General features: G+C 35.9%; 52 protein-coding genes, 1 tRNA gene and 1 pseudogene (1 of these 54 running past the window's edge). 21 read left to right on the forward strand and 33 right to left on the reverse strand.

Features of this window, described 5'->3' with window-relative positions; genetic code table 11:
* Nucleotides 1–38: 38 nt before the first annotated feature.
* Together ACLJX0_RS11085 and ACLJX0_RS11090 are read left to right on the forward strand one after the other, a co-directional pair.
* Nucleotides 39–395 carry a transposase gene (locus ACLJX0_RS11085; RefSeq protein WP_410880486.1) on the forward strand — a complete coding sequence of 119 codons (357 nt, stop codon included), beginning with the start codon at nucleotides 39–41 and terminating at the stop codon, nucleotides 393–395.
* A gap of 19 nt (nucleotides 396–414) precedes the next feature.
* Nucleotides 415–1,368: an ISL3 family transposase gene (locus tag ACLJX0_RS11090; protein WP_410880654.1), complete on the forward strand. Its 954-nt coding sequence runs from the start codon at nucleotides 415–417 to the stop codon at nucleotides 1,366–1,368.
* Between the two features lie 451 nt (nucleotides 1,369–1,819).
* Here the strand turns inward: ACLJX0_RS11090 and ACLJX0_RS11095 are convergent, their stop codons facing one another.
* The 11 genes and pseudogenes from ACLJX0_RS11095 to ACLJX0_RS11145 form a co-directional block, all read right to left on the reverse strand.
* A complete protein-coding gene (locus ACLJX0_RS11095; RefSeq protein WP_410880488.1) occupies nucleotides 1,820–2,971 on the reverse strand; it encodes a reverse transcriptase family protein in 1,152 nt (383 codons plus the stop codon).
* A gap of 215 nt (nucleotides 2,972–3,186) precedes the next feature.
* Nucleotides 3,187–4,464, reverse strand: a complete 1,278-nt coding sequence (locus ACLJX0_RS11100; RefSeq protein WP_410880490.1) for a hypothetical protein — start codon at nucleotides 4,462–4,464, stop codon at nucleotides 3,187–3,189.
* Between the two features lie 198 nt (nucleotides 4,465–4,662).
* The gene (locus ACLJX0_RS11105) at nucleotides 4,663–5,322 is read right to left on the reverse strand and encodes a hypothetical protein (RefSeq protein WP_410880492.1); all 660 of its coding nucleotides are present in this window, start codon (nucleotides 5,320–5,322) and stop codon (nucleotides 4,663–4,665) included.
* Nucleotides 5,323–6,250: 928 nt separating this feature from the next.
* A complete protein-coding gene (locus ACLJX0_RS11110; RefSeq protein ID WP_410880494.1) occupies nucleotides 6,251–7,525 on the reverse strand; it encodes a hypothetical protein in 1,275 nt (424 codons plus the stop codon).
* A gap of 581 nt (nucleotides 7,526–8,106) precedes the next feature.
* On the reverse strand, nucleotides 8,107–8,424 hold the full coding sequence (locus tag ACLJX0_RS11115; protein ID WP_283828293.1) for a DUF6922 domain-containing protein: 318 nt from the start codon (nucleotides 8,422–8,424) through the stop codon (nucleotides 8,107–8,109).
* 201 nt (nucleotides 8,425–8,625) lie between these two features.
* A pseudogene (locus ACLJX0_RS11120) lies at nucleotides 8,626–9,852 on the reverse strand (IS5 family transposase); the annotation flags it as partial.
* A 420-nt stretch (nucleotides 9,853–10,272) separates the two neighbouring features.
* Nucleotides 10,273–10,920: a hypothetical protein gene (locus tag ACLJX0_RS11125; protein ID WP_410880496.1), complete on the reverse strand. Its 648-nt coding sequence runs from the start codon at nucleotides 10,918–10,920 to the stop codon at nucleotides 10,273–10,275.
* A 14-nt stretch (nucleotides 10,921–10,934) separates the two neighbouring features.
* Nucleotides 10,935–11,729: a hypothetical protein gene (locus ACLJX0_RS11130; protein ID WP_133711962.1), complete on the reverse strand. Its 795-nt coding sequence runs from the start codon at nucleotides 11,727–11,729 to the stop codon at nucleotides 10,935–10,937.
* A complete protein-coding gene (locus tag ACLJX0_RS11135; protein WP_160339870.1) occupies nucleotides 11,726–12,451 on the reverse strand; it encodes a hypothetical protein in 726 nt (241 codons plus the stop codon). Before ACLJX0_RS11135 ends, ACLJX0_RS11130 begins: the two co-directional genes overlap by 4 nt.
* A gap of 17 nt (nucleotides 12,452–12,468) precedes the next feature.
* Nucleotides 12,469–12,897: a hypothetical protein gene (locus ACLJX0_RS11140; protein ID WP_160339871.1), complete on the reverse strand. Its 429-nt coding sequence runs from the start codon at nucleotides 12,895–12,897 to the stop codon at nucleotides 12,469–12,471.
* A gap of 8 nt (nucleotides 12,898–12,905) precedes the next feature.
* On the reverse strand, nucleotides 12,906–14,393 hold the full coding sequence (locus tag ACLJX0_RS11145; protein ID WP_160339872.1) for a hypothetical protein: 1,488 nt from the start codon (nucleotides 14,391–14,393) through the stop codon (nucleotides 12,906–12,908).
* A 352-nt stretch (nucleotides 14,394–14,745) separates the two neighbouring features.
* Here ACLJX0_RS11145 and ACLJX0_RS11150 point away from each other — a divergent pair, with 352 nt between their 5' ends.
* Nucleotides 14,746–16,398, forward strand: coding sequence for a helix-turn-helix transcriptional regulator (locus ACLJX0_RS11150; RefSeq protein WP_313138924.1), 1,653 nt, complete (start codon nucleotides 14,746–14,748; stop codon nucleotides 16,396–16,398).
* A gap of 324 nt (nucleotides 16,399–16,722) precedes the next feature.
* On the opposite strand, the gene ACLJX0_RS11155 is transcribed toward ACLJX0_RS11150, so the two are convergent.
* On the reverse strand, nucleotides 16,723–16,884 hold the full coding sequence (locus ACLJX0_RS11155) for a hypothetical protein (protein ID WP_410880499.1): 162 nt from the start codon (nucleotides 16,882–16,884) through the stop codon (nucleotides 16,723–16,725).
* Between the two features lie 544 nt (nucleotides 16,885–17,428).
* On the opposite strand from ACLJX0_RS11155, the gene ACLJX0_RS11160 reads away from it, so the two are divergent.
* On the forward strand, nucleotides 17,429–17,968 hold the full coding sequence (locus ACLJX0_RS11160; protein ID WP_410880501.1) for a hypothetical protein: 540 nt from the start codon (nucleotides 17,429–17,431) through the stop codon (nucleotides 17,966–17,968).
* Between the two features lie 302 nt (nucleotides 17,969–18,270).
* Here ACLJX0_RS11160 and ACLJX0_RS11165 read toward each other — a convergent pair.
* From ACLJX0_RS11165 to ACLJX0_RS11175, 3 genes are all read right to left on the reverse strand, one after another.
* A tRNA-Ser gene (locus tag ACLJX0_RS11165) sits at nucleotides 18,271–18,355 on the reverse strand.
* Between the two features lie 863 nt (nucleotides 18,356–19,218).
* Nucleotides 19,219–20,241 carry a quinone-dependent dihydroorotate dehydrogenase gene (locus tag ACLJX0_RS11170; RefSeq protein WP_410880503.1) on the reverse strand — a complete coding sequence of 341 codons (1,023 nt, stop codon included), beginning with the start codon at nucleotides 20,239–20,241 and terminating at the stop codon, nucleotides 19,219–19,221.
* A gap of 140 nt (nucleotides 20,242–20,381) precedes the next feature.
* Nucleotides 20,382–20,741, reverse strand: a complete 360-nt coding sequence (locus ACLJX0_RS11175) for a DoxX family protein (protein ID WP_410880505.1) — start codon at nucleotides 20,739–20,741, stop codon at nucleotides 20,382–20,384.
* 185 nt (nucleotides 20,742–20,926) lie between these two features.
* Here ACLJX0_RS11175 and ACLJX0_RS11180 point away from each other — a divergent pair, with 185 nt between their 5' ends.
* The 8 genes from ACLJX0_RS11180 to ACLJX0_RS11215 all read left to right on the forward strand — a co-directional run bounded on the left by ACLJX0_RS11180 (nucleotide 20,927) and on the right by ACLJX0_RS11215 (nucleotide 28,100).
* Nucleotides 20,927–21,316 (forward strand): winged helix-turn-helix transcriptional regulator, encoded by a 390-nt coding sequence (locus tag ACLJX0_RS11180; RefSeq protein WP_410880507.1) that lies wholly within the window; start codon nucleotides 20,927–20,929, stop codon nucleotides 21,314–21,316.
* Nucleotides 21,317–21,406: 90 nt separating this feature from the next.
* Entirely contained in the window at nucleotides 21,407–23,359 is a 1,953-nt protein-coding gene (gene thrS / locus ACLJX0_RS11185) for a threonine--tRNA ligase (protein WP_410880509.1), read from the forward strand.
* A gap of 108 nt (nucleotides 23,360–23,467) precedes the next feature.
* Nucleotides 23,468–23,974 carry a translation initiation factor IF-3 gene (infC, locus tag ACLJX0_RS11190; protein WP_158960577.1) on the forward strand — a complete coding sequence of 169 codons (507 nt, stop codon included), beginning with the start codon at nucleotides 23,468–23,470 and terminating at the stop codon, nucleotides 23,972–23,974.
* A gap of 63 nt (nucleotides 23,975–24,037) precedes the next feature.
* Nucleotides 24,038–24,235 carry a 50S ribosomal protein L35 gene (gene rpmI / locus ACLJX0_RS11195; RefSeq protein WP_002991327.1) on the forward strand — a complete coding sequence of 66 codons (198 nt, stop codon included), beginning with the start codon at nucleotides 24,038–24,040 and terminating at the stop codon, nucleotides 24,233–24,235.
* A gap of 114 nt (nucleotides 24,236–24,349) precedes the next feature.
* On the forward strand, nucleotides 24,350–24,694 hold the full coding sequence (gene rplT, locus ACLJX0_RS11200) for a 50S ribosomal protein L20 (protein ID WP_002991328.1): 345 nt from the start codon (nucleotides 24,350–24,352) through the stop codon (nucleotides 24,692–24,694).
* 587 nt (nucleotides 24,695–25,281) lie between these two features.
* Nucleotides 25,282–26,379 carry a DegT/DnrJ/EryC1/StrS family aminotransferase gene (locus ACLJX0_RS11205; protein ID WP_410880511.1) on the forward strand — a complete coding sequence of 366 codons (1,098 nt, stop codon included), beginning with the start codon at nucleotides 25,282–25,284 and terminating at the stop codon, nucleotides 26,377–26,379.
* A 2-nt stretch (nucleotides 26,380–26,381) separates the two neighbouring features.
* Nucleotides 26,382–27,668, forward strand: a complete 1,287-nt coding sequence (locus ACLJX0_RS11210; RefSeq protein WP_410880513.1) for an O-antigen translocase — start codon at nucleotides 26,382–26,384, stop codon at nucleotides 27,666–27,668.
* Between the two features lie 6 nt (nucleotides 27,669–27,674).
* A complete protein-coding gene (locus ACLJX0_RS11215; protein ID WP_410880515.1) occupies nucleotides 27,675–28,100 on the forward strand; it encodes a sugar 3,4-ketoisomerase in 426 nt (141 codons plus the stop codon).
* On the opposite strand, the gene ACLJX0_RS11220 is transcribed toward ACLJX0_RS11215, so the two are convergent.
* On the reverse strand, nucleotides 28,083–29,174 hold the full coding sequence (locus ACLJX0_RS11220) for a glycosyltransferase (protein WP_410880517.1): 1,092 nt from the start codon (nucleotides 29,172–29,174) through the stop codon (nucleotides 28,083–28,085). The two genes, ACLJX0_RS11215 and ACLJX0_RS11220, sit on opposite strands and share 18 nt — an antisense overlap.
* A 41-nt stretch (nucleotides 29,175–29,215) precedes the next feature.
* On the opposite strand from ACLJX0_RS11220, the gene ACLJX0_RS11225 reads away from it, so the two are divergent.
* Both ACLJX0_RS11225 and ACLJX0_RS11230 read left to right on the forward strand, forming a co-directional pair.
* Entirely contained in the window at nucleotides 29,216–30,370 is a 1,155-nt protein-coding gene (locus ACLJX0_RS11225) for a glycosyltransferase (protein WP_410880519.1), read from the forward strand.
* Nucleotides 30,352–31,446: a glycosyltransferase gene (locus ACLJX0_RS11230; protein ID WP_410880521.1), complete on the forward strand. Its 1,095-nt coding sequence runs from the start codon at nucleotides 30,352–30,354 to the stop codon at nucleotides 31,444–31,446. Before ACLJX0_RS11225 ends, ACLJX0_RS11230 begins: the two co-directional genes overlap by 19 nt.
* On the opposite strand, the gene ACLJX0_RS11235 is transcribed toward ACLJX0_RS11230, so the two are convergent.
* A complete protein-coding gene (locus tag ACLJX0_RS11235; RefSeq protein ID WP_410880523.1) occupies nucleotides 31,421–32,284 on the reverse strand; it encodes a glycosyltransferase family 2 protein in 864 nt (287 codons plus the stop codon). The genes ACLJX0_RS11230 and ACLJX0_RS11235 overlap by 26 nt on opposite strands.
* A gap of 5 nt (nucleotides 32,285–32,289) precedes the next feature.
* Nucleotides 32,290–32,973 carry a cell division ATP-binding protein FtsE gene (locus ACLJX0_RS11240; RefSeq protein WP_410880525.1) on the reverse strand — a complete coding sequence of 228 codons (684 nt, stop codon included), beginning with the start codon at nucleotides 32,971–32,973 and terminating at the stop codon, nucleotides 32,290–32,292.
* Nucleotides 32,974–33,230: 257 nt separating this feature from the next.
* Here ACLJX0_RS11240 and ACLJX0_RS11245 point away from each other — a divergent pair, with 257 nt between their 5' ends.
* Nucleotides 33,231–34,877: a metallophosphoesterase family protein gene (locus tag ACLJX0_RS11245; protein ID WP_410880527.1), complete on the forward strand. Its 1,647-nt coding sequence runs from the start codon at nucleotides 33,231–33,233 to the stop codon at nucleotides 34,875–34,877.
* 123 nt (nucleotides 34,878–35,000) lie between these two features.
* Here ACLJX0_RS11245 and ACLJX0_RS11250 read toward each other — a convergent pair whose 3' ends face one another.
* A complete protein-coding gene (locus ACLJX0_RS11250; protein WP_410880529.1) occupies nucleotides 35,001–35,987 on the reverse strand; it encodes a Ca2+-dependent phosphoinositide-specific phospholipase C in 987 nt (328 codons plus the stop codon).
* A gap of 193 nt (nucleotides 35,988–36,180) precedes the next feature.
* On the opposite strand from ACLJX0_RS11250, the gene ACLJX0_RS11255 reads away from it, so the two are divergent.
* Nucleotides 36,181–39,255: a SusC/RagA family TonB-linked outer membrane protein gene (locus tag ACLJX0_RS11255; RefSeq protein WP_410880531.1), complete on the forward strand. Its 3,075-nt coding sequence runs from the start codon at nucleotides 36,181–36,183 to the stop codon at nucleotides 39,253–39,255.
* A 2-nt stretch (nucleotides 39,256–39,257) separates the two neighbouring features.
* A complete protein-coding gene (locus ACLJX0_RS11260) occupies nucleotides 39,258–41,039 on the forward strand; it encodes a RagB/SusD family nutrient uptake outer membrane protein (protein ID WP_410880533.1) in 1,782 nt (593 codons plus the stop codon).
* A gap of 228 nt (nucleotides 41,040–41,267) precedes the next feature.
* On the opposite strand, the gene fahA is transcribed toward ACLJX0_RS11260, so the two are convergent.
* Nucleotides 41,268–42,554 (reverse strand): fumarylacetoacetase, encoded by a 1,287-nt coding sequence (gene fahA, locus ACLJX0_RS11265; protein ID WP_410880535.1) that lies wholly within the window; start codon nucleotides 42,552–42,554, stop codon nucleotides 41,268–41,270.
* A 111-nt stretch (nucleotides 42,555–42,665) separates the two neighbouring features.
* Here fahA and glyA point away from each other — a divergent pair, with 111 nt between their 5' ends.
* Nucleotides 42,666–43,940 (forward strand): serine hydroxymethyltransferase, encoded by a 1,275-nt coding sequence (gene glyA, locus ACLJX0_RS11270; RefSeq protein WP_410880537.1) that lies wholly within the window; start codon nucleotides 42,666–42,668, stop codon nucleotides 43,938–43,940.
* 240 nt (nucleotides 43,941–44,180) lie between these two features.
* Here glyA and ACLJX0_RS11275 read toward each other — a convergent pair whose 3' ends face one another.
* The 8 genes from ACLJX0_RS11275 to ACLJX0_RS11310 all read right to left on the reverse strand — a co-directional run bounded on the left by ACLJX0_RS11275 (nucleotide 44,181) and on the right by ACLJX0_RS11310 (nucleotide 51,948).
* Nucleotides 44,181–44,930 carry an acyl-[acyl-carrier-protein] thioesterase gene (locus ACLJX0_RS11275; RefSeq protein WP_410880539.1) on the reverse strand — a complete coding sequence of 250 codons (750 nt, stop codon included), beginning with the start codon at nucleotides 44,928–44,930 and terminating at the stop codon, nucleotides 44,181–44,183.
* 6 nt (nucleotides 44,931–44,936) lie between these two features.
* Nucleotides 44,937–45,857 (reverse strand): tRNA (adenosine(37)-N6)-dimethylallyltransferase MiaA, encoded by a 921-nt coding sequence (miaA, locus tag ACLJX0_RS11280; RefSeq protein ID WP_410880541.1) that lies wholly within the window; start codon nucleotides 45,855–45,857, stop codon nucleotides 44,937–44,939.
* Nucleotides 45,841–46,695 (reverse strand): ion transporter, encoded by an 855-nt coding sequence (locus ACLJX0_RS11285; protein ID WP_410880543.1) that lies wholly within the window; start codon nucleotides 46,693–46,695, stop codon nucleotides 45,841–45,843. The genes miaA and ACLJX0_RS11285 overlap by 17 nt, the downstream gene beginning before the upstream one ends.
* 12 nt (nucleotides 46,696–46,707) lie before the next feature.
* The gene (locus ACLJX0_RS11290) at nucleotides 46,708–48,057 is read right to left on the reverse strand and encodes an exonuclease domain-containing protein (RefSeq protein WP_410880545.1); all 1,350 of its coding nucleotides are present in this window, start codon (nucleotides 48,055–48,057) and stop codon (nucleotides 46,708–46,710) included.
* Between the two features lie 3 nt (nucleotides 48,058–48,060).
* On the reverse strand, nucleotides 48,061–48,744 hold the full coding sequence (locus tag ACLJX0_RS11295) for a YggS family pyridoxal phosphate-dependent enzyme (RefSeq protein WP_410880656.1): 684 nt from the start codon (nucleotides 48,742–48,744) through the stop codon (nucleotides 48,061–48,063).
* A 12-nt stretch (nucleotides 48,745–48,756) separates the two neighbouring features.
* A complete protein-coding gene (locus ACLJX0_RS11300; RefSeq protein WP_410880547.1) occupies nucleotides 48,757–49,974 on the reverse strand; it encodes a DUF1015 domain-containing protein in 1,218 nt (405 codons plus the stop codon).
* A gap of 87 nt (nucleotides 49,975–50,061) precedes the next feature.
* Nucleotides 50,062–50,949 carry a 3-hydroxyacyl-CoA dehydrogenase family protein gene (locus tag ACLJX0_RS11305; RefSeq protein ID WP_410880549.1) on the reverse strand — a complete coding sequence of 296 codons (888 nt, stop codon included), beginning with the start codon at nucleotides 50,947–50,949 and terminating at the stop codon, nucleotides 50,062–50,064.
* Nucleotides 50,950–50,982: 33 nt separating this feature from the next.
* A complete protein-coding gene (locus ACLJX0_RS11310; RefSeq protein WP_410880551.1) occupies nucleotides 50,983–51,948 on the reverse strand; it encodes a Gfo/Idh/MocA family protein in 966 nt (321 codons plus the stop codon).
* Between the two features lie 147 nt (nucleotides 51,949–52,095).
* Between ACLJX0_RS11310 and ACLJX0_RS11315 the strand changes: the two genes are divergently transcribed.
* Entirely contained in the window at nucleotides 52,096–52,737 is a 642-nt protein-coding gene (locus tag ACLJX0_RS11315; protein WP_410880553.1) for a protein-L-isoaspartate(D-aspartate) O-methyltransferase, read from the forward strand.
* 70 nt (nucleotides 52,738–52,807) lie between these two features.
* Here ACLJX0_RS11315 and ACLJX0_RS11320 read toward each other — a convergent pair whose 3' ends face one another.
* On the reverse strand, nucleotides 52,808–53,242 hold the full coding sequence (locus ACLJX0_RS11320) for a hypothetical protein (protein WP_410880555.1): 435 nt from the start codon (nucleotides 53,240–53,242) through the stop codon (nucleotides 52,808–52,810).
* 123 nt (nucleotides 53,243–53,365) lie between these two features.
* On the opposite strand from ACLJX0_RS11320, the gene ACLJX0_RS11325 reads away from it, so the two are divergent.
* The gene (locus ACLJX0_RS11325) at nucleotides 53,366–53,548 is read left to right on the forward strand and encodes a hypothetical protein (RefSeq protein ID WP_410880557.1); all 183 of its coding nucleotides are present in this window, start codon (nucleotides 53,366–53,368) and stop codon (nucleotides 53,546–53,548) included.
* 422 nt (nucleotides 53,549–53,970) lie between these two features.
* Here the strand turns inward: ACLJX0_RS11325 and ACLJX0_RS11330 are convergent, their stop codons facing one another.
* The 4 genes from ACLJX0_RS11330 to ACLJX0_RS11345 all read right to left on the reverse strand — a co-directional run bounded on the left by ACLJX0_RS11330 (nucleotide 53,971) and on the right by ACLJX0_RS11345 (nucleotide 57,338).
* Nucleotides 53,971–55,215 carry a PQQ-binding-like beta-propeller repeat protein gene (locus ACLJX0_RS11330; protein ID WP_410880559.1) on the reverse strand — a complete coding sequence of 415 codons (1,245 nt, stop codon included), beginning with the start codon at nucleotides 55,213–55,215 and terminating at the stop codon, nucleotides 53,971–53,973.
* Nucleotides 55,216–55,282: 67 nt separating this feature from the next.
* Nucleotides 55,283–55,735, reverse strand: coding sequence for an SsrA-binding protein SmpB (gene smpB / locus ACLJX0_RS11335; protein ID WP_182647584.1), 453 nt, complete (start codon nucleotides 55,733–55,735; stop codon nucleotides 55,283–55,285).
* A 142-nt stretch (nucleotides 55,736–55,877) separates the two neighbouring features.
* Nucleotides 55,878–56,453: a porin family protein gene (locus tag ACLJX0_RS11340; protein ID WP_410880561.1), complete on the reverse strand. Its 576-nt coding sequence runs from the start codon at nucleotides 56,451–56,453 to the stop codon at nucleotides 55,878–55,880.
* An 84-nt stretch (nucleotides 56,454–56,537) separates the two neighbouring features.
* Nucleotides 56,538–57,338, reverse strand: a complete 801-nt coding sequence (locus tag ACLJX0_RS11345; RefSeq protein ID WP_410880563.1) for a helix-turn-helix domain-containing protein — start codon at nucleotides 57,336–57,338, stop codon at nucleotides 56,538–56,540.
* Between the two features lie 70 nt (nucleotides 57,339–57,408).
* Here ACLJX0_RS11345 and ACLJX0_RS11350 point away from each other — a divergent pair, with 70 nt between their 5' ends.
* On the forward strand, nucleotides 57,409–57,671 hold the start of the coding sequence (locus ACLJX0_RS11350) for an Atu1372/SO_1960 family protein (RefSeq protein ID WP_410880565.1). The gene runs 883 nt beyond the window's last position; 263 of the gene's 1,146 nt are visible here — the first part of the coding sequence; the start codon lies at nucleotides 57,409–57,411; its stop codon lies off the right edge, out of view.

Consider the following 57,671-nt stretch of genomic DNA (forward strand, 5'->3'; position numbering starts at 1 on the left):
CAAAAGTTGGGGAGGAAGTTGTAAAATAATATCTTTGCATGATGATGGATAGCAAAGAAATACTAAAACTAATCCTACCAGCGTATTTGGTAGAGCATTTCAATATTACAAAAGTTGAAGAATTAAATAGCCGATTAGATATCTACTTCGAAGAAAAAAACGATTATGGTAATCAACTTACAGATAGACAATTAGTATCTAAGGGATTCTATCCCATGACTACCATCGAAGATTTTCCATTACGTGGAAAATCAGTCAAATTACATGTTCAGCGTCGTCGTTGGACAGATAAACAAACAGGAGAAATAATCGCTCGCGATTGGAATGTAATTGCAGAAGGAACACGAATGACCAAAGAGTTTTCGGAGTTCTTAAAAAAAATTAGCCGATACTAAAATACTTAGCTGTAAAGCAATTGGAGAATTATTTGGTATTGATGGAAAGAAATTTCAACGTCAATACAAAACCAAAACCAGTGAATTTAAAACCTGGACTCAACTCGAACATGCTAAAGATTGGTTACTCTACCCACAAAATATAACAGAAAAACTATCCATAGATGAAGTGTGCTTGTCTAAAGGAGAATTATATACCATACTTACTTCTAAAGCTGGGAAAGGCAAGAAAAACACGATTATCGCTATTGTAAAAGGAACCAAATCTGAAGTAATCATACATCACTTACTTAAACTCCCTAAATCTCTTAGGAATAAGGTAAAGGAAATCACCTTAGATATGGCTGGCTCTATGAAGCAAATAGCTAAAAAATGCTTTGCTAACGCCATACAAGTTATTGATCGTTTTCACGTGCAAAAACTTGCCAGTGAAGCACTTCAGAATATTAGAATTAAACATCGTTGGATTGAAATGGACAATGAAAACAATGCTATTATCCTAGCTAAGGCTACAAATAAAACCTATTCACCTGATATCTTGTCTAATGGAGATACAAAAAAACAGCTATTAGCGAGATCTAGACATTTACTATATAAAAGTCCTAATAACTGGACAATTAACCAAAAAGATAGGGCTAAACTATTATTTGAACTGTATCCCGAAATTGAGCAAGCTTACAAATTAACCAATAAATTAAGGAATATATACAATCAACTTATCCCTAAAGAAGTGGCAATGACAAAACTAGCCTATTGGTTTAATCAGGTAGAAAAAACAAATCTCAAACAATTTAATACTGTAGTTAAGACATTTAGTTTGCATTATGCAGATATACTCAACTATTTTAATGATAGAAGTACAAATGCTTCTGCGGAGTCCTTTAATGCTAAAATTAAATACTTTAGAATGATGTACAGAGGAGTGAGAGATAAAGCATTCTTCCTCTTTAGGTTGACTAAGCTTTTTGCTTAGTGGATATAAAAAAGGATAGATAAGATGCGACCCTTCTCCTTCCTCCGTCAGGATGACAAAAATGGAAGAGATTTTTTTATTTTTCAGGGTGACATACAGGCTGGAAAAGTTAGATAGAAAAAAAACGCCTTTTTACATAGTCCCCAACTTTTGCACCTGATCCACTTTTTCACATAGTCCCCAACTTTTGCACCTGATCCCAGAAAGCGAGCTTTCCGTTCCTTTTACAAAATAAAAAAACCGATAACTCTCGTTATCGGTTTTCTTCGCGGAGAAAGAGGGTTAGTCTCTTTTACTTCGTATGCTTTATAAATAGGGATGTTCACTTTTTTAAACTGTTGTGAGCACCTTATTCGGAAAGTTTTAAACTATGATTGGAATCGTTTCTAATAAAGCAAATATCTTAAATATATTTTAAACAGCAAATCAAAAAAAACGGTATAGTTTAATTTCATAAAAACCAATTTATTTTATTAAAATCACATAGTATTTTTTCACTTGCTTTATCATCAATTGAATGAATAAAGCAAATATGCCCATATAACCAATCATGGAATTTTATTGAATTATAAGAAGGAAATTTATCTCTATTTCTAGATAAATGTTGTTTTACACCATATTTTCTACAAAAATAGATATGTCTAGCAATTTCTTTACGATATTTTTTTGAAGTATGTACTCCGTTACTTACAGTTAGACCAGTAACATATTGTTTACTGCCTTTGTACATATAAGTTATTTTTTCCTTATTAATGTAAAAATTTTCTTCAGATATAATTTTTTCGATTAATCTTAAAGATGGTAATTTCCCTTTCTCATGTATTGAAAACGTTAGGTCATCCGCATATCTAGAATATGAAAAATTCATCTTTACAGAAAGTTTCTCAAATCGACTATCCATATTTGTTGCAACTATATTTGCTATATAGGGACTAGTTGGAGCTCCTTGTGGTAATATAGAAGGTCTTTCGTCAAATAGTTTTGAAAGAATTCTTTTTTCATTATAACTAAAATTTTCCCAATATCTTTCGTGATGTTGAGTAGTACAAAGTTTTGCTAAAGAGTAAGAAAGATTCTTGGAGTATCCCATTTTTTGAAATACTCCATAAACTCTTTTCTCTGTAATTGTATCATAGAATTTTAGTAAATCAACTTTTAATATAACTCTAGCATTAACATGAGTCAAGGCATTTTCCTTGATTGAAATACCTGTTCTAAATCCTTTACAAGAATCTCTAAGAGGGAACTTAGAAATAATATTAGATAAAAGCCATTTCTGTATATACTTTAGATCTTTATGAGGTGCCATTATTTCTCTATATCCCCTCTTTTTTTTCTTTATAAAAAAATGGTTATATTTCTTTGTTTTATAACCTTCATTCGCTTCAAATTTAAAATTATATTCTTCATTCTCTCCGATTAAAGCTTTTATATAGTTGGATTGTACTCCCATCATGATTGCTAAATGGGGTAATGAAAAAATGATTGGATAACCTCTCTTTTCTAATTTTTCAACATACTTTAAACAAGCTTGGATAAAAGCTTCTGAGCGTCCTTCTTGTTTTGCTAAGTTTAAAAATTGTTCGACTGGGAATGACTTCATAGGTTACTCTTACTTGAATGTTTAATTGTATTCTAATAAAATGATTATTTAAAAATTAATAAAAACACCCTCATAATTAATACTATTTATTAAATGTGAAATAATCATTTTAATAAAATAGATTTAGTATTTAACGACGGATTTTAATTAAGAACCCTTAAATTATCTCGATACACGGCACCGAGATTACCTGTTGCCAGATAACAAAACTAACCTTAAGTCATTCCATCGAACATTTGGGGCAAATATAAATTATTTTTGATTGCTAAATTATTAGCTGTTTCATTTCTTATCTTTTCTATTTTAGAAAGTAACTTTAGTTTATTTAAAATCTTACGTCCTTCAAGTGTAATAGTTTTATAATCTGCACTTACTAATCCTTTATTTTTTAATTCATAAAAAATATATTGCAACTCTTCTGTAGTAAGCCCTAGAATTTGACATATAAAGATATTTTCATATAATCTATCCTTTAGAAACAAAACTGTTATTGTTGCATGATTCTGTTCTCTCAATAATCTTTTTGCTTCACTTCTATTATCTTTTCTCCTACTAATAAGCTTAGTACCAACAGAAAGATTAATATCTAATTTTGTACATATATCTAAATAATATGTAATCTCTTTTTTCATTTTTTTTGCTTCGGACATTCTTGTATTTGCATTTCTTGCAAATAGAGGAAACCAACCGTTACTATTTCCCCAAATAATTGGTAAAGTATTATTTGGAGTTCCATGAAAAAAAGATATAATACTTTCACTTTGTCCATAACCTAAAGGTAAATATGAAGTAGGCGGTGGGACAACAGGTATCATTTGACCGTATTTTAAAGCAACTTTTTCTACTGTCTCTAAAGTTGTATTAGTAAATGCATTAAAAGGAGAATATAATTTATCAAATAGTTTAAATCTCTCCTCAGCAATTATTTCTATATTCGAAAAGGTAGAGTTAATTTTATTTTTACCTTCATTCATTATAATTACTGATAAAATATATAGCTTATTAATATTATTTGTAATTATAAAGTTTTGAATGTCGTTTTTATTAAATTCTTTAATAAAAGTATTACCACTACCAATAAAATCATCTAGAAAAATAATATGTTTAAATGAAGTAGGGTTTTGGATAAACTTAAGATCGTGTGTTAATAAAATTCTGTTTTCGTTAGATTTAAATGTTTTAGTGTTTTTTAGAGGATAAGTCACTAGAGTTCCACTCTTTCCCATTTTTCCATAAGGAAAGATTATTACCATATCGTGTTTAGGGATTTTTTTAAATAGTTCCTTCATTAATGATTCTAAACGATACATAAATTCTGTAAATGGTATATACTCAATAACACTCAAAATATCTAATGCGTATTTAACATCATCTTTTTCGAAATTTTCCAGCCACTTAACAATTTTAGTTGGATACAATGAATATTTCAATCTAGGTATCAAATATTCTATTTGTCTAATTGATTCTTGATTATAATCAAATACACTTCCCATTATAATTTTTACGATTTAATATTGTTAAAACTTGTACAAGGATTATATTTTATATCAATGCTTAATTTATTATGTAACATTTTATTAAACAATAGTTCACATGAATAAATAAATTATTTCATAAAACAACAACAAAGTATTTGTCTTTATATTTTAACAGTTTTTTCTTTTTTGAACGAAACCAATTGATATGAATCATTACATTGATTCATTAAATTTTTTAGTTAGTAGTTCAGATTCTATCCAATTAACAGTTAGTTTTATTAAGGTTTTTAAGTCTTCCAAATCTTTATTTTCCCACCTTTTCTCATAATGTGTATGATCATTTCCAAGCCAAATTGCTCTACTAGCTGTCGATTTAAGCCTTGCATCTTCAATGTAAGTCTTAATACAATTTGCAATTGTACTTTTTTTAATATCTTCTCCTTTATCAGGTAAATTAAAAATCAAATAATCTTTAATTAAAAACTCTAAAGCTTTTCTAAATCCTACACCACATATCTCAAACAATCCATTTTGTTCTGCAAAATAAGCTTGATTATATATACTAACAAATTGTTTAGAAATACTTTCTATCTCTTCGGAAAATGATTCTAAGGAAACATTATATTGATTCAGTCTACTGTAGTAATATTTAGCTTTATCATAAATTATATATTCAGCTACAAATGTTTGGTCACATTCAGAATTAGGACATAAGAGTGTAGAAAATATTTTTAAATTATCTTTGGTCTTGTAATCACTTCTAAATTCAGGTATTATATGTTTGTGACAATATGGACATTCACTAGGATGATTATATAAATAAGCATAAATATCTCTGTTTTGCACTAAAATTTGAAAAGGAGTTTCTTTCATATCTCATTTATTATTGATATAAATTATTTTAAAAATAAGCTTTTTCAAACATATTAAAACTTTCTCTAATTCTATTACGGAAATCCGTAAACCACTCAATATTTTGAGTCTATCAACTATTTCAACAAAACTAACGACTTCGGAGTAGTTTTCCAGCCCTCTGCAAGAGCAAGTCGTTTTGAAAGCTCGAATCTCAATTTCGAGTGCCTCAAAACATAACTTGCTGTTATCTTTCGATTACTAAATCCACCTATTTTACAAAGTAAAATCTATAGTGATTTGATATTAGTAAATCACTCACTACTTAACACTAAAATGTCAAGTATTACTATAAAAGTCACAAATTAGATTCAGCTAGTTTATGGAGTTTCTTTTTGCGCACAACCATATTTGAATAGGTAGATGGGCTGTTGCTTTGTACTGATGTATCTAAAGAAGTAAGTAATGAGGTCATTACACACAGTAGTATATAATTAGAGCTAAAAGTAGTTATTTAAGTATCTATTATGCTAGGTACAAGTATAGCTGTTCAACTGAATATGTAAAGTATTACATAGAAAAGTATATAGCTAAATACGTAATTAAACACTTAACTAAGTAAATAACTAAAGATATAGATGATCAAAGACTTACCGATATACTAAATTATACACTTTATTTGTTCTGTTTAGGAGTCGATGTAGAAGATATATCGAAATATTTTATTAAAGATTTGGAGATATTTCAATAAAGTATAGGATGTTTCTATCTACGTATGAAAAAGGGGGGGAAGCTCAAAGGGAAGAAAATTTGGATAGACACAGCTAGTGTAATATTCCCAAGTAGTTTAGTCTATGGAGTTCAGTAATACCCATAGGGTTATTAATATTGTTTATAGTTTTTGTGTTATGAAATGGGAAGTCCTTTTTTAAAGAAGATAGAGCTGTCTTCATGAGATAACTCTATCTTCTTTGTTGAATAATTGAATTATATTACTAGGATTAAACAAATCATTATCATTTAAATTCGATATTACATAATCACTTATAATATCTTGTAATTGGTCATAGTGTTTTATATTATTATTTAAAAAATATTCTATAGTATCTTTATTAGTGATATAAAGTTTGTATAAAGATGTAATAGAGTGATTAATATTTGTAACATCTTTTAATAATTTAGGTCGTATAACTTCTAGATTATATTTTGATAATTGGTAATGATCTTTACATAATGCAATAACATCTTGCCATAAATAGTAATTACTTTTAGTTAATGTTAAATTATTCACTAAAAAGAAGATAGTCTTAATAAGAATATTATAGAATTCAAAATAATTCAGGCCTCTTAAATAATCATTACCTATATAAGAAAGTATTGCAATTTCTTTTTTTAGTTCATTAGAATTATTACTTATATTGTTTTCTTCAATTGTTTTTTTATCTAATTTAGAGAATGTGTTATTTATTATAAAATCAATATTGTCACTTAAGTTATTGAATAAAGATGTTGTTATTTTTGAAAGATAAAAATCAATTTCTTCATGCTTTTTATCCCAAATCATATCTTTGGTACAATTTGAGTAATGTCTATCTCTTTCGCTTTTAAATGAAGACAATGTTTTAAGAAAGCTTTGAATGTTATGTAATAATTTGTTATCATGTTCATTTGTTTTGAAATTATATGATAGACTATATTTCACTCTATGTGAGTAATAAAAACTATTGTCCCTACCTACATTTACTGTGCAATCACTAGATTCTTCTGTTATTTTTTTTACTTTAACTATTCTAACTTTATTTGATAAAGTAGGTTTCTTAATTAACAACTCTTTAAAACTCTTTAAGTGTTTCAACTCTATATTTGTATAATGTTCTTTCAAAATATTAAGTATAGAATTAATATGATTATAGAAAAAGCTATTTAGCTCTTTAACATTATAATTGTATTCGTTGAAAGGGATATTATGGTCAGAAGACCAACATATTTGCTCCTTAAAAGCATAGGTATTTAAATTATTTGAAAAATAAACTATTAAGGTATAATCTATTTTGTAAATGCTTATTTTAAGATAATTAGGTTTTAAACCTACCTTGAAATCTAAATACGAAATATTTAATGTATCATTAATGTTATTTGGAACTTTTGTAAAAAAAAGATCTTGTAACTTGTGGAAATTTGTATAATCGTTTTTTGATTCATTATTGAAATGTCTGTTGTTCATAATATTGTTTTTGCCCAAAGCTATTATTTAAAACTCGAATTTTGTTATTTCTTTTTTCTTTTTCATCAATTCCTTTATATACATCGTTTGATGTAAATTTTTCTTAAGTACACGACAAAAACCTAAAGCAATTGATATTTAAAGGGTTGTGTTCATTTTTAGAAAGCAATAATCTTGATAGATAGTCAAGTCCAAGTTTAAAAACACTAATAATCCTATTACCATGATTCTTGATTGTGATAGGTTTAATAGCGTCAATATAGTTTCCAATCTTATAGCACCATACAAAAGCAATCATCACTAACATGACTAGTTTTTCAAGCCTATCTATTTTTTGTAAGTGTGTATCTTCTATATTAAATCCGCTAGACTTGAAGACATACAAGGAGTTATTATCCACAACGAAATGACGTTTAAATCATCAAGATGTGTCTTTGTCCTTACAAATTGAAAAATTTTCAGTATCAAAGACTAATCGTTTTTCTCCCGAAGGTCGCAAAATTAGTAAGACAATTATTTAAGATTATATTAAATAAAAAAGGTAGAATACCATCTATAGTAATTCTACCTTTTTTTATTGTTTATATCCAATGATAAGATTCAGTTTTTCTATTTTGATAACAAAGTATATCTTCTTTTCTAAGTTCTGGAAAAAATCTAATAGCTCTTTTAATAGCGTAATTAGGTAAGAACTTAATCTCCTTACATATTGTAAAAAGCACTATTTCTTTGCTATACAGTCGAACTATTTCATCTATTTCACTTTGATCTCCACGTTCAATTACACGTGCTATAATGGGAACATATGCTTTCTGATAATCAAGATTATTAATATCTGTATCCCAAAATAATTGAGTTCCTAAAGTTGAAATATCTGTTAGTTTTTGCTCTTTTTTCATATTCTAAATATATGTGATTTTATGGAGATTAAGCAACTATTTATCTCCGTATTTCTTTTTTACTAACGCCTAACTTTGTGCAATTTTTAATAAAAACATCCTTAAAAAGTCATTTTAAACATTTTATTCCAAAATAGTAAGTAGGTTATTGTATGAAAAGCTTCTGTAAAAAAAGAACCAAAAAGATGATTTACATTTGTTAATCACTCTTTTAAAATTAAATGCAGCTGCTGCTAACATAATATTGATATTATCTCCTACAATCCCTTTATAGAAGTTACGATTTAATCTATAATCTGTTTTAAGGTGACCTATTACAGGTTCTATTGCTTCTCTTTTTTTGTGAGCATTACTCAATTTCTTACGTTTGTAATAACTATCTGATTTTTTAGGTGTTGATGGAATCAGAATTTCTGTTTCTCCTACCTGTTTTTTACCTTTATAATCACGATCAACTTTTGCGATTTTAGGAGCTTTACCTGTTAGTTTTTTTACCTGCTCTAATACAGCTTCTAAGGTGTGACCGTCATATTCATTACGGAATCCCAGTGCTCCTACTATTACTCTTGAATCTGTTTTGACAAATGAGGCCTTATTGCCAAATTCATACTTCTTATGTTCTTTGCCTTTTCAGATACAGCATACTGCTTGTTCATGTAAGGAGTAAATTTTGTTCTTTGAACTCCTAGTTTAGGACAGCACTTGTTGATACATTTCTAATTCTTTATGATGTACTGAATCAGGCGCTAGTTTTCTCTGAAGTTCTCTTACAAGTCGTCCTGCTATTGTTTTTACTTTCCTGTCAGCTTTCCTTGCTTTTGCACTATTTTTAGGGTGATTTCTAAAACGCTGAGATATGGATAACTTCTTTGAATTTCGGGTATAAGTCTGTCTGACTTCTATTTTTTCTCGTTCTGTTATTGACTTACATTTTTTTATATTTTTTCTATGAAGCTTAGCATCTGTGGGGTAGGTGATGTTTTTTTCTTGAACGGTGGTATCTATATTTACATTGTCATCATCTTTATCTTCTTCATTTACACGAATACTTTCTTTTAAGATTAATTCCACTCCAGATTCTCCTATTCTATTTCGAAAATGAACTAACTCCGAAGCTTCACATGGTTTTCCTGTAGCGAAAGATTTTTCACCACAAAAATATTGGTAATAGTTGTTTTCACTCCATTGAGCCACTACAACTTCATCTGATACATTGCGAAGATGTTTTAAAATTAAAAGTCCAACCATTAATCTAATTGGTTTTGCTGGACGACCTTTTCCACTAATATATAACGGCGAAAAAGCTTGTTCAAAAACGTTCCAATCTATTTTATTAGCCAACTTATATAAGCCGTGTTTTCGATCTAAGATCTCTTCAAAAGTTGATAAAAAACTCACTTGATTTGGGATTTTATTGTGTGCTAACATTGTAAATAATTTGCAAGGTTTAGACTCGAAAGATACTAGGTCTTGCAATGTTTTTTATTAAAAAACAATCATATTACAATGATTAACAATAAGATGGGTTGTTTTTAAGGGCTGACTATTTATTTATAGATAAGTGGTTTTATCTCTTTGCTGAATGAGTTTACAAGCATCCAATATTTTATGAAAGTTCAGCATTAAAACATTACAACAATAGTCTTTATGATATAAACTATTAGCCATTGTAGCTAAAATTAAGTCAAAAGAATGATTTACTTATTTGTTCAATGGTAAATCGATTAAAGACATTCACAAATACTATGTAGAGATTCTTATATTCATCATTATTAAGATACTTCGATTTTCTTAATTCTTTCTCAGATACTTCCGAAACAGTAAGTCCTTTTTTATTCATTCTATAACCTATTTTATTAATGTGGTTAAGAGTAAGATTGAACCAAAAATTAGCAGGAGTATAGCATAGAGATAAACGGGTGGATTGTTTTTTCGTTTTCTTGCTTTTTCCATTTTAGCTAAGGCTTTAAAATAGGATTCAGACAATTCGCCTTGCGTATCTAAAGCCTTCATCTGATCCATAAAGTGTAGTACGAAACTAAAATACACCTCTGCTTCTTGTTTTCCTTCTTCATTGTTTTTGGATAGTAGATCATAAGTTATTAAAATATTATTTTTCAAACGAATCCTTAGTCCCGGAGCAGGATTATCCCAATTCAACCAAGTGAACTTCAAGTCTATCCAATAGGAGTGAATTTTTGCATAGGGAATATCTCCAAATACTTTGGATTGTATTCCTGATGGAGTAAGGTTTACGGTTTCGCGTCCTTGGCGTGTAGATTGAATAATCTTAAAAACACAATACCCACAAATCATTACTATCAAAAGGATAATAAAAAAAGTAGCTAACTCAATATAATTAGAGTTTTTAATCAAGAAAAAACTTTCAATAAGGAGTAGGGATATAAGCAGTGCAAATCCACCTATAATAGTACCAAGTAGTCTGTAAATGTATTTGACTTTGATCAATCTAAATTTAAAACTTGCTTTTTCCATCTGTTTTTAATTTTTCATAGTTCTATTTCCATGTATTTCTGTACTATTTGCTTCGTATAGGATCCAGGAATCGGAAGTTCTGTTACAGCCAATTTTATTGGATAGTTTCCAATCTGTATTATCATTTGTGGTCTATCTAATTTGATGATTCCTTTGTATTTAACTTTCAATCCTACCTCAAAAACAAAGGCAAAAGTAATTGTTCCGGATACTGTTACCTGTTTTTGTGTTCCCTGCATTAATTCCTGCTTTTGTTCCGAGAGCTGGATATAACGCACTCCATAACACAGCAGAGAGTGAGGGAGTCTAGTGATTTCTACTTCAGCATTTGTCAATATAGCTGAATTGATTATCCTATATCCTCCAGAAATGAGATAACTAAAATCAACGGAAACTTCCTCACCATTATCAAACTTGAAACTGAATCCTTGCCTGCGTCCACCTACTCCGACCAGCTGCCCTCGGATCACTTCTTTTTTAGAGTGTATTTTATCTTTTTCAAACAATATTGCTTTCTTGCGATATGCCAAGAACATCCATCGAAAAGCAAATATCGTAATCCATACCGTGAAGATAGCAAGCGTGCCAAAAATTAATACTACTAATCCTAAATCAATGATCTCCGCATCTTTTATGCTGTAACGATTTGACCGTATTTCATCATAAACCAAACGAATAAGGAGGTAGCTTAAGTAAGTTAAACAACCAGTAAGTATCAGACCTACCCACTTATTTGCTTGCGCAGAACGATAACGCATGATTAAGTCTTTTCTTTCTTTTTTGCTAAGTGTTTGTTTGTTTCTAATCATTTTTTATCTATTTTCAACTCAAATGTAAACTCACAGTCTCTACCTTCAGGATGAACTATCCGAATGTATTTCTTTTGAGATTCTTCATCCACCTCAAAATAAACTATACTGTTTTTAGCTATAGATTGTCCATTAAGTTTTGTGTTCTCGGCAATATGTGCCTGAATTGGCTTTCCCTCTTTGCTGAGAACAATTTCTCCACACACGGGCAACTCTGCTATATATTGGACATCCAGCAGATGACCTCTTATAGTTTCTTCCCTTAGATACACACTCCAATCTTTATCAAAAACAAACCCAAAAAAATCTGTAGATTCTGAAAGTGTTACCCACCAAATATCGTCTAAAGTAGCGTGTTCTTTTTTCTTAACATCAAATCTATTGCGCCATCTTATGCGTGTCCCTTTGGGTAAAGAAAGCCTAGGAAAGTCTAAATCTGTATCCAACACCGTGTTTTGTGTACGCTCTAGCTTACGATCATTGAGTTCCGCCCGCCATTTATAAAACACCTGATTGTCTAAATAAACGTAAGCACCATATATTCCTAGTATCAGGATTAATCCACCTATAAAGATCAGGAAGCCACTTCCTATCTTACCGCCTAAAGAAGTAGTAACTATAAACCACCTTTTAGCTAAGAATAGTAACAGCCCTCCTATTAAGAGGTAAACATACCAGAGCGTAATGGCAAAGTAATAGATCAAGTATAATATTCCTACCATAGTTTTCTTAATTCAGCTTATTCAATTTTTTTAAATATTACAAATCCCTGTGAGGGGATGCTCTCAAAAAGCACGATATAAGTTTGAGGAAGCACAACGTCTTTAATTCTATCAAATTTAATATCTTCATACAAAAACCAAGACTGCTCTTGATAGGGTACAGATATGCCTTCTGCTTGTGGGAAGTTTTGTGTGAAGTATCGACTGCTCCAATCTGCAGAAGAGGTTGTAAGTTTTTTGTCACTCTGTTTGTCAAACACATGGAATCTTACGGTTTGTATTTCGGAGTCATCTGTTTCAGGCTCTACAGTCAACTTGATATAATATTCTTCCAAAAAATCATCTAATATAAAGCTAGTTTGCACTTTTGCCAACTTAAGCATACCTAATACGATAATTAAAGTAGTTAACCAATGGGAACCTATATATAGTGTTTGTTTTCTCATTCGAATACTTATTGATTTTTATGTGATGTCCCTTTAATACGCTTTCTTATTTCTATTGTCTCTTGCAATTCTTTTATTGAAGAATCTGTGATTTCCTCTGGGGGAGTTTCAACTGGATCCCCATTTCCGTTATGCTTATACAGATGAAATGAAAAAGTAATATCTTGATCATTATTTAAAAATTCGACAATAGTTTTTGAGGCTATTTGAAAACTTTCTAGATCCATTCCTTCACTTTCCATAGCTATAAGATACCATTTCGGTTGAGAAGCTTGTAGCTGTTTAGAATGGCTGCGATTGTTAAACATGGGTGCATGTCGATACAGCTGCTTTTTAAGTTCTGCTTCGGATTCGAAAATAAAATGTCCAACAAATTGTAAACCTAAGTTTGAGGCAGTCTCTTTTTCCTCGCTATTGTCCAATAGAAACTTGATAGATTTAGGTTCTTTTGGCTTTCCTATTCCAGAGCTTTTAAGTTGTTTCCAAACTCCATTTTCATTTTCTAGAGACAGATAGAAGTTTCTCTCTTTCGGATGAGTCAAAAAGTTCAGGATCTGCGTATCTGTATTCAGTGCGTTCAACTGATCTAGCTCCTCAATTTTTGTACTCTTGATATAGGGAACTAAGTGAAGCTTGGCTAAGCTATCGTTGGTGTACATATATATTGCGCCCTCCTCCGCAATTGCATTTCTTAACAATACGGGATACTGGTCTATACGTTGCTGAGAATATGTCATCATATCTCTCATAGGTTTTGTCTTGTAATATTCGATTATTTTACCGCCAAAAAATCGAGCAAACAAGACAAAACCAATAATAAAGCTGAAAGGGATCACAATATTCTTTCGTAGTTTTTTCTTCCGAGCTTTAGCAATTGCCTGAATCGCTGTCTCATATTCGTTTTCCTGCGGTGAAAGAGAAGGAGAGGAGATTGTCTTTTTTGAAGAAAAACTAGTTTCTTTATTCAAATTCTGTTTATAAACCTCCCAATACCTAGTGAAATCAGATAAGAATATTAAGTACTCTTCCAGTTCTGTGTTGTTTTGGTCAGGCTTGGGGTGAAACCGAATGACTTTTTCGTTCTGTAATTTTATTTTTAGAGTTGGAGAAGCCATATTCCAATTTATCCATGGTAAGCTTTGCCTTATGCTGTAGCTATTGATGTCCTCAAATCGGATAATACCGAAGTATTGGGAATTGAAACGATTTGTTCTTAGAATTATCTTTTCAGGTTCTGCATATTTTGCACGAACTTTCCGCCATTTCCAAACACTGTAAATTATATTGCCTGTCATTGACATTAGTACAAAGCCTATTAAGTATAAGATGTAAATAGATTGACCTTGATACTTCAGTAAAAAGATGACAGGGACAACAATCATCAGTAACAAACCTCCAAACAGACTCAGCAAAAAAAAGTAGGTTGGTTGAAGTTGTGTGATATAGAAGCGATATGTTTTTAAGTTTTGCATCCCTTGACTTAGTCGTTTGTTCATACCTCAACTACCATTGTGATGATGTGGTATTAACTAATTAATATGAGCAAAAATATGTTAATAAATAGATATTATTATCATATGAAGCGTCTACAAAGTATCTACATATAAGTTTAATTATTGATTGTTAGTCTTTTACAAGTGTTAAATCGAAGGTCTATTTTTTGTTCTATATTTGACAACAATCAGAAATAGAATGAGAAGAACTTGTTTTTTTTATATATGTTTAATACAGTTCCTATACGTTGTATGGACGCCTACGTTTGCTCAAAAAGCAATAAGTGATTCGCTGGAGGTATTGCTGTCCAATTCTCAGTTAGACACCCAAACTCGAATTTTAAGGTTGTGTCAATTGGCAAATAGCATTTCATTAGCCCACCTTGATAAGGCTATTCAAACTAATAAAAAAGCCATTGTACTAGGCCAAAAACACCAATATACAGACGGTCTCTGCCTCGCATGGTCACAGCAAGTGCAGTTTGAAATGATCCAAAGGGATGGCATAGCTGCTCAGAAAGCTGCTGACAGTATGTTCTACTATGCACAAAATGCATCTAAACTTTATAAAGGAATTGCCTATTTCAGAATGGGCTATTTGCAAAATTTACAAAACAAACCTGAAGATGCATTTGAGAGTTGGGAAAAAGCTATTCCCCTACTGGAAGAGAATAAAGGACAAAAGTACTTGTCAAATATTTATTACCTAAAGTTCGGAATATATTCGGAGCGTGAAAATCAAAACGACGCAGCAAGATATGTCTGTTTAGCACTGGAAACTGCACAAAAAAGCAAAGATATAGATGCGCAGATCAAAGCTTGGCAGATTAACGGTACCCATGAAGTAGATTTATTTGAACGAAAAAGGGACACTTCTCGTCTTCAGACTGCAGAAAATGCTTTTGAACAATCCATTTCACTATACAAGCAACATGAGACTTCTATTAAGAATCCAAGTGTTGTGGCTCTTTCTGCACTGTATCTGGCGAACTTGTACCTGGAATATGATTCTTCTTTAAAGAAAAAAGAGATAATAGAATACGTGAATCTTGCTTTACGAACTTCGAAAGAAGTCAACAATATTGAGATGCAGGCTAACGGATATGCAATACTCGGCAAAATCCATATGCAGGCTGCAGATTGGTCTAAAGCCGAAAAAGCACTACTAACACAAAAGGCCTTAGCTAACTCACTGCCTTCGTCTAATTATTATTTAGAGTTGAATAACTTGGAATTGCTGGCTAACCTGTATGAAAAAAAGGGAAATACGCAAAAAGCTTTAGACTATTATCAAAAATATATAACGACTTATAAAAAAGTATTCGACTCGAAACAGACCGAAATTATTCAACAGCTGGAAGCTCAATATGAGAATGACAAAAAGAGTAAAGAATTGGAATTGCTACACCAAAAAAATGCTTTTCAAAAAAGACAGACTTGGCTGTATAGTGCCATAGCACTTATTACTATAACAGGGTTATTGTTTTTGTTTGTAGCGTATAGGTTTAAACTAAAATATGCTTTGGAACGGGAAAAGCTTCAAATTGAGGAAGCGGCAAGATTAAAAGCTGAACAAACTTTAATCGCACAGGAGAAAGAACAATTGCAAAAGGAATTGATGGTCGGGATGCTGCAAATAGAACGTGGTGCCGAATCGCTCAAGGAATTAAAAGAAAAAATAGAAACTGCCAAAAGCCAACATCCCCAGCTCAATCAATTTATCAAAGAAGAACTGAGAATCAACAATGATTTTGACCTGATCCGCTCAGAAATACAAGATATTCACCCAGATTTTTTCAAGCAATTACAGGATAAAGCCTCTGAAAAACTAACCCAAACCGATCTGCGCTATTGTGCTTATTTTTCCCTCCAATTTTCCACCAAGCAAATAGCCGAACTCTTAAATGTTGCACCCAAAAGTGTCCGCATGGCAAAATATCGTTTGAAACAAAAATTTGAATTGGATAAGGAAGATGATTTCGATGCTTTTCTTCAGGGTTTGTCGTAATTCATCAATTAACTTCCTTAATTTCAATTTCTTTAAGCGCTCTTTTGTTGAAGGAATAATATCATCATATTCTTCATAATTTTCAATCACACTTTCCAACATATTCTTTGCCAGCAGTTTATTGCCTTTGGTAGGATACGTGTCCGCAATCAAGATGAAACTCTTGGCCACACCCAGTAATCATGCTCCTCCATATTATTGACCAGATCAAAGACCATTTCCTGAGCTTTGTCCTACTGTTTGTTTTTATACTGTAGTCGTCCTATACGATAACGTGCCTCTGCATCAATAACTGTCTTGCTTATCATTGTCGCCAATTCTGTTTTACTTCATAACAAACGCTTTATCTCCTTTCTTTAGCAATGCCTGTGCACTGTACAAATGTGCCCTAGCTATGTCTTCCTCAGATAGTCGATCAAAATTCTCTATCAAATACACATACTTCTCCACTTGATCCAAGTCTCCTATATGTAGGTAATATTTCATCTTCAAGTTCTGATGTAATCTCCAGTTTTTAGAGGTGCACAATCGCTTCATTATATTCCTCCAAGTTCATGTATAACGCAGCTGCCGTCAGCAAGGTATTCTCTGTATATTTGCTCGTCCAGTCATTCAGAATAATGTTAAGATTCTTTTAGCCATTTTAAAGGCTGCTAAAGTGGTGTTTTCTGTTGACATATCTTTACTCAAACTCCATCCAATAACCTTTCTATCATATAAATCTATTACTGTATGTAGTTAGATAAATAACCCCTTCTTTAACAGCGATATAAGTAATGTCAGACACCCAGGCTTTCCCTGGTTCAGTTTGTGTAAATTGTCTATCTAAAATATTATCAACCACTAAATAATTGTGTTCAGAGTCTGTGGTTATTCTATATCGACGAGCTAATTTACTACGTAATCCTAACTCTTTCATGTACTTAGCAATAGTTAGTTTAGATATGTTACTAATATCGATTTGGATTTTTTTTATACAAATAAATTTGAATCGAAAGAACATTATTTTTACGTTTATAATCAATTACTAATGTGGTTGTTATACAAAGGTGCTAATTACTCTACTGACAATAAATATTTTAAAGGAATTAGTCGATTAGATGAACTGTTTGAACGTGCATGTTACTATCAATTATTTGATACATTTGTTGAACTAGGTTTTACTCCTATCATTGATGATAATATAAATTTTCTGAATGAAGCTAACATTTATGAAAAAGTAGTGTTTGAAAAAAATACCTTTAAAATTACTTTATATTATCAGAGCTTACCTATAAATTTAACAACAATTAAAAAGCATACAAATAATTTAAGACCTGATTTTATTATTGAGTTTGATGATTTATCTTATGTTATATTAGACGCAAAATATAAAAAACTAAATAATATAGAAAAGTATGATTATGAAAATTTAGCTTTAAAATATTTACATGGAATTGGGCCTAAAGAAGGAGGATATCTGAAAGCAATCGCTTTGTTAATTCTTTTCCTAAAAATGAAACTCACCAAAGTTACCACTCTAAAGAGGAATACTCTATTATTGGAAATAAGACAGTTTATCCATTTATAGGAAGTTTAGGACTTGATTTTGATAATTCTGATTCCAGTCTAAAGGATGTTATAAAAAGAATATTAGAAAATAAATATATAGAATAGACTTTTCCTAATGGCTTATAATAAAAAACTACCCAATTAGAAAATCTCTTGGTAGTTTAAGCCTCAATTTTTTTACTTATCCCACAACTTTTGACTGTGATCCAATATTTTGAATAAAAATATCAGTATTGACTTTTATAAAAATACCCAACCTTACATTTTTGGGTGTAAAATTGGGTATTGTTCTTGTAATTACCTGATAATCAAGGTAAACTGCGGAGAAAGAGGGATTCGAACCCCCGGACCTGTTACAGTCAACAGTTTTCAAGACTGCCGCAATCGACCACTCTGCCATTTCTCCAGTAGTCTGCTTTACTTCTGTATTGCGAGTGCAAATATAGAATAATTTGTGTTCAACACAAGGCTTTGCTAGGGATATTTGCTACTTTTTTTGTGATAAAAATGTAAGTGGCTGATGGTGAGTGGTTGATGGTTTGCTCTTTGTTGGTTGCTCTTTGTTGGTTGCTCTTTGTTGGTTGCTCTTTGTTGGTTGCTCTTTGCTCTTTGTTCGTTGAAGTCGTAACGCAGTGAAAATCGTAACGCAGTGAAAATCGTAACGCAGTGAAAATCGTAACGCAGTGAAAATCGTAACGCAGTGAAGATTCATCGAACACCAAAACCAATATAAACTAGGTGAGATAGATTCATCGAACACCAAAACCAATATTAACTAGGTGAGATATATTCATCGAACACTAAAATCAATATAAGTTAGGTGAGATAGGCAATGAGTTGCTGGGGGTTTTGTTTGGGTTTTCTTTTAGTTTTGTTCGGTAATAGTAGCTTTAAACCTAGTAAAACCGAAGTTTTGTCAAACAATTACCGAACAATTACCAAACAAAGCTAAAACCAAACAAAGCTAAAACCAAACATAGGTAACTAATTGATAAGGTATTGTTTTATGATAGAAGGAATAATAATATCTGTATTTAGCAGTATTTACTCCCTTAAATAGAAGAATAGGATATAGTTTTTTTTTGCTCATTGCTTTTTGGTTGCTTTTTTGACACTGTAGTAAAAACTGTGTAAGCTTCTAACCTCACCAAATTCGCTTACACGAAGTGTGGGAGTGGACTTCTGACGATCGATCTATAGGAACATCCGTCCTTGAAGAAGTATAGCTATAAATACAAAAAAAAACCGCTGAGTAGCGGTTTTTTTTTATTACGTATACTGTTCTAGTATTTTCTTGTTAATGGCTTTAATCAAAGCTGGACCTTCATAAATGAACCCCGTGTACAACTGAATTAACGAAGCACCGGCTTCTAATTTTTCAATAGCATCTTCTGGAGAGTGAATACCGCCAACACCAATGATAGGGAAGGCGCGGTTGCTCTTATCAGCTAAGAAGCGAATGACTTCTGTACTGCGTTTCGTTAACGGCTTTCCACTTAAACCACCCGTTTCTACTTTTTTATCTGATTTTAACCCTTCGCGACTAATCGTTGTATTGGTTGCAATAACACCTGCAATTTTCGTTTCCGCAACAATATCAATAATATCGAGCAATTGGCTATCGGTCAAATCGGGTGCGATTTTCAAGAGAATTGGTTTGCTTTTCGGCTTAGCGTTGTTCTTCGTTTGCAGCGCAAGCAACAAAGCAGTTAAGGGTTCTTTGTCTTGTAAGGCACGTAAATTGGGGGTATTAGGCGAACTTACATTCACTACGAAATAATCGACATAGGGAAAAAGTGCCTCAAAGCAGATTTCATAATCGTCAATCGCTTGTTCATTGGGCGTTACTTTGTTCTTTCCAATGTTCCCACCAATCAGCGTTCCTTTGTTTTTCTTTAAACGCTCAATCGCTTGTTCGATTCCCCCGTTGTTGAATCCCATACGGTTGATCAACGCGTTGTCTTCCACTAAGCGAAACATGCGCTTTTTCGGGTTTCCGTCTTGGGGTTTGGGCGTAATGGTACCTATTTCAATAAAACCAAAACCGAAGTTTTCTAATTCCCTGTACAATTTGGCATCTTTATCTAAACCAGCTGCTAAGCCAACGGGGTTTTTGAATGTTAATCCAAAGACCTCGCGCTCCAATCGCTTATCGTTCACTTGAAAGGTAGAGCGAATAATCGCAGATACGCCTGGAATTTTGTTGATGAATTTCAACGAGTTAAAGGTGAAATGATGCGCCTTCTCAGGATCCATAGAAAAGGCAAACGGTTTAAATAGGCTTTTGTACATAAAATGGGTGTTGTTGTGTTGTAAAATACAGGGCGAAAGTACGCTTTTTGTGCTAATTTTTGAAATCTTCTGCAAAAGAATCCACCGTTGTCTTTCTTTGTTTTTTTAACGAACAACCATTTCTATGGAAGGAGTGAGGGTTAGGCTAAACGCGTGGATTGCGTAAAGGAGGAAACACCTAAAAGAACCGCAGCGATCAAAATAAGACTAAGGGAACTAATCCCTTCACCCATCGCTAGATGCGCAATAGCTGCTCCGATGAGGTTGATGGTAAATCCAGCATAGGCAAATCCTTTGCATACTTTAGGTAAAAAAGGCAAGAGCAAGGCTAATACGCCTAATAATTTCGCTACTCCTAATTCAATGCGGAAGTAATCAGGATAGCCTAAATAAGCAAAAGCCTCTTTAAACGTGGGGTCTGTAAAATAGCCATAGGCGCTAAAAACCATAAAAAAACTAAATAAACTCGTGCTAATCCAATAGGTCACTTTTTTCTTCATTGTGTTTTGTTTTTTGTTTGTTGGACAAAGGTATCTCCTTTAGCAGCAAAAAAGAGGCCTTCTTACCTAATGGAAACTACTTACGTGTTGGTAACTACTAAGGCTAAGGGAAACGGGGGAGGAGCTTTTGGTTGTTGAGGGGCTTTTTCGTATCTTTACGTTTAGGCGTAACGATACGAAAAAGCATGGAAGAACAACGCGCACAATGTAAAACCCAAATCCTGGGGATTAAAGACAGCATGTCTATTTTAAGTGGAAAGTGGAAGTTGCATATTTTAGGAACCCTGATGATGCACGAGAAGTTGCGTTTTATGGAACTGCAACGGGCTTTAGGGGATATCTCTGCCAAAGTACTCAGCAAGGAATTGCGCGATCTTGAACTCAATCAATTGATTCACCGAACCGAAATTGACGGCGCCATTGTCGCAGTTGAATACGCTATTTCCGACTTCGGAATTACCCTTACACCCGTAATTCAAGCCCTTGCGAATTGGGGGAATACCTACCGCCAAGAAATCATCAAGCAGATGGAAAAAAACAAGGGATTGAAAACCGAGGAAGCAGCAAGGATTTAATTTCAACAGAAAAGGTGGGAAACCGAATAAAATCTATTGTTATTGTTTGGTAAAAACCGTATCTTTGCCACTCATTTTTTAAAAATAATCATGATAAAAATTACATTACCAGACGGATCAGTGAAAGAGTTTGCCTCAGGGGTAACTCCTTTCGATGTTGCTAAAAGTATAAGTGAAGGTTTAGCTAGAAATATTATTTCTGCCAACTTCAATGGTACCACCATCGAAACCACCACTGCTTTGACCACGGACGGTAGTCTAGTTTTATATTCATGGAATGATGCAGAAGGGAAAAAAGCATTTTGGCATTCCTCTTCTCACGTCATGGCGCAAGCGCTATTGGAGTTATTTCCCGGCATTAAGTTAACGATTGGTCCTGCGATTGAAAACGGATTCTACTATGACGTAGATTTCATGGAACACAAAGTGACAGATGCTGATTTTAAGAGAATTGAAGATAAATTTTTAGAAATCGCCAGAGGAAAACACGAATTTAGTATGCGTTCAGCATCGAAAGCAGAAGCCTTAGCGATGTATAAAAAAGAAGAAAACCCATATAAAGTTGAGCTAATTGAGAACTTAGCCGATGGTACAATTACGTTTTGTGATCACGATACCTTTACGGATTTATGTCGTGGAGGACATATCCCCAATACAGGAATTATCAAAGCGTTCAAAATTTTATCGATTGCAGGGGCTTACTGGAGAGGGGATGAAAAGAATAAACAATTAACTCGTGTTTATGGTATTTCTTTCCCGAAACAAAAAGACTTAACGGATTATTTAGCTTTATTAGAAGAAGCCAAAAAACGCGATCACCGTAAATTAGGAAAAGAACTAGAATTGTTTACGTTCTCTCAAAAAGTAGGACAAGGGTTGCCATTATGGTTGCCAAAAGGGGCTGCTTTGAGAGATCGCTTGGAATATTTCTTGCGTAAAGCGCAGAAAAAAGCAGGATACGAACAAGTAGTTACCCCGCATATTGGACAAAAAGAACTGTATGTTACTTCGGGTCACTATGCAAAATACGGAGCAGATAGCTTTCAACCGATTCACACACCAGTAGAAGGGGAAGAGTTCTTGTTAAAACCAATGAACTGTCCACATCACTGTGAAATTTATAACGCAAGACCTTGGTCATACAAAGATTTACCGAAGCGTTTTGCTGAATTTGGAACGGTTTACCGTTACGAACAATCAGGAGAATTACACGGATTAACACGTGTACGCGGGTTTACACAAGATGACGCACATATTTTCTGTACACCTGATCAATTGGATGAAGAATTCAAAAAAGTAATTGATTTAGTGTTGTATGTTTTTGGATCTTTAGGGTTTGAAAACTTTACCGCTCAAGTATCGGTTCGCGATTTAAGCAATCCAGATAAATATATCGGATCAGTAGAGAACTGGGAAAAAGCAGAACAAGCGATTATCAATGCAGCCAAAGATAAAGGGTTAAATTATGTGATCGAAAGCGGAGAAGCTGCTTTCTACGGTCCGAAATTAGACTTTATGGTGAAAGATGCCTTAGGTAGAAGCTGGCAGTTGGGAACCATCCAGGTGGACTACAATTTACCGGAGCGTTTTGAATTGACATACAAAGGATCAGACAACGAATTGCATCGTCCGGTGATGATTCACCGTGCACCTTTCGGATCGATGGAGCGTTTTATCGCCATCTTGTTGGAGCATACGGGTGGAAATTTCCCGCTTTGGTTGATGCCAGAACAAGCTATTATACTGTCTTTGAGTGAGAAGTATGAAAAATATGCGAAAAAAGTTTTAGATTTGCTAGAAAATGACGAAATTCGCGCGGTCGTTGATAATAGAAATGAAACGATCGGAAAGAAAATCCGTGAAGCAGAAGTACAAAAATTCCCTTATATGTTGATTGTAGGTGAAGAAGAAGAGAAAAACGGTACGATTTCTGTGCGTAAACACGGAGATGCTGGAAAATCAAATCAGACGATGAAAATTGAAGAATTTGTAGCTTTAGTAAAAGAAGAGGTGAATTCGTCAATGAAACAGTTCGGAGAATAATAGAATAACAAAGGATGTATAACGCTTGTAGAACCAAGCATTAAAATTTTTAAAGCCATAGCAGTAAGACAAAGAGGAGGATTTAGACCTCGCGAAGAGAAGAAGGATTTGCATCGAGTAAACAACGCAATCCGTGTTCCTGAAGTTCGACTTGTTGGAGACAATGTCGAAACGGGTGTATATAAACTAGCAGACGCTTTGCGTTTAGCTGAAGAGCAAGAATTAGATTTAGTGGAGATTTCTCCCAATGCAGAACCGCCCGTTTGTAAAGTAATTGACTATAAAAAATTCCTTTACGAGCAAAAGAAGCGCGAGAAAATGTTGAAAGCTAAATCAACGCAAATTACCGTAAAGGAAATTCGTTTTGGTCCTCAAACTGATGAGCATGACTATGAGTTTAAGAAAAAGAATGCCGAAAAGTTCTTAAAAGAAGGAGCTAAATTAAAAGCATTTGTATTCTTTAAAGGTCGTTCTATCATCTATAAAGATCAAGGACAAATTTTGTTACTAAGATTAGCGCAGGATTTAGAAGAATACGGAAAGGTAGAGTCTATGCCTGTATTGGAAGGAAAACGTATGACGATGTTCATCGCTCCTAAAAAGAAGACAAAATAATTCTTTCACTCGAAAAGAATAAAAATAGAATTAAGTAAGATAATCATAATACCTAGGAACAAAATGCCTAAAATGAAAACTAAATCTAGTGCTAAAAAGCGTTTCAAGCTAACAGGTACTGGAAGAATCAAAAGAAAACACGCTTTCAAAAGTCACATTTTGACTAAAAAATCTAAAAAGCGTAAATTAGCGTTAACTCACTCTACTTTAGTATCTAAAGCAGATGAGCACAGCATCAAAGATCAATTAAGATTAATCTAATTCTAGGAAACTAGAACTAGATTCGGTTAAATTTATTTAATAACCCTGGAGTGGCGCTTAGTAATTTAGAAGAACTTGTAAAAGTCGCCCACTACAAAAAACACTTGTAAAGAAATGGCAAGATCAGTAAACTCAGTAGCTTCAAGAGCAAGAAGAAAAAGAATTTTGAAGCAAGCCAAAGGTTACTTTGGAAGACGTAAAAACGTTTGGACAGTAGCTAAAAACGCGGTAGAAAAAGCAATGCTTTATGCTTACCGTGATAGAAAACAAAAGAAAAGAAACTTCCGTTCACTTTGGATTATGCGTATCAACGCTGGTGCAAGATTACACGGATTAAGCTATTCTGTATTCATCGGTAAATTGAAAGCTAATAACATCGAATTGAACCGTAAAGTTCTTGCAGATTTAGCTACAAATCACCCTGAAGCTTTTGCAGCTATCGTTAATAAAGTAAAATAAGAAACGTTTGTCAAATCAGATTAGTCTTACTTAATATAGTAAAAGCCCTACTCACGAGTAGGGCTTTTTTGTTTACGGTTTACCTTTAGATTTGCTAAATATAAAATTGATAATTTTATAGAAAAGAATAGTAATCATAAAACAACCTATTCAACAAAGTGAACCAGACGGTTTACAAAGTGCAAGACTTAACAACTGAGTAGGACTTTGTTGATTTTACTAAAAAGTATCAGACTAGTAATTAAGACGTGAGGGTCTAGTATTAAGGTTTAGATAATACTTTAGTAAATAGGTTGCCTTATATAATTATCATATGAGCAAATTTACACAATTTATCGGAATAGACATTTCAAAAGAGTATTTTGATGCATCAATACTAGTTTCTAATTCTCCAGTAAAACATGATTAGTTTAGTTTACAGTTTAATGGTTTACAGTTAATGGTTTATAGTTAACGGTTTATAGTTAACGGTTTATAGTTAAAGGTTTATAGTTAAAGGTTTATAGTTAAAGGTTTATAGTTAACGCATCACGCATTACGATTCACGAAAATAAACTATATTTACGTTTCAAATGCAACACCCAACCATGATATCATTTTTAGATTTACAACAGATTAACCAGCGCTATGAAGAAGCCTATTTGCAAAAGATAAAGCAAATTTTTCATGATGGGCGATATATGCTTGGGCAAGAGGTCGTAACGTTTGAGGAGGATTTCGCAGCCTATTGTGGTACCTCCTTCTGCGTAGGGGTTGGCAATGGATTAGATGCGTTAAAACTCATTTTTGATGCCTATATCAAACTGGGAAAGTTAAATGTGGGGGATGATGTCTTAGTACCAGCAAATACCTATATCGCAACAATTTTAGCTTTATTAGATTGTGGATTGAATCCTGTATTGGTAGAACCAAACTTAGATAGCTATACCCTGGATGTAAGTGGAATTAGTTATTCGATGACCTCTTCTACCAAAGCGGTACTGGTGGTTCATCTGTATGGTCAAGTATATGAGATGGATCAGATTAAACACTATTGCCAGGATCGTGGACTATTGCTGATTGAAGATGCTGCTCAAGCGCATGGAACAGAATTAAAAGGTTGCAAAGCAGGAGCCTTTGGGGACGCGGCAGCGTTTAGTTTCTATCCCAGCAAGAATTTGGGCTGTTTAGGTGATGGAGGAGCTATTACGACCAATCATTTGGACTTGGTTGAAGTGATTCGAGCCACGCGTAACTATGGTTCACACATCAAGTATCAAAATAAATACAAAGGATATAACTCGCGCCTGGATGAAGTACAAGCAGCGATTCTGAATTTAAAATTGCCCCATCTAGATACGGATAACCAAAAACGCTTGATTGTAGCTTATCGCTACCTGCGTGAAATTAAAAATGTCAAGATTATCTTGCCTCATCTTTCTTCTGATGCAGGACATAATTTCCACCTTTTTGTGGTGCGTGTAGGTGATCGCGCACATTTTCAACGCTATTTATTGACAAAAGGGATACAAACATTGATTCATTATCCCATTCCGCCTCATCATCAACCTGCTTTGGCAGAGTTTCGCTATTTGCAATTGCCTGTAACGGAATTAATTCATCAAGAAGTAGTGAGTATCCCGATGTCGCCCGTATTGACAGAAGCGGAAGTAACGCACATTATTGAAGCCATAAACGAATATTGATAGTGAGAGCATGGTGGCAAAAAATAAAAGAAAGTGAATTAACCACGGTAACCTTATTGAATACAATAGGGATTGTGGTGCGCTTAGTTACTGCCTTATTTTCTGCGAAAATAGTAGCCTTATTTGTTGGAGCCTCAGGAATGGCTTATATGGGAAATCTTCGCAATACACTCGCTTCTTTAGAGGCCTTTAGTTCTTTTGGACTGACCAATGGAATTGTGCAATATGTCGCTTCTCATCGAAAAGATAAAGAGAAAATAGAACAATTTGTTACCACATTATTGCGTTTTATGCTAGGGATTTTACTTGTAATTTCCTTGTGCTTGTTTTTCGGACGTACACAACTCGACTACTATTTATTTCAAGGTGGTTTTTCGATGCCTCAATTGTTTATTTGCTTGGCATTTGCTTTTCCACTGCAAGTACTAAACGGAATTTGGATTGCTTTTTTAACGGGATTGGCCCAGTTTAAAAAAGTGATTTACCTCAATATGATTGGCAATATATCAGGATTGGGTTTGACTTTTTACTTGGTGTATACCCAAGGACTAAGTGGCGCATTGTATGCTATGATTTTGAGCCCTGTTCTCCTGTTTTTTATTTCCCTTTTTTGGGTGAAGCAAATGCTACAGTTAAAGTGGCAACCCTTTGATTTTTATCTGATAAAACCGTTGTTCTCTTATGCGGTTATGGCACTGTTTTCTGCCGTTGTAAGTCCGCTGTGCATGTTGTGGATCCGAAAACTATTAATGCATGAAACAGGAGTAGAACTCGCGGGTATTTGGGAGGGTATTCAACGCATTTCGGGAATCTATATGTTGTTTATTACTACCTTGGCCTTTACGTATTTTTTACCTAAACTGGCACAAACACAACTGTATCAAGAGAAAATGAAGGTAATCCGATTGTATGTTTTTTGGGTCTTGCCCTTATTTGCTTTGGGATTGCTGTTGGTGTTCTTTACGCGAAGTTGGATAATTCCGCTTGTCTTTGATGATACCTTTCTCCCAATGATTGACGTCATACACTGGCAATTAGTGGGCGACTTTATGAAAGGAGCCGCTTTAATTTGCGGATTGCTGTTTTATACGGAACGCTTGTTGTGGCCTTATCTTCTCTGTGAAACGCTGTTTTTTAGTTGTTATTACGGTTTTACTTTTGTATTAATGAAGCATTTTGGGGTTGAAGCAGCTACTTTAGGTTATACTTTAGCCTATATTCTTTACAGTTGTGTTTTAGTTGTCTATTTTTCTTGGTATTTTAGCCGTTCGGAGTCTAAACATACCTAAGAATAAATGAAGAAATATAGCATTTTTGATTGTAATGAGATTGTAGTTCCAGCAATACGTGATGAGAGAGGTAATCTGGCAGTCATTCAAGGAGACCTTATTCCCTTTGAAATCAAACGCGTATTTTTTATTTATGAGGTTCCTCAAGACAAACAAAGAGGGGGACATGCTCACAAACAGCAAACAACAATCTTATTTGCACTCAACGGAAGTTTTGAAGTAGTTTTGGATGATGGACTTCAAAAGCGAACGGTGGTTTTAAACAATCCGACCAAAGGTTTAGTCCTTCAACCAGGGGTATGGAGCGTCTTGCAAAACTTTCAAGTTGGAACGGTTTGTTTGTCTATCAATTCTGGTGTATATGAAGAAAGTGACTATATACGGGATTATGATTTGTTTTTAGAACAAGTAGCATTAATCCAGGAGTGCTAACCATTGTTGACCAATCGTTTCTATGTCGAAGGGACGTGCTGATTTTACTGTATTTGCCTGAAGTTTATTGCGTTTAGTCTCATCCAAAGCGAGTAATTCGATGGCTGTTTTCAAAGCGTCAAAGTTTTGATTTTCAATTAGTAATCCGTTGTAATCTGATTGAATGATTTCACGAGGTCCTGTGGGACAATCAAAACTAACTACGGGAATGCCACAGGCTAAAGCTTCTAGTAATACCGTAGGAAATCCCTCTAATCGACTGCTGTGTACAAAAAATAAAGCCTCTTTAAAAATCGGAAAGGGATTGGCACAAAACCCAGGTAAATGAACCCATTGGGCTACTTCCAATCGGTTACTCTCCTTTTTGAGCTGTTCCCGCTGACTTCCTTCTCCTAAAATAACCAAGTGAATATTTGCTGCTGGCAATGAACTAGCCGCATAGATTTCAAGTAAACGATCAAATTGTTTGATATCCGTATCCATTCTGCCACAAGCTACAATATAACGTTGACCATGAAAAGGGTGGTTGCCTTGGGACTGCTGTTGAATGATAGCTAGGTCAATAGGATTGTACATGGTTTGTACGTGATTGTACCCATAGTTCATTTGGATTTCATCAGCAATAGCTTGACTAACGGCTATAATTCGCTTGGATTTTCGATAAAGGCGTTTGCCCCAAAAAGAACTGGAGGTAAAATACCACGAAAGATGAGCGCTGTGCACGGTTGGAATATAGGTCGGACCAAAGATCAAATACTGCAAGAAAATCTCGGTAAAAGGTTTGCTTCTCGTTCGGAAATCTAGGATGTAATCAAAGGAATTTTCCTGTATATAGTGTCGAAAAAGACGAAAGCGTTTGTATTTGTTTTGAAGGGAAAAACGGGTAGTTTTAAATAGTCCTAAATTGTATAATTGCCCTCCATAGGGATAGGTAATCACATCTAGGTTTAGGATGTTATGTACGTCATATCCCTGTTGTTCCAAATACAAAGACAGGGTGCTGTGTATGCGCTCTGCACCGCCATGGGCAAGCGTATCCCCAAGAATCGCTATTTTTATTTTCTTTTGTGACATAAAAAGATAAACGTACATTTGAGCAAATCACGGCTAAGATAATGAGAATACTTTTAATTGGAGATTATAGTGGATTACATTCTGCCCTGAAAAAAGGACTGTTGCATCATCCAGCGATAAAAGAAGTCGTATTGGTAGGCGATGGGGATAAGTTCAAAGATTTCCAAGTGGATGTATCGCTGCGTCCAAAATGGGCGATGAGCCCTTGGGGCACGTTTTTTCGCAAGGCAATACACAAAGTATGCCGATGGGATATAGCCGAACTTGAAATTGGATGGAGCGGGAAACAAGCCTTTAAAAACTTGAAAGATTTTGATGTCGTACAGCTGATTAATGACCGTCCGTTGCAAACAGTCCCTTCATGGGAAAGACGCCTGTTAAAACGCCTTTTTGCCCAAAATAAACGGGTGTTTTTGCTCTCTTGTGGGATTGATGTGTTTGGTTTACAGTATTTGATAGCTCATCCGGAAGAGATATCTTTACTTCAGCCTTTACTGGATAATCCTGCCTTAAAATCTCATTACGACTATGTGGAAGTGTACCGAAAAAAGGGAGTGAGGAAAACCCAACGCCTAATTGTGGAACGCTGTAGCGCAATTATCGCCAGTGATATGGATTACGTCAACCCGAATAAGCATCATCCAAAATATGTTGGTTTACTTCCTCATCCTGTGGTAGTAGACGATATTGTGTCGTCGGCTTCCCCCGAAAACACGAATACCGTTTGTATTTTCTTGGGAATTAATCGAGGTAATTACATTCAAAAAGGAATAGTTTATTTTGAAGAAGCGTTGGCGATTATTCAAAGGGATTATAATGATCAAATAGAAATAGTCGTTGCAGAACAATTGCCGTATGCAAGGTATAAAAAAGAACAAGAACGCGCGGATATTGTATTGGATCAGGTGTTTTCCAAAGATCAAGGATACAATGCTTTAGAGGCTATGGCGAGGGGAAAAGTTGTATTTACTGGCGCTTCGGAAGATTTTTTACAGCAGTACAACCTAAAAGAAGGAGAGGTTTGTGTGGATGCCAAACCCAATGTAGCTTATTTAGTCGCTCAATTGAAGTTCTGGATTGAACACCCGCTAGAGCGAAAGGAATTAGGACAACGGGCACAAGCCTTTGTTCGGGAAATTCACGACTGTAAAACGATAGCCAATCAGTATGTAAAAGTATGGAAATCAAAAAAATAAAGATCCTGTATATTGCTACTTCTACAATGGGAGGAGGGGGAGTTGCACGTATGCTGAGTCAAAAAACAGCCGCTTTTGTCCAATTGGGACATGAAGTAAAGATTATGAGCACGAATGACGTACAGCAACAGCCGTTTTACCTCTTTGATGCTCAGGTACAATGGGAATTGTACCCGCATTCGATACGCACAATGTGGCAGATGCGAACCTATTATTCTTTTGTACAAGAACAGGGAATCAATACTTTTCAACCGGATATTATTTTTGTGCTAGACAATGGAATCAAAGGGTATTTTGCTTCTTATTTTTTAAAAACGCATGTTCCTATTTACTTTGAAGTGCATGGGTCTCGTCATTTTTTACTAGCTCCAATTACTTCTCCCTTTAGACGCAGCATTATCAATCGAATCACGTTAGCGTTGAGTAAGCGATTCACGGGATTGATTGTGTTGAATGAAAGCTCAAAGCGCGACTGGAAACATCCCAATATACAGGTTATTCCTAATTGGATTGCACCAGAAAATACGGCACAAGTAGCTAAAGAATCCGCAAGTAAGCAAGTAATTGCCATCGGTCGTCTGGTGCCAGAAAAGAATTACGAAACGATGTTGCGTATTTGGAAGCAAATCCATCAAATTTATCCTGATTGGAAGCTGGTGATTTGCGGTACTGGTGAAGAAACTTATGTTGCTCAACTAAAAGAGTTAGCAGATGCATCTGTTCATTGGAAGGGAGAAGTAGCGGATGTGAATAGTGAACTACAAGCGAGTGCTTTTATGCTACATACCTCCAAAATGGAAGGAATGCCCATGGCTTTTTTAGAGGCGATGGTGCTTGGTGTGCCTGTGGTTGCTTTTGATGTTGATTATGGCCCTGCCGATTTGATTCAACATGGTCGCAATGGCTATTTAATCCCGTTAGGAGAACAACAGCTCATGGTACATTGTTGTTGTATTTTGATGCAAGATCCCCACATCATTCAAGCGTTTGGTAAAGAGGCTAAAAAATCAATGGAACAATATGATGAATCTGTGGTCTTACAACAGTGGATTAGTTTTTTTGAATCACTTGGTTAGCTTTGTGGTACTCGAGTAGTTTAAACCATTTAAATCCTAGCATGGACGGTTTTTTACCCAAGAGGTTGCGCTGGATATGGGAGCCAAGAAGTGCACTCAACAGGGATAGAAAAAAAGTAAGGCGATATTTTAGTAGCTGCTGATACACGTGACTTAGTTGTGCTTCCTGTGGTCGTATTTTTCCTTTTTGAATTAGTTCCACTAAACCCCAACAGGCTTGTTTACTGCGTTCAAGATACGTTTGATTCGATTCTGTACTCTGGTGAATCACTGGGTTATTGATTTGAATCACTTCACAATTTCGTTTAGCTAATGCCAAAAAGAAGAGTGTATCTTCAAAACCATATTCGGTAATGGATGCATCAAAGGTTAGCTGTAGTTTCTCTTGATTAAAAAAGAGGTTGCAGCAGGAATGCAGGTGTTTATATTGTTCAATCGTTCGACCATAGGTCAAGCGGAGGGAGGAGTGTTCCGTTGGATCTATAGGAGGATAAGTAAATCCCCCTTGAAAAAATAAACCTTTACCAATTTGATTGAGGTAGTTTTGAATAAAAGTAGTCGAAATAGGCTGTACATCTGCATCTAGGAGTAGTATCCAAGGGTATTGGGCCTCATTCAGCAATCGATTGCGTGTATAGGCTACATGTTGATTAACGCGATTGGTCAACCAACGCGTATGCGGCAGCTGTTCAATTTGTTTTTGGTGAAAAACCTGAGTGGAAGCATCATCGCAAACCAAGAGCTCAAACGGTACGTGTAAGGCAGTGGCTTCTCGATGGAGCTGCTCTACTAAAGGTAGAATGTTGTAATTATAAACAGGTATAAGAATAGATAACATGAGGGTTAAGAAGTACGGTGAATCACCTCAAAGAGCGCACCATCATCGCATTTTAGTGTTTTTGCAGGATACTTCAACAACAAGGCGTAGTCATGCGTAACCATGATAATGGTACGTCCGTTTTTATTGATTTCCAATAATAATTCCATGACTTCCGAACTCGTTTGGGGATCTAAATTTCCTGTTGGTTCATCGGCTAAGATTAAATCAGGATCATTGAGTAAAGCACGAGCAATAGCAATACGCTGTTGTTCTCCACCCGAAAGTTGATGGGGCATTTTCTTTAAATGCGACAACATGCCCACGCGTTCTAAAACTTCTTCAATACGTCTGTCAATGGCTTCTTGTTCCGACCAGCCTGTTGCTCTCAATGCAAATTGTAAGTTGTTGTGTACATTGCGGTCTGGTAATAGTTTAAAGTCTTGAAAAACAATTCCCAATGAACGACGTAAATAAGGAATGTCTTTTTCTTTTAACTGTCTTAAGTCGTAGTCAACAATCGTTCCTTCTCCTTCTGTTAACGCCAAATCTGCATAAAGTGTTTTCATAAAACTACTTTTTCCCGCTCCTGTTTTACCAATGATATAAAGGAATTCACCTTTATTCACCTCTAAGTTTACATTGGATAAAACTTGGTGTTTATTTTGGTAAATATTTACACCCGCTAAAGATAAAATTACTCTTGACATAGTTTCGTACGAATTAAAAAGTAAAAGTACAAAAAAGACCTGATTTATGGAAGGAGATTGGGAGGTTTTACGCGATAGTTAAAAAAAAAGCAGCGCAAGCGTTCTTTAAATTTAGGTAAAGAAATAGGGGCGAAAGGTGTAGATTTCTAAGTTTAGGGTTAACTCTCCTTTAAGGTATGGATTTGCTTTGATTTAAAACGGGCATTCTTTCTACTTTTAGCTGTAAAGAATCCAAAAAATCAAAAGGAATAACAAATATGCAAAAGATAGTTTTTTTAGTGCTCGGCTTGTTGAGCGTGTATTCTTGGGGACAAGAAGGAGTGAAAATTGGGGTGTTATCAGATCCACATTTACACAATATTTATGTAAAAGAGAAGGCTCTAGGTTTAGAGCCGTTTTATAATGCACAAACAGATACGTATGAGTTTGTACGATCATTAGCTGGACAAATGGCCTCTACACGCTTGTTTAATGAAAACTATTTTGCCTTTCGACAAGCATTAACGGATTTGGCCAAACAAGAAGTACAAGTGGTGCTCATCAGTGGTGATTATACTGATGATGGACAGGAATTAAATATCAAAGCGACTCAGGCGTTATTAACCGAATTTGAACAACAGTATGGCATGCGCTTCTTCTTGGCTAATGGCAATCATGAAGCAGTGAATCAGCTGGATAGAGAAAGTGGAAAATCAGATTTCTTGACCCAAAAAGGACAGATGATTGGAGTCTATTCTACGGAAAACTTGAAGAAAAACACGACAGATCGCGTGTATCCGCCTTTGAGAGAACTGGGATACGAATCCATGTATCCTTTCATTCAATCGTTTGGTTTACAACCGCGAAAAACGGATCTGTTTTACTCAACGCCTTTTCATCCCTTTATGTATGAAACGTATTCGCCAGAAGACGATTTTAGCTTGTCTAAGCGAAAATATGTCAGTCAAGGGGTATCGTATTTTGATTATACCTACCTCGTAGAACCGATGGAAGGGGTGTGGATCTTGTCTATTGATGGGAATATGTACCAGCAAGTGAACGCTACTACCTTTAAAAATATTAGCGATGGATATCACGCCATTGAAGAGCGAATGTATTTACTGGATTGGATTGCCTCTATTGTTAAAGAGGCAAAGAAAAGAGGAAAAAAACTTCTTGCTTTTGGTCATTATCCACTGCTAGAGTTTAATCAGGGTCAATCGACTGCTTTGGTCGAATTATTGGGGAACAATCGCCTTCAATTGCATCGAGTGCCCAGTGAAAAAACACAACAGCAATGGTTAGAAACGGGGTTGTCCTTGCATTTTGCGGGGCATATGCACATCCACCAACAAAGTGTAAAAAAACAAGGAGAATGGGAATTGACGAATATTCAAGTTCCTTCTTTAGCGGCTTTTCCACCAGCGTATAAAATAGTGGAAATTAAACCTGATGCAATTGATGTTCAGACGATTGAATTACGTGAGGTCGAACACTACAACGCCCTTTTCTCCTTGTATCAAAAAGAAAACACAACAGGAGCGTACAACGCGTTTTTAGATGCTAAAAATTACTATGAATTGACTAAAAGTCACCTGAAATATTTAAGTGAACACCGCTTTTACCACAGCGATTTTGGTGATGAAAAATGGAATTCTTATAAAGAAGCAGAAACGTTAGAACCTTTCCTAAATCCAAAAATGAAAGCCGTACTTTCACCCGCTAGTTTAATAGAAGCCCAACAGCTTACTTTTAAAAAGGTGGTCTTTGATTTGTATTTGCTGCGAAATGCGAGTGATATTGGTTTGAGAGAAATTCTTCCAGCTCGTATGGAATTGTATCGTATGTGGAGTACATGGATTGAAAAACAAGGAAATCCAAGTGATTTAGAAAAATTAATTGTGGTGTTGGTTAGGTTAGGTTAGGTTAGGTTAGGTTAGGTTAGGTTAGGTTAGGCGCGGTAACCAACCTAACCAATCTCATCTAACGTAACCAACCTAACCAACCTCATCCAACCAAACTACGCATCACGCATCACGCCATGACCATTACTGCATTCTCACATATGTTTTATCGTCAAAAATCACTTGATAGGTTGACGGAAACAATTGACTAGGGAGGTAGTAATCTGTGGTGATAATTTGAGCTTTTGATTTTTTGGCTTGTTCAAAAGTAGAGTAGTCATTCGTTCTAGCTTGTTTGGTGCTGTCGTCTGCTCTTGTTCGGATAATCACTCCTTGCTCTACTAGTTGGGGAATCGTCGGATCATAAGGATTGTTGAGAATCATACAACCCGCTTTGGGATGTGTAAAAGGTACATTGAGAAAAACGGCCAAATCCTGTAAGTCTATCGAATCAAATAAATCCAAGCGATAATCCATATTGTCAATAATCCAAACAAATTTTCCTTTCCCTTCTTCTACCGTAGGCCATTGAATAGAATCAGCATTACGCGTTAATTCTTTGGGTGTGATTAAGTGTTTACTCGTTAATTCTTTTGTAATAAGCGCATTAATTTCATCAATATTCGCTTGAGAAAACAAGGTAGAAGAATCTTTCTGATCGTCTTTTAGCTCCAAGGTAATAAAAATTGTCTCATGTGTTGGATGTTGTTCAGACCAGGTTTTCAGTGCTCGCAGTTGTTGAACAAAATCGGGTTGATGTGTTTCATAATCAATATCAGGCATATGGAAAATCTTATAACCAGGTTTTGCCATGGCAGCTGTCCATTCATAAGGTTGACCAGAATAAGCCGTACCGCTGGGATGAGCGTATTTATTGCCTTGGTCATCTTTCCAAATGTCGATTTCTAGATTTCTCAGTCCAAGCGTTAGTTGGGTTTCAATGGATGGATGTTCGTAGTACAGCGTTTGTACTTGTGGGTCTTTCTCCATTAAATAAGCATAAAGTTTAGGATGAATTGCCTTTTTGTAACTATTATGCGAACCAATCACTTGGATGCGATGTAAAGGGATGTTTTGTGCATACCCCAGGAGTGAACTACTCAAAAGGAGGGAAAAAATAAATGGTTTCATATTCTTGATTTCTTTGAGCCTAAAGTACAAGTACCTCCTAAATTTTCAACTATCTCCTTTATTATGTGATTGTTATGATTTTTTTAGCAATTCCTGTTTTTGGTAATGATTTAATCAAGGTATTATAAAATAGGTATAAACTTAGGGTAACATGGGTTATGTTCATTTGCAAGACTGAAACTAAAACTAAATTATGAATAGAAGACACCTTCCTTTTCATTTATTAAGCGTTCTTTTTAAATGGAAATCAGTATCTACTTATGTGGTTCTTTTGTGTTCAACAGTGGCCTTTGCAAATATTAAACCGGGGACACAGGTTTTTACAAAAGAAGAGTTAACCCTTGTACAGCAGGAAAAAATAAAAGGTAAAATTGTGGACGAGAAAGGTTCACCCATCGCATTTGCTACGGTTTATATCAAAGGAACACAGCGTGCGGTGCAGTCTGATGAAAAAGGAGCATTTGAATTAAATGCGCGTATTGGCGAAGTGGTGGTGGTTGAGTTTATTGGCTACCAAACCCAAGAAACCAAGATTACCCAAAACACGCTGCAAATTGTGGTGAAAGAAAGCCAAGAAATGTTAGATGAATTGGTGGTAGAAGTAGGATATGGAAATAAACACCGCAGTGATTTGACTGGAGCGATTTCCCAATTGAGTCAAGCCACGTTTAAAGATGGGGTAAATATTTCGCCAGATCAACTTTTACAGGGTAAAGTATCGGGCGTTCGCGTGGTGCAAACCAGTGGAGAGCCTGGAGCAGGAGTGGATGTATCTATTCGCGGAATTGGTTCAATTCGCAGTGGATCTACGCCTTTATTTGTTGTTGACGGAATGCCTTTATCCAATGAAAATGTATCCCCAGGGGGAAGTAATGTCGGATTTGGAAGCTCTAGTGCAAAGAACCCTTTAAACTTCTTAAATGCCAGTGATATCGAGTCCATGACGGTCTTGAAAGATGCTTCTGCAGCTGCTATTTACGGAGCAAGAGGATCCAATGGAGTCGTGATTATCACAACAAAAAAAGGAACATCCCAAGAGCCAACACTGACTTTTGACAGCTCCATCGGTTTTTCGAGTGTAATCAAAAAGTTAGATGTATTATCCGCAGCCGAATATCGCAATAAGATTACAGAACCCGCTTTTGATCATGGAGGGAATACGGATTGGCAAGATGTGATTTTAAGAACAGCGATGACGCGAAATAACAGCTTGTCTTTTGGTACACGATCGAAGTCAGGAGGAAGCTATTTCGCTTCCATTTCCAACCTTAAACAAGAGGGGATTATTCACAATAGTGAATTCAATCGAAACAGTGCACGTTTTAATGGAGAAGAAAAATTCTTCGATGATCGCCTGACGATTAAAGCGAATTTAACGGCTAGTGAAATCAAAGAAAATGGGGTGCCTACTTCTGATGATGGTGGCTCAGATGGTCAGTTGATGATTCATACCTTAATGGCAAACCCTACGTGGAGCGTGAAAGACAAGAATGGGGAGTTTACTAACTTTAATATGAATGCGCACTACAACCCTGCGTATTTGTTGGATATTTATGAAGATGAAACCCGTACTCTTCGCGCCTTGGCAAATTTAGAATTAGGCTATAAAATATTGCCAAACTTAAATTATAAATTCAACTTCGGTTATGATCTGAGTAATTCAGAGCGTAATACTACCATCTATCCCAACATTACCGACCGCTCACCTCGAGGACAATATTACCAAGGAAATGTGGAGAGTAAATCTCATCTCTTAGAACACTATTTGACCTATGACTTTTCTGTTGGTAAACATCAATTCGACGTGTTAGGAGGATTCTCTTACCAGTATTTTTACAATACGGGAACGACTCTTAATTTTACGGAAATCGCTGATCGAAATGATGAGGTATCCCCAAAAGACAATCCAGGGTACAAAGGAAAATTCAACGGTATTTCAGGATATAGTCAAGAAAATGAACTACAATCTTATTTTGGTCGTTTTAACTACTCTTTTGATGGTAAATACTTGGTTACGGCTTCTGTACGAGCGGATGGCTCTACGCGTTTTGGGGAGAACAATAAGTATGGATATTTCCCTTCCTTCGCTTTGGGATGGAATGTCAATCGAGAAAACTTTTTGATGGATTCCAATGTCGTGAATAACTTAAAAGTAAGAGCCAGTTGGGGACAGACAGGAAATCAAGAGGTTAAAAATAAAATTACCCAAGCAAGTTACTCTCAATCCTATAGTGATGGGTATTACCTCAATGCGGATGGCGAACTTATGCCAGGTATCACGATCTCTAGGACACCCAATCCCGATTTGAAATGGGAGGTGGTGACTCAATTTAACGTAGGAGTGGATTTTAGTTTGTGGAACGATAAATTATATGGAACAGTAGATTACTTCAATAAAACAACGACGGATGCTATCTTGAATATTCCTTCGAAACCATTGAGTCCAACGGCAGATGTGTGGGTAAATATTGATGGGGAAATTGTCAACAAAGGGGTAGAATTTATGTTGGGCTCTAATTTGATTGAGACCAAAGATTTCTCTTGGAATATTGATGTTAATGGAACATTCTTGTCTAATACGATTAAGAACTTGCCCGTTTCTCAAATTTTATCAGGAAATATCTCTGGCCCAGGTCAATCAGGGGTTACAGCTAATATTTATAAAAGTGGATATGCCTTAGGAAGTTTCTATGCGTTGGATCATATCGGATATGATGAGAACGGAAGGGATATGTATCGAGATGTCAATGGAGATGGTATCATCAGCATGGATGATCGCGTGATTATTGAAAGTGCAATTCCCGATTTTACTTTTGGATTTAATTCATACATGAAGTATAAAAATTGGGATTTCTCCTTTTCCATCATTGGACAAACAGGAGGATACCTTGCTAATAATACGATGTTAAACGCATTAAATATCAATAACCTCGCTTCTGATCGAAATGTGGCTACCCAATATGCTAATTCAGAGGCCAATAGCAGTAATCCCCCTCAATTCTCTTCGTTGTACATCGAGAAATCGGATTTTATACGCCTGAATTCGGTGCGTTTAGGCTATACGGTTCCACTCAAAGAATTAAAGTGGTTGGATAGTATGAATTTTTATATAAGTGGACAAAACTTATTGACAATCTCTGGTTATTCGGGCTATGATCCATTAATCAACTCAAACAAAGCAACAGGAGGAAATCAATCGATAGGCGTTGATTATACGTCATATCCAACGTCAAAAACATTCCTATTTGGATTAACAGTGAAATTTTAATTATGAAGAATACAATTTTTAATAAAGTAAATGGATTACTTGTTGTAGGAGCTTTATTAGCTGCTACTTCCTGTACAGATTTAGAAGAAAAAGTGTTGGATGAAAATTTAGGCTCATCTGAGATTAATCCCATTGCTGCCTTGACTTCGGCCTATGCGCGTATGGGACAAAACTTATTTGTAGGAACGGGTGGATTGTTTGCCCTACAGGAACTGAGTAGTGATGTGGCTATTTTACCAACAAGAGGAAGTGATTGGGGAGATGCTGGAAAATGGAGAGGTATTTCTGAATTTACTTGGGCCTCAGACAACGGACTGGTGCAGGGGAATTTCAACGACTTAACCAATGGTGTTACCCGTTCATATACGGCTATTGAGGCAATTACCCTGAATGGTGAAGGGGCTTCGAAGGCCTTTTACTTGGCGGAAGCAAAGGGATTGCTGTATTTTTACATCGCTCAATTGTTGGATTTGTATGGACAAGCACCTTATAAAGACTTCGATAATTTAAAAGGTCCTATTCGCGTATTGAAAGCAGATGCGGATATTGATTTTGTGATTGCAGAAGTGGAAGGACTTCTTCCAGAACTTCCTAGTTTAGGAGAAAATCAAACCCATGTGGGGCGCTTCACTAAGCAAGCCGCTTATGGATTATTAGCAGAGCTTTATATGAATCGAGCTGTATATAAGGATCGTTATAATGCGAGTTCTACGTTTGATTTTAATGCCAATACAGCAACAGGATCGGGCTCTAATATGGATAAAGTAATTCACTATACGAGCTTACTGATTGATGACGGTCGTTTTCAATTAGAAGAAAATTACTTCCACAATTTTGCCATGGACAATCATACTTCTAAAGAAATGATTTTTGCAGTGGTTCAACAGATTTCAGATATTAAGGGGTCGAGTAATGATTTAGCCTATAATACGATGGAGCGAAACCAACGAGTAACCGCTAAAAATAGAGGAACAAATGCCAGTGCCATTCGTCCAGAGTTTTTCTACAGCTGGAATGGCAATCAAGATGATCCTCGTTTCCAACGCAAATATCAATACGAAGACGGCACTTGGTTTAAAAATGATGGAACAGATGTATCTGTGCCTGCAACATCTATTGCTCCTGGAACATCAGAACCTTGGTTCCACTTTAATAGAGGAATTCAATTTGGACTTCAACACGGTCCGAAGTTGGTACAAGCTACAGGTAAATTCGAAATGACAGCCGATGGACGTATTAAAGTAATGCCTTTGGTGATGGAAAAGAGCTCTACAACTCCGATGGATTTCACCCCTGAGTTTAATTTTGACAACCCAACCGAAGCCATTTTTAAACAGGATCAAATCAATAGAGGCGCCCGTTGTTTTAAGTTCGAATTCGATGCCTCAAAAGGCGATAATGGTTCGTCTGAAGTGGATATACCTATTTATCGTTTAGGAGGGATGTACATGCTACGCGCGGAAGCGTATTTCAGAAAAGGGAATCTTGGCTTAGCCTTAAATGATATTAATACAATTCGTACCAGCCGTACACATGATGCCTTACAAGATGCTGTAGCAGGAAAACCAATAGGAGCGTTAGATGCGGAAGTGTTGTATAAAGAATTGGGCTATGAATTGTATTGGGAAAGTAAACGCAGACCACAAATGGTGCGCTTCGGTACGTTTGATTTGCCACTAGCTCAGTCAGCCAAACCACAATCTCAGCCATATCGCAGGATTTTTCCTATTCCTCAAACGATTATCGATATTGATGCCACGTTTGAACAGAACAAAGGGTATTAAGCGGTTTGTGGTGAGGATTTATCTCACTTAGTTTATATTTTGTTTTGGTATTCGATGAATCTACGCTGCGCTACGATTTGGTGGGGATTTGTTGAGGTCACTCTTCATCCTTCACCCTCAAAAAAGCAACCAACAAAGAACAAAGAGCAAAAAAACAAAAGCCAAGCAACAAACGCCAAACATCAAATAACAAAAAAAGGATTTCTCGTCAGAGAAATCCTTTTTTTGTTATTTCATTGTTGCGGTAGAGGGAAGTAACATACTTTTTACCTCTCCAAAACCGATTCGAATATCGTTGTTTTGGCAATATCCTTTCATGGTGATGGTGTCATAGTCCTCAATGAACGTACGTGTGCTTCCATCTTCTAACGTAAGTGGATTTGCACCTGCCCAGGTTAACTCTAAGAGGGAACCAAAGCTATTCGGTGTACTTCCTGAAATCGTTCCCGATCCCATTAAGTCACCGGCGTTGATTTTACAACCGTTAATGGTGTGGTGTGCCAATTGTTGGCTCATCGTCCAATATAAATATTTGAAGTTCGATTCACAAATCAGGGTGTCTTTTCCATTTTCAGGTTGTAGGTAAACCTCTAAGTTAATATCAAAGGTTTTATCTCCCGTTTGTTGTAAATAAGGTAAAGGCGTTGGTTCTTGTTTCGGACTTGCCGTTCTAAAAGGCTCCAACGCATCTAGGGTGATGACCCAAGGAGAAATAGATGTTGCAAAGTTCTTGGCTAAGAAGGGCCCTAATGGAACGTATTCCCACGTTTGAATATCGCGAGCACTCCAATCGTTGAGTAGTACCATACCAAAGATGTGATCTTCCGCTTCATCCACGGGAATACTCTCACCAAATAAATTGGCATCTGTAGTAATAAACGCAGTTTCTAATTCAAAGTCAATGCGTTTGGAAGGTCCAAAAACAGGTTGAGATTCTCCTTTAGGTAAGGTTTGTCCCATTGGACGTTTGACGTTAATCCCAGAAGGAATGACAGTCGAACTCCTACCATGATAACCTACTGGAATGTGAAGCCAGTTCGGCAATAAGGCGTTGGCTGGATCTCGGAACATTTTACCTACATTGGTGGCATGTTCTCGACTCGAGTAAAAATCCGTATAATCACCAATGTAAACCGGTAATTGCATTTCTACTTCGTCTAGGTTAAAGATAACTGCCGCTTTGTGTTTGGCGTTGTTTTGTAAAGTTGGGTTTGCTTTGTCGAAAATATCAGCGATTCGGTTTCGAACAGCACGCCATGTTTTCTTTCCACTAGAAATAAAATCATTAAGATTGTCTTGTAAAAATACATCATCGGTCAGTTCGATTCCCTTTAGATATCCCAACATTTGTAAGGCGCTTAAATCGATGGCATAGTCGCCAATACGAGTTCCAATTGTTACAATATCATCTTTCGTAATAAAAACCCCAAAAGGAATATTTTGGATAGGGAAGTCCGACTGTGGTTGAACTGCTAACCATGATTCTCTTTTCGGATCATTTGCCGTAATCATCATATTTATTGCTTAATTAATTGAATGAATAGTTAATCAAATATATAATTATAGGGCAAATTAACAAACGAATTTTGTACATTTGAGCTCAATTTAACGAAATATACAATTCAGATGAGAAGAGATACAGAAATTTTCGACTTAATCGTAGAAGAAGGGGATAGACAAGTACACGGTATTGAGCTAATTGCCTCTGAAAACTTTGTAAGTGAGCAAACGATGGAAGCAGCCGGATCTTGTTTAACGAATAAATATGCAGAGGGTTATCCAAACAAACGCTACTACGGAGGATGTGAAGTAGTGGACGTAGTAGAGCAAATCGCTATTGATCGCGCAAAAGCTCTTTTTGGTGCTGAATATGTGAATGTTCAACCTCACTCTGGATCACAAGCGAATACCGCTGTTTTTTCGGCTTGTTTAAAACCAGGAGATAAAATCTTAGGTTTTGACTTGTCTCACGGGGGACACTTAACCCATGGATCACCAGTGAATTTCTCTGGAAAATTGTATAATCCAGTATTTTACGGAGTGGACCAAGAAACAGGTTTATTAAACTACGATAAAATCGAAGAAATCGCGAAGAAAGAACAACCGAAATTGATTATCGCAGGAGCTTCGGCTTATTCTCGTGATATGGATTTCGAACGCTTTAGAGCAATTGCTGATAGTGTTGGAGCACTTTTAATGGCTGATATTTCTCACCCAGCGGGATTGATCGCAAAAGGGTTGATGAATGATCCAGTGCCTCATTGTCATATTATTACAACAACAACACATAAAACATTACGTGGACCACGTGGAGGAATGATTATGATTGGAAAAGATTTCCCTAATCCATTTGGTTTAAAAACTCCAAAAGGAGAAGTACGCATGATGTCTGCTTTATTAGATAGTGCGGTATTCCCTGGAAACCAAGGAGGACCTTTAATGCACATTATCGCAGCTAAAGCAGTGGCATTTGGTGAAGCTTTGACTGATGAATTCTTTACGTATATGTTACAAGTACAAAAGAATGCAAAAGCAATGGCAGATGCATTTGTAAAAAGAGGTTATGACATTATCTCTGGTGGAACAGATAACCATATGATGTTAATCGACTTGAGAAATAAAAATATTTCAGGAAAAGACGCAGAACAAGCGTTAGTAAAAGCTGAAATTACTGTAAATAAAAACATGGTTCCATTTGACGATAAATCTCCATTTGTAACTTCAGGTATCCGTATCGGAACACCAGCAATTACAACAAGAGGATTGAAAGAAGAAGATATGGAAACAATCGTTGCTTTAATCGATAAAGTAATCCAAAACCACACCAACGAAGATATCATCGAAGAAGTAGCGGATGAAGTAAACGAAATGATGGCAGAACGTTCAATGTTCGTTTGGTAGTTTTTTTTATTGGAGATGGGGAATCGAGAAATCGTCACGAAGCGGAAATCGCCACGAAGTGTAGATTCATTGAACACCAAAATCAATATAAAATCAGTGAGATAGAAGAGTGAAATTTTCTAAATAAAAAAAGGGATTTCTAGTATAGGAATCCCTTTTTTGTATTTTGTTGATTGCGCGGTTTGCACGTTGTTGGTTGTTTTTTTTGAGAATTTAATCTATCTAGAGAATTTTTACGCATCACGCATCACGCAATTCCATTAAGCAATAAAAATGAACCACGCCTTCTACGCAAATCTGGTAGTGACGTTGGTGATTTTCCTCTAAGAAATGAACCTCACACGTATCATTGATTCTTGTTTCTTTCAGGAAGTGCATATCGATTACTTGTATTTGATCTACCGCTTCTTGAGAGTCAAACGCAGCGTCGATACACCATTCCAAGTATTTGATATTGGTGACATGTTTAACCATATCCAGATCTGATAATTTCACGCGAAGTGTATCAATTTTGCGGTACTCTCCTTTGTGTAGTTTGGCAAAATCTGTCTGTGTTACTTTTTTATCGGTGTATTTGATAAAGTGCTCGTGAGGTAGAGCGATACATTCGGGCCTACGGCGTTTTGTATTGATGATCACCCAAAGAGAAGAAGCAACTGCGAGGAGTTGTTCTCCGAAGTACACTTCAAAATTTCGAATCGAACGTACCCCATCTAACCGTTCAATCCACGTACTAATTGTAATTTTATCTTGCCATTGTGGAAGTTCGTCTGCTTTTTTTTCAATGCGAAACTTGCTGAGTACCCACGCTTGGTTGTGTATTTTTAAATCCCAAAAACTAATTCCACCCAGAACCGAATGATCCGCTGAAACACTTTGAATGAGTTTACATAAATCTACCCACTTCAGGTGTCCAGAAGGAGAACAGGCAAAGAAGTCTATTTCGTAAGACTGTTGGTGGATGGGAGTGAATTGATCAGAAATGGGCATAGTGGTTTAATTTAGTTGCTTGGTAATATCGTCGATAATGTGTTGAGGATCGGTTTGATAGTCATACCAAGTGGCGTTTGGTGTGCGCTTGAACCAAGTAATTTGTCGCTTGGCAAAACGGCGCGTATTTTTTTTAATTTCTTCCATAGCTTCCTCTAACGTACCTTCTCCATTAAAATAACGAAATAGTTCGCGATAGCCTACGGTTTGTAGGGCATTGAGTGTTTGATAAGGAAGAAGTGCTTTTACTTCATCTAGCAATCCCATTTCGAGCATTTTATCCACACGGGTATTGATGCGTTCATACATTTTTTCACGCGGCGCTTCTAATCCAATTACAATTGGAATAAAATTGCGTTTTACCTTCTTTTTCGCTAGAAAACTAGAATAGGGTTGCCCTGTTCCAATCGATACTTCTAGCGCACGAGTAACGCGTTGAGGATTGTCTAGGGCTACTTTTTCGTAGTGTACCGGATCGAGTTCTTTTAATTGTCTTTGTAAATAAGGAAGTCCCTTTTTTTCCAAGACTTGGTTGAGTTCTTCTCGAATTCGGGGATCAATAGTTGGAAATTCATCCAATCCTTCTAAAATCGCATTGACGTATAAACCAGATCCGCCGACCATGACTTGTACCTTGTTTTTCTCAAATAAACGATCCAATTGTGCGATGGCATCGCGTTCGAAGTCTCCTACAGAATAGGTATCCTCGATGCTAATATGTTGAATAAAGTGATGCGGTACCGCTTCAAGTTCCGCCCTAGAGGGAACCGCAGTACCAATTGTCATTTCTTTAAAAAATTGACGACTATCACACGATAGAATTTCACATTGAAAATGTTGGGCTAATTGAATAGCTAAAGCCGTTTTTCCGATGGCAGTTGGGCCAATAACGACAAGTAAATAGTGGGTATTATCGGGTAAAGACATCTCCTAATTTTTGGCCGCAATTATAGCAATAATTGGCATCATCATCATAAATAGTTGTAGTACAAGAAGAACAAGCTCTTCTTCTTCGGGCGTCAATGCTCTTATTTCGTTTTAAATTCGAAAATTCAGCTGTTACAATTCCCGTTGGAACCGCAATGATACCGTATCCCATAATCATAATCAGGGAGGCAATCATTTGTCCAATTGTGGTTTGAGGGGCAATATCACCGTATCCTACCGTGGTTAGGGTTACAATACACCAATAGATACTGCGTGGAATACTAGTAAAGCCGTGGTCCTTGCCTTCAATCACGTACATTAAAGCACCCAATAAGATGGAAACCACAACAATAAAGTAGATGAATACAATAATTTTCGTTCTACTTGCCTTGATTGCCAGTTTTAAATTCGATTCTTGTCCGATATAAGGAACTAAGTTCAAAATACCAAACAAACGCAGTAAACGCAAGGCTCGAACAACAGATAAAACACCTAAATCAGAAACGAAGAAAGACAAATACATTGGCATAATCGAAATTAAATCGACAATACCATAAAAACTGAAGATATATCTCAGCGGTTGTTTATTACAAATAATCCGCAATACATACTCAATGGTAAAGAAAATTGTAATCACCCATTCCAACACTTTGAGTAGGGTGTGATGCTTCATGTCATAGCTCTCAATCGACTCCAACATAACCAAAATCACACTCAACAGAATCACAGCGAGTAAGACCAAATCGAATAGCTTACCAGCAAAGGTGTTAGACCCGTAGATGATGATATAAATCTTCTGTTTCAGAATATCCCACTTATTTTTTAGCCTGCGTCTCAACGTATATACTTTTTAATAATGGATTAATTTATAGCCTGTTTTCTTGTTCAAATAATTGAGAATAATATTCCTGTTGTTGCGATGGAAGGTAATGGGGGTTAGGTTTGCTGCAATTCGTGCAGGGTCGTTGATTTGGTAATTCAAATCGTAAAAACAATAGCCCGATAACTTACCTCCTTCGATGACAATGGCGCTGCGTTCATTGACTGTACGACCTTTGTCGAGAATCAATACCGAACCATCATCTACGTTGTAATTTTGCAACAAGTTAAGCAATAGTTTGTTATATGCTGCAAAATCAAGTTCAACTTGCGTAGAAAAAGTTTCTTCTGTTTCCTTTTTAGATTTTTTTTCATGTAAGATTTCCGTATAAAAAGGCCATTCAAAACCAGTTGTAATCTTATCAATGAATTTTCTCCCTTCAGTTAAAGAGGTAAAAGCCATGTGATTGCGTTTGCGACCATCTGTTTTTTCCAAACTGAAGTAAAAATAACCCTGTAGGTTCGTTTTAATATAAAGCGAATAAGGAAAAATTCCCTTTTTCGTTACTTTGTTGTATTTGGGGTGATTTAAGAGAATTTCTTCGGCTTCTTTGAGAATCGCAATCAATTCAGTTCCTGTTTTCTCAAAAGTAACCGTATAGGTTTCTTTTTGTACTTTTTTAAATAAAACAGAATTATTGGTAAAGTGCTGCATAATCTTTTTCTTGATGTTGCGGCTTTTTCCAATGTAAATAATAACACCTTCTTCGTTGTGAATGTAGTAAATACCTACAGAAGTAGGGAGATTCTCTGTGATGTCAAAGAATTTGGGATTAAGTCCCGTTTTAATATCAGACTTAATCATACTGGTAAGTATGGTTTTTTCTGTGTCTTTGGATAAGAGTAATTGGAATAATTTGAGTGTAGCCAAGGCATCTCCATAGGCACGATGGCGATCGGCTAGTGGAATTCCCAAGTTACGCACTAATTTTCCCAAGCTATAGGATGGCATTTCAGGCAGTAACTTTTGCGCCAATTCAACTGTACATAGCGTATCCTTTTGGTAATCGTATCCCAAACGGCTGAATTCGTTGCGCAACACGCGGTAATCGAAGGAAGCATTATGGGCAACAAGCACACAATCTTCCGTTATTTCAATAATTCGCTTGGCTAGTTCGTGAAATTTAGGTGCTAAGCGAAGCATAGCGCTATTAATACCTGTTAACTTGACAACAAAGGGCTGTATTTCTTTCTGTGGATTAACTAAGCTAATGAGTTGATCCACGATTTGATGGCCATCAAATTTATAGATGGCAATCTCGGTTATCCCCTCTTCGTTAAATTGACCACCTGTGGTCTCTATATCTAAAACTGCGTACAATGTTTACTCTTTTAATTCGTAATTGCGTTCTCCAAAAATTGTACTTCCTATTCTAATCATCGTACTTCCGCAGGCGATAGCGATAGGGTAGTCGTTACTCATCCCCATAGATAACGTATCACAAGCAACATTGGGCAGGTGATTGTAGGTTTGTACCTTTTTGAAAATAGCTTGTAGGGTAGAAAATTCTTGTTTGATTTGATCCTGGTTCTCGGTAAATGTTGCCATTCCCATTAATCCTTGGATTTTTATGTGTTGTAACCCTTTAAATTCCTCACTGTCTAAGAGCTCGAATAGTTCTGTTTCACTTAGACCAAATTTTGTTTCTTCATCTGCAATAAACAGTTGAAGTAAACAGGAGATAACGCGGTTGTTTCGCTTGGCTTGTTTATTAATTTCAACTAATAAACGCAGGCTATCAACAGCGTGAATCAAAGTCACAAACGGCGCCATGTACTTGACTTTATTGCGCTGTACATGTCCGATCATATGCCACGCTATATCTTTGGGTAGCGCCTCATACTTATCCGTCATTTCTTGTATCTTATTCTCACCGAAAACTCTTTGTCCTGCTTCATATGCCTCTAAAATTGCCGCATTGGGCTTTGTTTTAGAAACAGCGACCAACTCAACCCCTGTAGGTAAGTCAGCTTTAATTCGTTTTAGATTCTCAGCAATCATTGACATCATATGGTATTTTTAAATTTCGTAAGTTAATAACCCATTCATGAACTTGGGTTCAATATAGGTACTTTTAGGCGGCATGATTAAATCATTATCCGCAACTAGCTTTATTTCCTGTACATTGGTTGGGTATAGCATAAATCCAACTTCATATTCTCCGTCATCTACTAGTTCTTTTATGGCTACAATAGATTCATTTCCAGGAATGTAGTCTATTCTAGCATCATTTCTTAAATCATCTAACCCCAAGATAGGGTTTAACACAGCATCATATAAAATTTGAGCGTCTAATTGCATCAAAATATCGTCTGTTTTAATCTTATCCTTGAGCTTGAGGGAGTAAAAATCTCCATCCAAATACATGCCAAATTCCATTTTTTTGGAGGGTTTCCACAACTGTTGTTGCTTGTTTTTTACATTGAATTTTTCGCTTAATAAAGCTAAAAACTCCTCTTTGCTATGGTTGTTTAAATCGTGAATAATGCGATTAAATTCATAAATCTTAATATTGTTCTCTGCAATTAAAAAGGTCATGACCGTATTGCTATGTGAATGCGGTTCAAAGCCATTTTCTTTTTTGAGTAAAGCTGCAGAGGCAAAGCGATGATGTCCATCAGCAATGTACATTTCTGGAATGTGTTCAAATTCTTGACAAAGCCAATCAATACACGCTTGATCGTCCACCTTCCAAACTGTATGTCGTTCCTTCGTTACCGTGGTAAAATCGTAAATCGGTCGATGCTCTTTGTATTCCGCAATCCACGCATTGATATTTTCTTTATCGGGATACATCATCAAGACGGGCTCTGTATTAAATCGACTGTGGTACAGGTATTCTTTAAAGAGATTGACGCGATACTCTAGCGTATCCTCGTGTTTTTTGATGATGTTATTTTCGTAATCTTCAATACATGTTCCTGCAACAATACCCGTGAATTTCCAGTTTTTGGTCTCAATTTGGTAGAGATACAACACGGGATGTTCTTCCTTTGTTAGGATTCCTTCCTTTTTAAAATCATTAAATTTCGCTGCTACCATTTTAAAGCGCTTATCACTAGTTACCTTTTGTGGGTTGACATAGGCAGGATTTAAAACGTGTAGAAATGAAAAAGGATTGTAATCCAAAAGATAGGCCAATTCTACGGCATTGTAGTCTTCAAAAGACCTACAAGTTACTAAATTGGCTTTATCTCGTGTAGGGCGTATACCCTGAAAAGGAATTATTTTTGCCATTCTTTACTTTATGGAATCAAAAAGTAAGACAATCGACAATAGTATCGATTGTCTTGGTCTGATTATTGATTTTTAGTTTCTTTTCAATTAAGAAAACATTTTTGCCACTTTTTCGGCTTTTTTGCTTTCGCTGTAATCGTAAAATCCTTCGCCAGATTTCACACCTAATTTACCAGCCATTACCATGTTAACGAGTAATGGACAGGGAGCGTATTTAGGGTTTTTGAATCCATCATACATCACATTTAGAATAGATAAACAAACATCTAAACCGATGAAATCTGCCAATTGTAAAGGCCCCATTGGATGAGCCATTCCCAATTTCATTACGGTATCAATTTCTTCTACTCCTGCAACACCATTGTACAACGTTTCGATGGCTTCATTAATCATTGGCATTAAGATGCGGTTTGCTACGAAACCAGGGTAATCGTTTACTTCTGTTGGTACTTTATCCAATTTTAATGACAAATCCATAATCGCTTTTGTCACCTCATCCGTTGTGTTGTACCCTCTGATAATTTCGACCAATTTCATGATGGGCACTGGATTCATAAAGTGCATGCCGATTACGCGTTCAGGGTTTTTTACCACTGATGCAATTTGCGTAATAGAAATAGAAGAAGTATTAGAGGCTAAAATTACATCCTCTCTACAAACAGCACTTAGCTCTTTGAAGATGTTTAATTTTAATGTTACATTTTCTGTAGCAGCTTCGATAACTAAATCCGCGTTTACCACACCATCTTTAATTTCTGTATAGGTGATAATATTTTCAATGGTCGCTTTTTTGTCCGCTTCTGTAATCGAACCTTTCGCAATCATTCGATCTAAATTTTTGCTAATCGTATTCATTCCTCTTTCAATCGCTTGTTCAGAAATGTCGATTAAAAGAACTTTAAAGCCTTTTTGAGCAAACGTATGAGCAATTCCATTTCCCATTGTTCCTGCACCAATTACAGCAATATTTTTCATAAGTTTCGTATGTATTTACAAGTTAGTGTTCTGTTAGTTTTGAAAAGCGTCAATAATCTGATAAGCCAAACGCAGGGCTTTTGTTCCATCCTCCAATGTCACGATGGGCCTTGTTTGATTGACAATAGCATCGTGAAACGTTTCCAGCTCATCTAAGATAGCATTATTTGGTAAAACGGTAGGATTATCATAGTAAATTTGTTTCTTTAATCCTTCAGCATTTTGCAAAATAAGGTCGAAATCACCTGGTGTTTCAGGTGCATCTTTCATTTTTACCACCTCGCAAGTTTTCTCTAAGTAATCGACAGAAATATAAGCATCACGTTGAAAGAAACGAGATTTACGCATATTTTTCATGGAAATTCTACTGGCAGTTACGTTGGCTACACAGCCGTTTTCGAATTCAATACGCGCATTGGCGATGTCAGGTGATTCACTTAAAACGGAAACACCACTAGCACTCACGTGTTTTACAGGCGAGTGAACCACACTTAGGATGGCATCTAAATCGTGAATCATCAAATCCAATACCACAGGCACATCTGTTCCTCTTGGGTTGAATTCTGCTAAACGGTGGGTTTCAATGAACATGGGATTTTCAATTTTATCGCGTACTGCAACAAAGGCAGGATTAAAACGCTCCACATGACCTACTTGTCCATAGACGTTGTGTTGTTCTGCTAAAGCAATAATAGCTTCTGCTTCTTCGACAGTGGTGGTGATGGGTTTCTCAAGGAAAACGTGTTTTCCCGCTTCAATTGCTTTTTTTGCACAGTCAAAATGAGAGAGCGTAGGAGTCACAATATCAATGACATCAACCGCTTGGATTAATTCATCAATGCTGTCAAATTTGGTGTAACCAAACTCTTGTGCTACTTTGTTTGCATTTTCTGCAAAAGGGTCATAAAAACCGACTAATTCGTATTTTTCTGATTGGTTCAGCAAACGCAAGTGAATTTTTCCTAAATGCCCCGCTCCCAATACGCCAATTTTAAGCATAAAAAATTATTTTGAACAAAAATAAAACTTATTTATGGAATGGGTAAAATTTCAGCTTTAAATCTTTTACCTTACTTTGTTTAGAAGGAGAGGAGTGGTGGTTATTAAAAAAATATTGGTTACTTTTGTATAAATTATTTAAATACAGTGAAGGATTCTACGAAGCATCAGGGATTGCGCAATCAGTTGGTTGAAGCATTGAAGGAAAAAGGCATTGAAAATCAAGCCGTACTTCAGGCGATTAGACGCATTCCTCGACATTTATTTATAGATTCAAGTTTTGAAAATTTTGCCTATCAGAATACTGCTTTTCCCATTGGAGCAGGGCAAACCATTTCACATCCGTATACGGTAGCGTTTCAATCGCAATTGCTACAGGTAAAGCCTGATGATAAAGTGTTGGAGATTGGAACAGGTAGTGGCTATCAAACAGCTGTATTAGTGGCTATGGGGGCTCGCGTATATAGCATTGAACGCCAGCTGGAATTGTATAAAAAGACTTCACTTTTACTGCCCAAATTAGGTATTCGCGCCAAATTGCTCACCTTTGGTGATGGGTATAAAGGACTGCCCAATTATGCACCTTTTGATTCTATTATTGTCACAGCAGGTGCTCCTTTTATTCCCCAAGCCTTGATGGGCCAACTCAAAATTGGTGGTCGCCTAATTATCCCCGTAGGAGAAGAGCAACAAACGATGATTGAACTCATTCGCCTGAATGAAACCCAATTTGAAAAACACGAACACGGCGATTTTAAATTCGTCCCTATGTTAGAAAATAAAAATTAAATAGATACAAAAAGCATCCCCTAAAGGATGCTTTTTTTAGAAAAAATGTTATTGTGATTTGTTGTTTGTTCTAAATAGAAAGGGTGTTGTATTGCTTTTCTTGCAATTGGAACATATACTTATGTGCATTTGGGGTCCCAATAAAATAAGTAGGTAAATCTTTGAGCTGTACCCCATACACTTGAAGGGCAAATTCACAAACGACCAGTTTAATCCCTGCTTTATTTGCCGCATCTAAGGTCGCTCTCAAATCTTTGTCATTTAACTCCTGTACCATTTGTCCCATGATGACAATTTCAAAAGCAAGGGCAGGTTGTTCTTTTCTCATTTCTGAAGCAGTCATAATCGAAGCGCGTAAGTTTTTTGTCGATTGGACTAAAATCGCGTATTTATCCCCTGTTGTTGCTTGTAAAACAGCTTCGTTTGCGGTATGCGTAAGGTTTGTCGCATTAACCATCGTAGTGGTTCCAATAAGCACGGCAATCGCCCACAGCATTCTTCTCATAGTTGTAGATTTAAGTATTAATTGAAACAAATCTAGCTGTTGTGCAGGACTAGTACAGTAACAATTGTTACCGTAGAACAAAAAAAAGAAACGTAAGTTTGGAGTTAATCTAAGAAAGATCGCATGACCACACTATTCAATTATTTTAAACTATGGACCCCTATGCGTTATATTCGCTTAGGATTGGCTGTTCTCTTGGCATTTCAAGCTATCGATGCCCGCGTATGGGTATTGCTCATCCCCTCAGCTTATCTCTTGCTACAAGCAGTTTTTAATTTTGGATGTAGGAATAATTGTAAGGTGTGATTTTTTTTGGTTTTTTGTTGGTTGCTTTTTTGGTTTTTTGTTCAAGCAATCATGCATAACAACAATTTTCTTTTAAAAGAAGCAATTAAACAAATCGCAACGCAGTGTAGCTTCATCGAACACCCAAATAAATAACAAACCGTGCGAAGTGCAAACCATACAAACGGCACTCTCATTCTATTTGACTACAAAATGTTGGCATAGTGTCTCCATAGTGAGTCTATAAAAAATCTCGTTTTAATGGACTCACTATGGAGACACTATGGACTCACTAAGGACTCACCCAAAAGAAAAGTTGTTGTCAGTTGCTTTTTCGTTGGTTGCTTTTTCGTTTTTTGATAAAACTTTCGTTACTAAAAGTAATTTGCTTTTAGAAGAAAAGATGAAACAAACGCAAACCTCACCTAATCCTCACCAAACAACTAACGAACCAACTTAATATAATTCTCTTTTGGATCGGATTGAATGGAAGAGCGCATATAAACTAATTCCTCTTTGTTGGTTTGGAGGTTGAGTTTAATCAATCCTACTTCGCAGTAGAAGAAGACCGTATTAGTATCTTGAACTTCAATATTGGAAATAGGGGTATTTTTAAGTGCTAGTTCCTTTTCTATTTTTCCATCTTTAGGATTGACTACAAAAAAGGTACTTTTGTTATTGTAGGCGTATATTTTGTTGTTAAACACTTCGAGTTGTTGTAGGTCAAAGCGTCTATCGGCTTGTTCTTTTAAAGGAACTTCGGTTTGCCAGATAATAGCGCCATCTTCGGGATTGATGGCGTAAAAGTTTCGACCGGTTCCGACTAGTAATTGGTTGTTGTCATAGACCATTTTGTGTCCTATAGCTCCTTCTTCTAGCGTAATCTCCCATATAATATCAAGATTTTCAGGGTGCAAGGCAAACAGTTGATAGCCTAAATCGGCAATGAAAACATATTTTCCATTGCTTACAGGCCTTGAATACATTCCCGTTTTGAAACCACGAGCATATAATGCTTTTCCCGATTCGGCATCAAAGTTATAAACATAGCCCGCATTGGGAACAAATACTTTGGTGTTGGTATATAAAACAGGCATATGATTGTAAGGAAATTCTAATTTATAGTTCCAAATGTGCTCCCCTGTTCTTTTGTCAAAGGCGTAAATATTGCTGTTTTCGTATTGGGTAACGAGATAGAGGAAATTATTGTGAATAACCGGAATTTGATTGATCATCATTTTGAGGTACTTGCTGTTCTTCACTCCGATTTTGGCTTCCCAAAATACTTCTCCTGTTTTGTGGTTTAACGCATAGAGCTCCCCGTTGAGAAAGGGAATATAAACCACACCATTTTCTAGGGTGAATTTATTTCGCGCATAGGTAACCACAGTATCTTGAGCGGTAAATGTCCAATTGATTTTTTGGGTAGCAAGGTTAAAGGATTTCAATGTGCCGTCATAATCATAAATTAAGATAGCCTCTTGATCTAAAGGAACGTCTTGTGTGAATTGATGTAATTTATTCAGTACAAAATCGTATGCTGTTCCGATTTTATTGTTGGAGTATTGATTGGTGGTACTTTCTGGTCCTACGGTAGGTGGAACTGCCTTTAGCGGTTCTGTAGGTTCTTGTCCAAGTACTAGGGTAGAAGCTAGTAGTCCCAAGGTCAATAGTAAAATCTTTTTCATGTTTTTTGGTTGTGGTATAAAAAAAAAAGCATCCCTATTCGGATGCTTGTATGATTTGGTTATTATCCTAATAAGCTTTTTTAAGGCGATCTAGTGCAATTTTATTATCGCGATCTTTAATCGTCTCCCGCTTGTCGTAGTTTTTCTTTCCTTTACACAAAGCGATGTCCATTTTGGCTAATCCTTTCTCATTGATGAATAAACGCAACGGAATAATCGTTAACCCTTTATTCTGTACACTTTTATGTAAACTCTTTAATTCTTTTTTATTCAATAACAGTTTGCGTTCTGTTTTGGCTTTGTGATTGAAGTGGCTGCTATTGGCATATTCTTCAATCTGAGAATTAATCACAAAGAGCTCTAGGTTTTGAAATTCACAGAAACTCTCTGCAATACTAGCTTTTCCTAGTCGCAAGGATTTAATTTCAGTACCTGTTAATACAATTCCAGCAGTATATTTATCTAAGATTTCATATTCGAACTTAGCTCGTTTATTTAGAATGTTGATGTTCTTTTGCATAGCACAAAAATAATAAAAATTTGAAGTAAAACTAGTGTTGCTTACAAACTGTTCGCTTAGGAATATATAAATGAGGGAGAAAATAAAAAAAGGCTAGTACTACAACGTAGCAATAGCCTTTTTTCTATGTTGGGAAGTGGGATTATAGGAATTTATATCCAACAGCGATGAACCATGTATTCGGTTTAGATGAGAAGCTTTTACTTACATTGTTTAATCCTCCATCATAGGAAACATCTACTGTGAATTTTAAAAGGTCTATTCCGGCACCCACACGGTATCCAATATTGGATTTATCAAAATCATTGAATGCGTTGTCTACCGCACCTTTTGATAAGTCATTTAAGATAACAGAGTAAACCCCACCACCAAAAACACGTAGGTTGTACAACGGACTTTTTAATAATTTATATCCGTATACTACTGGAATTTCGATGTTTTTCAACTTTGTTTTATCGCTGCTAAGGTCTGATTCCAACTTAATACTCTTTTCAGAATACATTAAATCGGCCTGAATGTAAGAGCGATTTAAGTTGATACGTGCCATGGCACCTACACCAAAACCAGAAGCTGTTTTGCTGCTGTAATCTTTTGGATTACTCGAAAAGTTGGTAAAGTTAGCGCCTGCTTTAATCCCCACATTAATAGGTGATTGAGCATAAGAATTAAAAGCAAATGACGTTAGTAACATGCTAAAAAGTAGGCCTAATTTTTTCATATTTAGTTTTTTTATTGAGGCTAAATTAAGTAAAAAGAATGGGTTAACCACAAATAAGGTTAAAAAAAGTATAAAATCATGGTTCTATTTTTCGTGTTGTGGTTTGGACTTCATAATGGTATTATAGGAAAGAGTAAAAGCTGATAGACTGCTATAACCCACCAAGTGTGCTATTTGACTTAGGGTATAGTGTTGGGTGTCGCGGAGCTCAATACTTTTGAGAATGCGAATTAACTGAATGTATTTTTGCAATGTAATCCCTGTTTCTTGCTTAAAATGACGTTGCAAGCTTCGGGTGGATAGCTGGGCTATTTCGGCTAACTCTTCCGTTTTTATGTGGGTGTGATATTGCGCGTGTATATACTGACAAACAACGACTAAGTTGGGATGTGTAGGTACAGGAATTTGTAGGGATTGATTTTCCTGACAAAATTCGGGCAAATTGCACAGAATAGCTTGAATAAAAAGAGCTTGATCTGCATTTTCATCCACTACTTGATTCCATTTACTTGCATAGCGTAGCATTTCTTTTAATACAGGCGGGGCAGCAAAAACGTGTACCTGTTGAAAGAAATCAGCTGTTGGTACTGTTTTAAATAACGCAACCCGTAGTTGAACGGTTTTGGCTTCAGAACGAATGCGATGCGGGGTATGGGAAGGAATCCAAATAACATGATGCTGAGGAACCAGATAGGTTTTGTTATCCAAGTAAAAATACTGATAGCCTTGTTCAACATAGGTTAATTGATAACGCTGGTGGGAATGGACGTATTCATCGTGTTTCCAGTCTTCTACATACCAGAAATAGGCATCAATGGAAAGATTATCGAGATAATCGCCTTCTTTTTTTTCAATCAATCCACATTTTGGTGTGTCGTTTTGCATCTATTTTTTGGCAAAGTTAATAAAAAAAGCAAATGTACCTTTGTTCTAATCAATCAAAAAAAGTAAAAAAATGAAATATCTATCTCTACTGATTCTGACTTTTGTAGGAACTTTACTTTCTCAATTTTCTATGGCACAAGAAACAACTACACAGCTTTTAGTTCTTATTGATTCCGATCAAGGAGGAACTTATACTTTAGCAAAAGAAATAGCCCAAGGTATTGAGCGATGGCCTGGTGCTAAAGCAACCATCAAAAAAGTAAAAGAAAGCCAACATCCCGCATTAGCTTCAATTCCCCTTGTTCAAGTGGAAGAATTGTCGAACTATGATGG

Origin of the sequence: Myroides sp. DW712, assembly GCF_046557355.1 — a bacterium.
Classification (GTDB): Bacteria; Bacteroidota; Bacteroidia; order Flavobacteriales; family Flavobacteriaceae; genus Flavobacterium.

Bases quoted from the DNA above. Each gene is read 5' to 3' on its own strand.
- ACLJX0_RS11145 (WP_160339872.1), bottom strand. From the start codon at position 14,393: ATGAACAAACGACTAAGTCAAGGGATGCAAAACTTAAAAACATATCGC.
- ACLJX0_RS11325 (WP_410880557.1), top strand. From the start codon at position 53,366: ATGACCACACTATTCAATTATTTTAAACTATGGACCCCTATGCGTTAT.
- ACLJX0_RS11345 (WP_410880563.1), bottom strand. From the start codon at position 57,338: ATGCAAAACGACACACCAAAATGTGGATTGATTGAAAAAAAAGAAGGC.
- ACLJX0_RS11225 (WP_410880519.1), top strand. From the start codon at position 29,216: ATGAGAATACTTTTAATTGGAGATTATAGTGGATTACATTCTGCCCTG.
- ACLJX0_RS11215 (WP_410880515.1), top strand. From the start codon at position 27,675: ATGAAGAAATATAGCATTTTTGATTGTAATGAGATTGTAGTTCCAGCA.
- ACLJX0_RS11235 (WP_410880523.1), bottom strand. From the start codon at position 32,284: ATGTTATCTATTCTTATACCTGTTTATAATTACAACATTCTACCTTTA.
- ACLJX0_RS11160 (WP_410880501.1), top strand. From the start codon at position 17,429: ATGTGGTTGTTATACAAAGGTGCTAATTACTCTACTGACAATAAATAT.
- ACLJX0_RS11220 (WP_410880517.1), bottom strand. From the start codon at position 29,174: ATGTCACAAAAGAAAATAAAAATAGCGATTCTTGGGGATACGCTTGCC.
- ACLJX0_RS11115 (WP_283828293.1), bottom strand. From the start codon at position 8,424: ATGAAAAAAGAGCAAAAACTAACAGATATTTCAACTTTAGGAACTCAA.
- miaA (WP_410880541.1), bottom strand. From the start codon at position 45,857: ATGTCTTTACCCGATAATACCCACTATTTACTTGTCGTTATTGGCCCA.
- ACLJX0_RS11105 (WP_410880492.1), bottom strand. From the start codon at position 5,322: ATGAAAGAAACTCCTTTTCAAATTTTAGTGCAAAACAGAGATATTTAT.
- glyA (WP_410880537.1), top strand. From the start codon at position 42,666: ATGAGAAGAGATACAGAAATTTTCGACTTAATCGTAGAAGAAGGGGAT.
- ACLJX0_RS11180 (WP_410880507.1), top strand. From the start codon at position 20,927: ATGGAAGAACAACGCGCACAATGTAAAACCCAAATCCTGGGGATTAAA.
- ACLJX0_RS11085 (WP_410880486.1), top strand. From the start codon at position 39: ATGATGATGGATAGCAAAGAAATACTAAAACTAATCCTACCAGCGTAT.
- ACLJX0_RS11240 (WP_410880525.1), bottom strand. From the start codon at position 32,973: ATGTCAAGAGTAATTTTATCTTTAGCGGGTGTAAATATTTACCAAAAT.
- ACLJX0_RS11255 (WP_410880531.1), top strand. From the start codon at position 36,181: ATGAATAGAAGACACCTTCCTTTTCATTTATTAAGCGTTCTTTTTAAA.
- ACLJX0_RS11140 (WP_160339871.1), bottom strand. From the start codon at position 12,897: ATGAGAAAACAAACACTATATATAGGTTCCCATTGGTTAACTACTTTA.
- rplT (WP_002991328.1), top strand. From the start codon at position 24,350: ATGGCAAGATCAGTAAACTCAGTAGCTTCAAGAGCAAGAAGAAAAAGA.
- ACLJX0_RS11295 (WP_410880656.1), bottom strand. From the start codon at position 48,744: ATGTCAATGATTGCTGAGAATCTAAAACGAATTAAAGCTGACTTACCT.
- ACLJX0_RS11245 (WP_410880527.1), top strand. From the start codon at position 33,231: ATGCAAAAGATAGTTTTTTTAGTGCTCGGCTTGTTGAGCGTGTATTCT.
- ACLJX0_RS11340 (WP_410880561.1), bottom strand. From the start codon at position 56,453: ATGAAAAAATTAGGCCTACTTTTTAGCATGTTACTAACGTCATTTGCT.
- ACLJX0_RS11175 (WP_410880505.1), bottom strand. From the start codon at position 20,741: ATGAAGAAAAAAGTGACCTATTGGATTAGCACGAGTTTATTTAGTTTT.
- thrS (WP_410880509.1), top strand. From the start codon at position 21,407: ATGATAAAAATTACATTACCAGACGGATCAGTGAAAGAGTTTGCCTCA.
- ACLJX0_RS11125 (WP_410880496.1), bottom strand. From the start codon at position 10,920: ATGGAAAAAGCAAGTTTTAAATTTAGATTGATCAAAGTCAAATACATT.
- rpmI (WP_002991327.1), top strand. From the start codon at position 24,038: ATGCCTAAAATGAAAACTAAATCTAGTGCTAAAAAGCGTTTCAAGCTA.
- ACLJX0_RS11300 (WP_410880547.1), bottom strand. From the start codon at position 49,974: ATGGCAAAAATAATTCCTTTTCAGGGTATACGCCCTACACGAGATAAA.
- ACLJX0_RS11275 (WP_410880539.1), bottom strand. From the start codon at position 44,930: ATGCCCATTTCTGATCAATTCACTCCCATCCACCAACAGTCTTACGAA.
- ACLJX0_RS11230 (WP_410880521.1), top strand. From the start codon at position 30,352: ATGGAAATCAAAAAAATAAAGATCCTGTATATTGCTACTTCTACAATG.
- ACLJX0_RS11130 (WP_133711962.1), bottom strand. From the start codon at position 11,729: ATGATTAGAAACAAACAAACACTTAGCAAAAAAGAAAGAAAAGACTTA.
- fahA (WP_410880535.1), bottom strand. From the start codon at position 42,554: ATGATGATTACGGCAAATGATCCGAAAAGAGAATCATGGTTAGCAGTT.
- ACLJX0_RS11330 (WP_410880559.1), bottom strand. From the start codon at position 55,215: ATGAAAAAGATTTTACTATTGACCTTGGGACTACTAGCTTCTACCCTA.
- ACLJX0_RS11205 (WP_410880511.1), top strand. From the start codon at position 25,282: ATGATATCATTTTTAGATTTACAACAGATTAACCAGCGCTATGAAGAA.
- ACLJX0_RS11320 (WP_410880555.1), bottom strand. From the start codon at position 53,242: ATGAGAAGAATGCTGTGGGCGATTGCCGTGCTTATTGGAACCACTACG.
- smpB (WP_182647584.1), bottom strand. From the start codon at position 55,735: ATGCAAAAGAACATCAACATTCTAAATAAACGAGCTAAGTTCGAATAT.
- ACLJX0_RS11250 (WP_410880529.1), bottom strand. From the start codon at position 35,987: ATGAAACCATTTATTTTTTCCCTCCTTTTGAGTAGTTCACTCCTGGGG.
- ACLJX0_RS11100 (WP_410880490.1), bottom strand. From the start codon at position 4,464: ATGGGAAGTGTATTTGATTATAATCAAGAATCAATTAGACAAATAGAA.
- ACLJX0_RS11095 (WP_410880488.1), bottom strand. From the start codon at position 2,971: ATGAAGTCATTCCCAGTCGAACAATTTTTAAACTTAGCAAAACAAGAA.
- ACLJX0_RS11110 (WP_410880494.1), bottom strand. From the start codon at position 7,525: ATGAACAACAGACATTTCAATAATGAATCAAAAAACGATTATACAAAT.
- ACLJX0_RS11260 (WP_410880533.1), top strand. From the start codon at position 39,258: ATGAAGAATACAATTTTTAATAAAGTAAATGGATTACTTGTTGTAGGA.
- ACLJX0_RS11170 (WP_410880503.1), bottom strand. From the start codon at position 20,241: ATGTACAAAAGCCTATTTAAACCGTTTGCCTTTTCTATGGATCCTGAG.
- ACLJX0_RS11135 (WP_160339870.1), bottom strand. From the start codon at position 12,451: ATGGTAGGAATATTATACTTGATCTATTACTTTGCCATTACGCTCTGG.
- ACLJX0_RS11305 (WP_410880549.1), bottom strand. From the start codon at position 50,949: ATGAAAAATATTGCTGTAATTGGTGCAGGAACAATGGGAAATGGAATT.
- ACLJX0_RS11310 (WP_410880551.1), bottom strand. From the start codon at position 51,948: ATGCTTAAAATTGGCGTATTGGGAGCGGGGCATTTAGGAAAAATTCAC.
- ACLJX0_RS11155 (WP_410880499.1), bottom strand. From the start codon at position 16,884: ATGAAATATTACCTACATATAGGAGACTTGGATCAAGTGGAGAAGTAT.